This window comes from Kroppenstedtia sanguinis, assembly GCF_050433445.1.
Taxonomy (GTDB): domain Bacteria; phylum Bacillota; class Bacilli; order Thermoactinomycetales; family DSM-45169; genus Kroppenstedtia; species Kroppenstedtia sanguinis.
The window spans coordinates 1-56,682 of sequence record NZ_JBNPXF010000018.1 but is presented as its reverse complement, the minus strand read 5'-3'; the positions used below and the strand labels follow the sequence as shown (position 1 = coordinate 56,682).

General features: G+C 50.1%; 58 protein-coding genes, 2 pseudogenes and 1 other annotated feature (1 of these 61 only partly in view). Of the genes and pseudogenes, 35 read left to right on the top strand and 25 right to left on the bottom strand.

Annotated features, from left to right (window positions below):
* The 5 genes from JOD24_RS11545 to ccpA form a co-directional block, all read left to right on the top strand.
* Positions 1-165: the 3' portion of an EamA family transporter gene (locus JOD24_RS11545; RefSeq protein WP_429246946.1), read on the top strand. The gene continues 261 nt to the left of window position 1, outside the view; only the last 165 of its 426 coding nucleotides appear in the window; its start codon lies beyond the left edge, outside the window; it ends in the stop codon at positions 163-165.
* Between the two features lie 198 nt (positions 166-363).
* A complete protein-coding gene (locus JOD24_RS11540; RefSeq protein WP_380167285.1) occupies positions 364-900 on the top strand; it encodes an RNA polymerase sigma factor in 537 nt (178 codons plus the stop codon).
* 12 nt (positions 901-912) lie between these two features.
* Positions 913-1,665 (top strand): anti-sigma factor family protein, encoded by a 753-nt coding sequence (locus JOD24_RS11535; RefSeq protein WP_380167287.1) that lies wholly within the window; start codon positions 913-915, stop codon positions 1,663-1,665.
* 100 nt (positions 1,666-1,765) lie between these two features.
* Positions 1,766-2,857 (top strand): bifunctional 3-deoxy-7-phosphoheptulonate synthase/chorismate mutase, encoded by a 1,092-nt coding sequence (locus tag JOD24_RS11530; RefSeq protein WP_380167289.1) that lies wholly within the window; start codon positions 1,766-1,768, stop codon positions 2,855-2,857.
* 223 nt (positions 2,858-3,080) lie between these two features.
* Positions 3,081-4,121 carry a catabolite control protein A gene (gene ccpA / locus JOD24_RS11525; RefSeq protein WP_380167291.1) on the top strand — a complete coding sequence of 347 codons (1,041 nt, stop codon included), beginning with the start codon at positions 3,081-3,083 and terminating at the stop codon, positions 4,119-4,121.
* Positions 4,122-4,586: 465 nt separating this feature from the next.
* Here ccpA and JOD24_RS11520 read toward each other — a convergent pair whose 3' ends face one another.
* The 3 genes from JOD24_RS11520 to JOD24_RS11510 are packed head-to-tail and all read right to left on the bottom strand — an operon-like array spanning position 4,587 to position 7,055.
* Positions 4,587-5,744, bottom strand: a complete 1,158-nt coding sequence (locus tag JOD24_RS11520; protein WP_380167293.1) for an acetoin utilization protein AcuC — start codon at positions 5,742-5,744, stop codon at positions 4,587-4,589.
* Position 5,745: 1 nt separating this feature from the next.
* Positions 5,746-6,402, bottom strand: coding sequence for a CBS and ACT domain-containing protein (locus JOD24_RS11515; RefSeq protein WP_380167295.1), 657 nt, complete (start codon positions 6,400-6,402; stop codon positions 5,746-5,748).
* Between the two features lie 20 nt (positions 6,403-6,422).
* Positions 6,423-7,055, bottom strand: coding sequence for a GNAT family N-acetyltransferase (locus tag JOD24_RS11510; RefSeq protein ID WP_380167315.1), 633 nt, complete (start codon positions 7,053-7,055; stop codon positions 6,423-6,425).
* 250 nt (positions 7,056-7,305) lie between these two features.
* Here JOD24_RS11510 and acsA point away from each other — a divergent pair, with 250 nt between their 5' ends.
* Together acsA and JOD24_RS11500 are read left to right on the top strand one after the other, a co-directional pair.
* Positions 7,306-9,012, top strand: coding sequence for an acetate--CoA ligase (acsA, locus tag JOD24_RS11505; RefSeq protein WP_429246950.1), 1,707 nt, complete (start codon positions 7,306-7,308; stop codon positions 9,010-9,012).
* 64 nt (positions 9,013-9,076) lie between these two features.
* Positions 9,077-9,553, top strand: a complete 477-nt coding sequence (locus tag JOD24_RS11500; protein ID WP_380167297.1) for a GNAT family N-acetyltransferase — start codon at positions 9,077-9,079, stop codon at positions 9,551-9,553.
* On the opposite strand, the gene JOD24_RS11495 is transcribed toward JOD24_RS11500, so the two are convergent.
* Both JOD24_RS11495 and JOD24_RS11490 read right to left on the bottom strand, forming a co-directional pair.
* The gene (locus JOD24_RS11495; protein WP_380167299.1) at positions 9,544-10,104 is read right to left on the bottom strand and encodes a bifunctional transcriptional activator/DNA repair enzyme AdaA; all 561 of its coding nucleotides are present in this window, start codon (positions 10,102-10,104) and stop codon (positions 9,544-9,546) included. The genes JOD24_RS11500 and JOD24_RS11495 overlap by 10 nt on opposite strands.
* Positions 10,101-11,359 (bottom strand): annotated as a pseudogene (locus JOD24_RS11490) (APC family permease). Before JOD24_RS11490 ends, JOD24_RS11495 begins: the two are co-directional and overlap by 4 nt.
* Positions 11,360-12,073: 714 nt before the next feature.
* On the opposite strand from JOD24_RS11490, the gene JOD24_RS11485 reads away from it, so the two are divergent.
* The 8 genes from JOD24_RS11485 to JOD24_RS11450 all read left to right on the top strand — a co-directional run bounded on the left by JOD24_RS11485 (position 12,074) and on the right by JOD24_RS11450 (position 17,931).
* Positions 12,074-12,538: a hypothetical protein gene (locus JOD24_RS11485; RefSeq protein ID WP_380167301.1), complete on the top strand. Its 465-nt coding sequence runs from the start codon at positions 12,074-12,076 to the stop codon at positions 12,536-12,538.
* Positions 12,539-12,718: 180 nt separating this feature from the next.
* Positions 12,719-13,183 (top strand): hypothetical protein, encoded by a 465-nt coding sequence (locus JOD24_RS11480; protein WP_380167303.1) that lies wholly within the window; start codon positions 12,719-12,721, stop codon positions 13,181-13,183.
* Positions 13,184-13,251: 68 nt separating this feature from the next.
* A complete protein-coding gene (locus JOD24_RS11475; protein WP_429246945.1) occupies positions 13,252-13,731 on the top strand; it encodes a hypothetical protein in 480 nt (159 codons plus the stop codon).
* Between the two features lie 10 nt (positions 13,732-13,741).
* The gene (locus tag JOD24_RS11470) at positions 13,742-14,206 is read left to right on the top strand and encodes a hypothetical protein (RefSeq protein ID WP_429246944.1); all 465 of its coding nucleotides are present in this window, start codon (positions 13,742-13,744) and stop codon (positions 14,204-14,206) included.
* Between the two features lie 559 nt (positions 14,207-14,765).
* Entirely contained in the window at positions 14,766-15,371 is a 606-nt protein-coding gene (locus JOD24_RS11465) for a Yip1 family protein (RefSeq protein ID WP_429246943.1), read from the top strand.
* A gap of 16 nt (positions 15,372-15,387) precedes the next feature.
* Entirely contained in the window at positions 15,388-15,999 is a 612-nt protein-coding gene (locus tag JOD24_RS11460) for a YIP1 family protein (protein ID WP_429246942.1), read from the top strand.
* A gap of 29 nt (positions 16,000-16,028) precedes the next feature.
* Positions 16,029-17,453, top strand: a complete 1,425-nt coding sequence (locus JOD24_RS11455; protein ID WP_429246941.1) for a hypothetical protein — start codon at positions 16,029-16,031, stop codon at positions 17,451-17,453.
* A 13-nt stretch (positions 17,454-17,466) separates the two neighbouring features.
* A complete protein-coding gene (locus JOD24_RS11450) occupies positions 17,467-17,931 on the top strand; it encodes a hypothetical protein (protein WP_429246940.1) in 465 nt (154 codons plus the stop codon).
* Between the two features lie 324 nt (positions 17,932-18,255).
* On the opposite strand, the gene JOD24_RS11445 is transcribed toward JOD24_RS11450, so the two are convergent.
* Positions 18,256-20,874: a transglycosylase domain-containing protein gene (locus tag JOD24_RS11445; RefSeq protein ID WP_429246939.1), complete on the bottom strand. Its 2,619-nt coding sequence runs from the start codon at positions 20,872-20,874 to the stop codon at positions 18,256-18,258.
* A gap of 129 nt (positions 20,875-21,003) precedes the next feature.
* Positions 21,004-21,209, top strand: a binding site (T-box leader).
* Between the two features lie 71 nt (positions 21,210-21,280).
* On the opposite strand from JOD24_RS11445, the gene tyrS reads away from it, so the two are divergent.
* Positions 21,281-22,537, top strand: a complete 1,257-nt coding sequence (gene tyrS / locus JOD24_RS11440) for a tyrosine--tRNA ligase (protein WP_380167311.1) — start codon at positions 21,281-21,283, stop codon at positions 22,535-22,537.
* A 251-nt stretch (positions 22,538-22,788) separates the two neighbouring features.
* On the opposite strand, the gene JOD24_RS11435 is transcribed toward tyrS, so the two are convergent.
* Positions 22,789-22,920 (bottom strand): hypothetical protein, encoded by a 132-nt coding sequence (locus tag JOD24_RS11435; protein ID WP_380167313.1) that lies wholly within the window; start codon positions 22,918-22,920, stop codon positions 22,789-22,791.
* A gap of 81 nt (positions 22,921-23,001) precedes the next feature.
* Here JOD24_RS11435 and JOD24_RS11430 point away from each other — a divergent pair.
* Positions 23,002-23,235: pseudogene (locus JOD24_RS11430) on the top strand (P-loop NTPase family protein); the annotation flags it as partial.
* 122 nt (positions 23,236-23,357) lie between these two features.
* Here JOD24_RS11430 and JOD24_RS11425 read toward each other — a convergent pair.
* The 3 genes from JOD24_RS11425 to trmB all read right to left on the bottom strand — a co-directional run bounded on the left by JOD24_RS11425 (position 23,358) and on the right by trmB (position 26,068).
* Positions 23,358-23,777 (bottom strand): cupin domain-containing protein, encoded by a 420-nt coding sequence (locus JOD24_RS11425; protein WP_380167320.1) that lies wholly within the window; start codon positions 23,775-23,777, stop codon positions 23,358-23,360.
* 774 nt (positions 23,778-24,551) lie between these two features.
* Positions 24,552-25,151, bottom strand: coding sequence for a 30S ribosomal protein S4 (gene rpsD, locus JOD24_RS11420; RefSeq protein ID WP_380167324.1), 600 nt, complete (start codon positions 25,149-25,151; stop codon positions 24,552-24,554).
* A 257-nt stretch (positions 25,152-25,408) separates the two neighbouring features.
* Positions 25,409-26,068: a tRNA (guanosine(46)-N7)-methyltransferase TrmB gene (gene trmB, locus JOD24_RS11415; RefSeq protein ID WP_429246938.1), complete on the bottom strand. Its 660-nt coding sequence runs from the start codon at positions 26,066-26,068 to the stop codon at positions 25,409-25,411.
* 308 nt (positions 26,069-26,376) lie between these two features.
* Between trmB and JOD24_RS11410 the strand changes: the two genes are divergently transcribed.
* The 4 genes from JOD24_RS11410 (at position 26,377) to JOD24_RS11395 (ending at position 30,943) form a co-directional block, all read left to right on the top strand.
* Complete coding sequence (locus tag JOD24_RS11410; protein WP_429246937.1) at positions 26,377-27,654, top strand: ABC transporter substrate-binding protein; 1,278 nt, start codon at positions 26,377-26,379, stop codon at positions 27,652-27,654.
* Positions 27,655-27,754: 100 nt separating this feature from the next.
* On the top strand, positions 27,755-29,065 hold the full coding sequence (locus JOD24_RS11405) for a carbohydrate ABC transporter permease (protein WP_429246936.1): 1,311 nt from the start codon (positions 27,755-27,757) through the stop codon (positions 29,063-29,065).
* 14 nt (positions 29,066-29,079) lie between these two features.
* Positions 29,080-29,907, top strand: a complete 828-nt coding sequence (locus JOD24_RS11400) for a carbohydrate ABC transporter permease (RefSeq protein ID WP_380167332.1) — start codon at positions 29,080-29,082, stop codon at positions 29,905-29,907.
* Between the two features lie 25 nt (positions 29,908-29,932).
* Positions 29,933-30,943: a LacI family DNA-binding transcriptional regulator gene (locus JOD24_RS11395; protein WP_429246935.1), complete on the top strand. Its 1,011-nt coding sequence runs from the start codon at positions 29,933-29,935 to the stop codon at positions 30,941-30,943.
* 13 nt (positions 30,944-30,956) lie between these two features.
* Here the strand turns inward: JOD24_RS11395 and JOD24_RS11390 are convergent, their stop codons facing one another.
* Positions 30,957-31,181, bottom strand: coding sequence for a cysteine-rich CWC family protein (locus tag JOD24_RS11390; protein ID WP_429246934.1), 225 nt, complete (start codon positions 31,179-31,181; stop codon positions 30,957-30,959).
* Between the two features lie 192 nt (positions 31,182-31,373).
* Here JOD24_RS11390 and JOD24_RS11385 point away from each other — a divergent pair, with 192 nt between their 5' ends.
* Positions 31,374-31,838 (top strand): hypothetical protein, encoded by a 465-nt coding sequence (locus tag JOD24_RS11385; RefSeq protein ID WP_380167338.1) that lies wholly within the window; start codon positions 31,374-31,376, stop codon positions 31,836-31,838.
* Positions 31,839-32,118: 280 nt separating this feature from the next.
* Here JOD24_RS11385 and JOD24_RS11380 read toward each other — a convergent pair whose 3' ends face one another.
* A complete protein-coding gene (locus JOD24_RS11380) occupies positions 32,119-32,658 on the bottom strand; it encodes a GNAT family N-acetyltransferase (protein ID WP_380167340.1) in 540 nt (179 codons plus the stop codon).
* Between the two features lie 221 nt (positions 32,659-32,879).
* Between JOD24_RS11380 and JOD24_RS11375 the strand changes: the two genes are divergently transcribed.
* The 4 genes from JOD24_RS11375 (at position 32,880) to JOD24_RS11360 (ending at position 36,937) form a co-directional block, all read left to right on the top strand.
* On the top strand, positions 32,880-34,058 hold the full coding sequence (locus tag JOD24_RS11375; RefSeq protein WP_380167342.1) for a hypothetical protein: 1,179 nt from the start codon (positions 32,880-32,882) through the stop codon (positions 34,056-34,058).
* A 14-nt stretch (positions 34,059-34,072) separates the two neighbouring features.
* A complete protein-coding gene (locus JOD24_RS11370; RefSeq protein WP_380167344.1) occupies positions 34,073-34,690 on the top strand; it encodes a histidine phosphatase family protein in 618 nt (205 codons plus the stop codon).
* Positions 34,691-34,942: 252 nt separating this feature from the next.
* Positions 34,943-36,388 (top strand): cardiolipin synthase, encoded by a 1,446-nt coding sequence (gene cls / locus JOD24_RS11365; protein WP_380167346.1) that lies wholly within the window; start codon positions 34,943-34,945, stop codon positions 36,386-36,388.
* 18 nt (positions 36,389-36,406) lie between these two features.
* Positions 36,407-36,937 (top strand): histidine phosphatase family protein, encoded by a 531-nt coding sequence (locus tag JOD24_RS11360; RefSeq protein WP_429246933.1) that lies wholly within the window; start codon positions 36,407-36,409, stop codon positions 36,935-36,937.
* On the opposite strand, the gene JOD24_RS11355 is transcribed toward JOD24_RS11360, so the two are convergent.
* Positions 36,911-37,810 (bottom strand): metal-dependent hydrolase, encoded by a 900-nt coding sequence (locus JOD24_RS11355; RefSeq protein WP_380167350.1) that lies wholly within the window; start codon positions 37,808-37,810, stop codon positions 36,911-36,913. The genes JOD24_RS11360 and JOD24_RS11355 overlap by 27 nt on opposite strands.
* A gap of 56 nt (positions 37,811-37,866) precedes the next feature.
* Between JOD24_RS11355 and JOD24_RS11350 the strand changes: the two genes are divergently transcribed.
* Entirely contained in the window at positions 37,867-38,538 is a 672-nt protein-coding gene (locus tag JOD24_RS11350) for a phosphatase PAP2 family protein (RefSeq protein WP_429246932.1), read from the top strand.
* An 836-nt stretch (positions 38,539-39,374) separates the two neighbouring features.
* On the opposite strand, the gene JOD24_RS11345 is transcribed toward JOD24_RS11350, so the two are convergent.
* Positions 39,375-40,277: a diacylglycerol/lipid kinase family protein gene (locus tag JOD24_RS11345; RefSeq protein WP_429246931.1), complete on the bottom strand. Its 903-nt coding sequence runs from the start codon at positions 40,275-40,277 to the stop codon at positions 39,375-39,377.
* A 333-nt stretch (positions 40,278-40,610) separates the two neighbouring features.
* On the opposite strand from JOD24_RS11345, the gene JOD24_RS11340 reads away from it, so the two are divergent.
* On the top strand, positions 40,611-40,934 hold the full coding sequence (locus JOD24_RS11340) for a PadR family transcriptional regulator (protein ID WP_429246930.1): 324 nt from the start codon (positions 40,611-40,613) through the stop codon (positions 40,932-40,934).
* Positions 40,924-41,499 (top strand): hypothetical protein, encoded by a 576-nt coding sequence (locus JOD24_RS11335; protein WP_429246929.1) that lies wholly within the window; start codon positions 40,924-40,926, stop codon positions 41,497-41,499. The genes JOD24_RS11340 and JOD24_RS11335 overlap by 11 nt, the downstream gene beginning before the upstream one ends.
* Before the next feature lie 573 nt (positions 41,500-42,072).
* Here JOD24_RS11335 and JOD24_RS11330 read toward each other — a convergent pair.
* Together JOD24_RS11330 and JOD24_RS11325 are read right to left on the bottom strand one after the other, a co-directional pair.
* Positions 42,073-42,477 (bottom strand): phosphotransferase, encoded by a 405-nt coding sequence (locus JOD24_RS11330; protein ID WP_429246928.1) that lies wholly within the window; start codon positions 42,475-42,477, stop codon positions 42,073-42,075.
* A 50-nt stretch (positions 42,478-42,527) separates the two neighbouring features.
* Complete coding sequence (locus tag JOD24_RS11325; protein ID WP_429246927.1) at positions 42,528-44,045, bottom strand: MDR family MFS transporter; 1,518 nt, start codon at positions 44,043-44,045, stop codon at positions 42,528-42,530.
* 169 nt (positions 44,046-44,214) lie between these two features.
* Here JOD24_RS11325 and JOD24_RS11320 point away from each other — a divergent pair, with 169 nt between their 5' ends.
* Positions 44,215-44,694 (top strand): glutathione peroxidase, encoded by a 480-nt coding sequence (locus JOD24_RS11320; RefSeq protein ID WP_380167360.1) that lies wholly within the window; start codon positions 44,215-44,217, stop codon positions 44,692-44,694.
* A gap of 69 nt (positions 44,695-44,763) precedes the next feature.
* On the opposite strand, the gene JOD24_RS11315 is transcribed toward JOD24_RS11320, so the two are convergent.
* The 3 genes from JOD24_RS11315 to JOD24_RS11305 form a co-directional block, all read right to left on the bottom strand.
* Complete coding sequence (locus JOD24_RS11315) at positions 44,764-44,904, bottom strand: hypothetical protein (RefSeq protein ID WP_429246926.1); 141 nt, start codon at positions 44,902-44,904, stop codon at positions 44,764-44,766.
* A gap of 510 nt (positions 44,905-45,414) precedes the next feature.
* Positions 45,415-45,552 carry a hypothetical protein gene (locus JOD24_RS11310; protein WP_429246925.1) on the bottom strand — a complete coding sequence of 46 codons (138 nt, stop codon included), beginning with the start codon at positions 45,550-45,552 and terminating at the stop codon, positions 45,415-45,417.
* A gap of 4 nt (positions 45,553-45,556) precedes the next feature.
* A complete protein-coding gene (locus tag JOD24_RS11305) occupies positions 45,557-46,864 on the bottom strand; it encodes a helix-turn-helix domain-containing protein (protein WP_429246924.1) in 1,308 nt (435 codons plus the stop codon).
* Between the two features lie 268 nt (positions 46,865-47,132).
* On the opposite strand from JOD24_RS11305, the gene JOD24_RS11300 reads away from it, so the two are divergent.
* The 5 genes from JOD24_RS11300 to JOD24_RS11280 all read left to right on the top strand — a co-directional run bounded on the left by JOD24_RS11300 (position 47,133) and on the right by JOD24_RS11280 (position 51,961).
* Positions 47,133-47,681 (top strand): P-loop NTPase family protein, encoded by a 549-nt coding sequence (locus JOD24_RS11300; RefSeq protein WP_380167368.1) that lies wholly within the window; start codon positions 47,133-47,135, stop codon positions 47,679-47,681.
* 186 nt (positions 47,682-47,867) lie between these two features.
* Positions 47,868-48,569, top strand: coding sequence for a GntR family transcriptional regulator (locus tag JOD24_RS11295; protein WP_380167370.1), 702 nt, complete (start codon positions 47,868-47,870; stop codon positions 48,567-48,569).
* Positions 48,570-48,671: 102 nt separating this feature from the next.
* On the top strand, positions 48,672-49,679 hold the full coding sequence (locus tag JOD24_RS11290; protein ID WP_429246923.1) for an ADP-ribosylglycohydrolase family protein: 1,008 nt from the start codon (positions 48,672-48,674) through the stop codon (positions 49,677-49,679).
* Positions 49,679-51,055 (top strand): purine-cytosine permease family protein, encoded by a 1,377-nt coding sequence (locus JOD24_RS11285; protein WP_429246922.1) that lies wholly within the window; start codon positions 49,679-49,681, stop codon positions 51,053-51,055. Before JOD24_RS11290 ends, JOD24_RS11285 begins: the two co-directional genes overlap by 1 nt.
* 3 nt (positions 51,056-51,058) lie before the next feature.
* Complete coding sequence (locus JOD24_RS11280; protein ID WP_429246921.1) at positions 51,059-51,961, top strand: PfkB family carbohydrate kinase; 903 nt, start codon at positions 51,059-51,061, stop codon at positions 51,959-51,961.
* A gap of 680 nt (positions 51,962-52,641) precedes the next feature.
* Here the strand turns inward: JOD24_RS11280 and JOD24_RS11275 are convergent.
* From JOD24_RS11275 to JOD24_RS11250, 6 genes are all read right to left on the bottom strand, one after another.
* Entirely contained in the window at positions 52,642-53,145 is a 504-nt protein-coding gene (locus JOD24_RS11275) for a hypothetical protein (protein ID WP_429246920.1), read from the bottom strand.
* Positions 53,142-53,891 (bottom strand): hypothetical protein, encoded by a 750-nt coding sequence (locus JOD24_RS11270; protein ID WP_429246919.1) that lies wholly within the window; start codon positions 53,889-53,891, stop codon positions 53,142-53,144. The genes JOD24_RS11275 and JOD24_RS11270 overlap by 4 nt, the downstream gene beginning before the upstream one ends.
* Positions 53,892-53,951: 60 nt before the next feature.
* A complete protein-coding gene (locus tag JOD24_RS11265) occupies positions 53,952-54,458 on the bottom strand; it encodes a hypothetical protein (RefSeq protein ID WP_429246918.1) in 507 nt (168 codons plus the stop codon).
* Positions 54,455-55,204, bottom strand: a complete 750-nt coding sequence (locus JOD24_RS11260) for a hypothetical protein (RefSeq protein WP_429246917.1) — start codon at positions 55,202-55,204, stop codon at positions 54,455-54,457. Before JOD24_RS11260 ends, JOD24_RS11265 begins: the two co-directional genes overlap by 4 nt.
* Before the next feature lie 60 nt (positions 55,205-55,264).
* On the bottom strand, positions 55,265-55,768 hold the full coding sequence (locus tag JOD24_RS11255; protein WP_380167386.1) for a hypothetical protein: 504 nt from the start codon (positions 55,766-55,768) through the stop codon (positions 55,265-55,267).
* Positions 55,765-56,682, bottom strand: a 918-nt coding sequence (locus JOD24_RS11250; protein WP_429246916.1) for a hypothetical protein, incomplete at its 5' end; no start/stop codon positions are given. The genes JOD24_RS11250 and JOD24_RS11255, both read right to left, overlap by 4 nt.

Genomic DNA, 56,682 nt, shown 5'->3' with positions numbered 1-56,682 from the left:
AAGGCTCTCCAGTTCGGAGAAGTGGGACGTGTCATGTCCGTAGTGGGAAGCTTTCCGGTCCTAGCTTTCCTGCTGTCCGTGGTGATCTTTGGAGAGGTGATTACGGTCTCCAAAGTGGCCGGTGTGGTTCTGGTGGTTTGTGGCGTGTTTCTTCTGAGCGATTAAATGCATTTCGGTTGCTATATGAGAGCAAATGAAAGTATACAGCTTCATAGCCCACCCCATTTACGCTGGGGTGGGTTGTACTTTTCGCTGAAACATGTTTTGGTATCATATAATGGGAATTGGTATTGAATCTATGGATAAAGGAATCTAGATTAATAAATAGAGAGACCTAAGAGAATGGGAAACAGGAGGATTTCCATGAGCAGTCTTGATGAAACGCAAAGAAAAACTGTCACGGACGAGTTTCTGGAACGCCTCCAGGAACATCGGCGCTATCTGTACCATATCGCTTACCGCTTGACAGGCAATGCAGAGGATGCCAAGGACTTGATGCAGGAGACCTTATGGCAAGCTCATCGCAAATCCAACAAATATGTATACGAGAAATCGCTGAAAGCATGGCTACGTACCATGATGACCAATCGCTTCAGAGACCAAAAAAGGAAAAAAAGCTTGAAACTGGTCGCCCTGGAAGACGCGTTTATACAGTCAGAGCCACCTCACTCAGTCCATGTCTCCGTGGAGGAGCAAGTGGAGCAACGGATGATGTTGGAAGAAGTGAAGGCGGAGATCCGGGAGCTTCCCGAGATTTACCGTCGGGTGGTCGAGCTCCGACACTTTCGCGGATACTCCTATGCGGAGGTCAGTGAAGCTCTGGATCTCCCAGAAGGGACAGTGAAAACCCAGTTGTTTCGCGCGCGGAAGATGTTGAAAGAGCGACTTTCACGAAAGTAAGGAGTTCAATGGATGTCTTCTTGTAAGGATATGGATCGTCTGATCCAACTCTATGTGGACCAGGAAATTGAAGAGGCGGACCGGATCAGACTGAGGGAACACGTGGCGGAGTGTGAAACCTGTCGCAACGACCTGCAGGAGATGATCGACCTGGTCCAATCCCTGGAAGAAATCCGAAATCATCGGGCTCCGTCCGAATCCGTCGTCTGGGTCAATCAACTGATTAAATGGGCGGCTGTCTGCACCTCGATCGCATTTCTGATGGTTTTTTTCCCTGGAATGTCTCAGCATCGGAGCACTTCCATCAGTAAAATGGCCGCTGGTACCGGGGGCGGGGAAGGGGAGGTTATTGAGAAGCCCCATCATCTAACGGTGTTTGCCACGCAAGGGGAGAAGCTCCACATTCCAGAGAACGATTATGTCCAGGTGATTCCTCCGAAAAACGTCTTGAAGGAGGCGCCATTGGAAACTGCTTTGGTCTACCCGAGCGCCCTTCCTTTCATCCTGGACGGTAAACCGGATTGGTTCAAAGAGGTGAAGCGATTTGTCTTTGTACGGGTTCCTGATGATAAAACCATGGGAATGATTCTGGCTGCATCAGGGCTCTCGCCGGAAAAGAATCGTTGGGAAAAGACTCATTTCCCCCTGTCGGTGATTCTTGTCACTGGGAAAAACCCCCGTATGAAAACATTCACCTTCCCTGATAACGAACAGAAAATTTCTCGCTGGTTTGACCGAATGGCGGCTACACCTGTAGTTCGTTGATGTAGAGCCGAAAATAATATCAATCCCCAAAAGCTCCCTGACAAGTGGCTATGTTTTCGATATAATTAACCTTAAAAATTTCTAGAGGGGAGCTTTGAAGATGGGCCACGAACTGGATCGACTCCGGCAGCAGATGGATGAGATCAATATGCAGCTTTTAGAATTGTTGAGTCAACGAGCCGAATTGGCACAGCGGATCGGAGAAGTCAAAAAAACGCAGGGGATCCATCGTTTTGACCCTGTCCGGGAAAGGAACATGCTGGAGAAGCTTACTGAGGTCAATCCCGGTCCCTTCGATGATGACACCATTCGTCACCTGTTTAAACAAATATTCAAGGCTGCCCTTGACCTGCAACAGGAAGACCATAAGAAGGCACTTCTGGTCAGCCGGAAACGGCAACCGGAAGATACGGTGGTACAGGTGGGAGAGGTTTCCGTCGGCGGAAATTCAAAGACCGTGGTGGCAGGTCCCTGTTCTGTGGAGTCCGAGGAGCAGGTCCGTCAAGTGGCCCAGGCTATACGTGATCAAGGGTTGACCCTCTTGCGCGGGGGTGCCTTCAAACCGAGGAGTTCCCCTTACGATTTTCAGGGATTGGGAGAAGAAGGACTTCGCATCCTGCGGAAAGTGGCGGATGAATTTCAGTTGAAAGTGGTCAGCGAAATCGTCAACCCTGCGGATATTGAACGGGCTGAACGCTACATCGATGTAATTCAGATCGGGGCCCGCAACATGCAAAACTTTGAATTGTTAAAGGCGGCGGGCGCCTCCCGGCTCCCTATCTTCCTCAAACGGGGCATGTCTGCAACAGTGGAAGAGTTCTTGTTTGCGGCGGAATACATCGTATCCAGAGGGAACAGTCAGGTCATGCTCTGTGAGCGAGGGATTCGCACCTATGAAAAATGGACCCGAAACACCTTGGATATCTCGGCGGTTCCGTTGTTGAAACAGGAAAGTCATCTGCCTGTTTTCGTCGATATCACCCATTCCACAGGTCGGCGCGATATTCAGCTCCCCATCGCCCGAGCGGCTCTCGCGGCAGGAGCTGACGGAATCATGTTAGAGGTACATCCCGATCCGGCAGTCGCCCTATCGGATGCCAATCAGCAGATCGATATCCCGCAGTTTGGAACCTTTATGGATGAGATGAGGAAGAGCGGTGTTCTTCCGGCGGCAGATCCTGTCATCGGCTGATTTCGAATGATTCACTTAGAGGCTAAGATAGTTCACATCAGTGAGGAGCGACCGGCCTGAAGGGGCCGGTTTTTTTGTGTATAGCGGGACAGAATATAAGGGATGACGTGGGGAACGGAGAGCATCTGTTATCAAATTGTCAAAGGCGACCTCCTTTTTTCTTTGCAGGTCCATGGCTTTTGTCGTATCCTTGGAACTAACAAAACAACATTGGGTGTGAACTATGGACAGAAAAAAAGAAACCGTCACCATCTATGATGTAGCCAGGGAGGCAGGGGTTTCCATGGCTACCGTCTCCCGGGTTGTCAATGGGAATCCCAACGTCAAGCCCTTGACCCGAAAAAAAGTGCTGGAAACGATCCGACGTATGGGGTACCGACCCAACGCCGTGGCCCGAGGACTGGCCAGTAAAAAAACCACCACGGTCGGTGTAGTGATTCCCGATATTTCCTATGCGTTTTTTGCAGAACTGACTCGAGGCATCGAAGATATCGCCAATATGTACCATTACAACATCATCCTGTGCAATTCCGACCTGAAAAAGAACAAAGAGCTGCAATTAATTGAGGCCCTTTTCGAAAAGCAGGTAGACGGGTTGCTCTTTCTCGGCGGGGAGGTGACAGAAGAACACCGGGAGATTTTTTCCGGATCGGATATCCCCGTCGTTTTGGCCGCCACCCAGGATGAGAAAGTAAAAAATCGTCCCTTTGTCACCATTGACCATGTACAGGCGGCCAAGGAGGCGACAGGGATTCTGATCCGAGAAGGTCACCAACGGATCGGATTTGTGGGGGGACCTTTGACGGACCCGATCATTGGGTATCCCCGCTACCTGGGGTACAAGGAAGCCCTATCGGAAAGTGGGCTCCCCTTTGAGGAAAAGTGGATTCAGCTGGGAAACTACCGTTATGATACCGGATTGAAAGCGACCAAGGAATTGTTGATGATGGAGGAGGGACCGACGGCTATCTTCGCTGTCAATGACGAGATAGCGGTAGGGGCGATTCACGCGGCCCAAGATCTCGGCAAGCGAGTGCCGGAAGAGATCTCGGTGATCGGTTTTGATAATATTCCCTTGGCTACCCAGGTTCGTCCTCTGCTGTCCACCGTGGCGGTACCGATGTATGATATTGGGGCGGTGGCGATGCGTCTGTTGACCAAATACATGAATGGTGAGCCTATCGAGAATAACCAAGTGGTGCTGGAATACCGCCTGGAATTGCGCGACTCCACCCAACTTAAAGAGACACCTGATAGCGTGTAGCCTAGGAGAAAAGACAGAGGAGAATTCCCTTTAACAAAAAAAGCCGGACTTCCGGCTTTTTTTGTTGGGGAGAAGTGTGTTGATTAGCCGTGTTGCGGTGTCCTGCAAGAAAGTGGAGACAGTCTGCTCCGAAACTTCCCAGCAGGCAGGGAAAAGCCGGGAGGTCAGCAACACAAGGGGGTATGTTGCCCCTAGAAACGTTGTGAACCCTTGCGTTCTCCGACGGTCGGGATGGGGTTTCATATTTTCGGTATCAAAGTTCTGACGATCCAAAATCGCTCCGTATGAAACCCCATCCTCCCTGTATAGCGCAGGGAGCATAGTCATGATTGGGTCTGGATCTTTTCACCATACTTCTACTAGGCATACTCTCGAAAGATTTCTCCACTCAGCTCATTGAGATGGTAGTGGCTGTGGAGCATCAGGTCGCTTGGGTAGCGCATGATTCCATTTTGCTACTCTTTTTTATTCAGAGAGACCGACCATCCGCAGTACTTGGTAGACGGTCCGTTTATTTTTTTGCGTGATCTCCTCCCGGCGGGGAATCGGTTCAAACAACCCCTCCGGGTCGTGCAGGGTATCAGGGAGGGGCTGTGGACTGTGGGGTTGCCACTTTTCCAGCCAGGAACGGGGGATCTCCATTTCACCCAGAGGCTGTCCTGACATCTCCCCCCACAGATAGGTCCAGGCTCGGGGAACCACCCGCCAAATATCGTAGCCGCCACCCCCCACAGCGATCCAGCGGCCGTCACACAGCTCATGAGCCAGTTGGTGGATCACCTGGGGGATCACGCGGTAGATTTTCATGGTGGCGGACAGGTGGGTCTGGGGATCGTAGTGATGTGCATCACAACCGTGTTGGGACAGGATGACATCAGGTTTAAAAGACCAGGCGATCCGGGGAACCACCTGTTGAAAGGTATCCAACCAGGATGCATCTTCGGTGAAGGCATCCAGCGGCACATTGATGCAAGCTCCTAATCCGGCGTCGTGGCCTCGTTCATATACATTTCCGGTTCCGGGGAACAAATAGCGCCCTGTCTCATGAATGGACAGAGTCAGCACCTCCGGATCGTGGTAAAAGGCCCACTGGACCCCGTCTCCATGGTGTGCATCCGTGTCTATATAGAGAACGCGTGCCTGGTATTTTTGCCGGATCTGGGCGATGGCGACAGCGGCATCATTATAGATGCAAAAGCCAGAGGCTTTCCCACGCAGGGCGTGATGCAATCCTCCGGAGAGGTTGAGTGCGTGCTGGGCTTGTCCACTCATCACGATTTCTGCTGCTTCCAGGGTGCCACCTGTGACCAGGGCTGACGTTTGATGGATTCTGGGGAAAACAGGGTTATCCTCGGTTCCCAGACCATACTCCTCCAGTCGTTCCTGGAGGATGTTCTCCTGATCCGCTTCCTGGACCACCGTAATATAATCCCGATCGTGAACCTGGGAGAGTTCCTCATCTGTGGCCAGTCGGGGCGGGTGCAAGTGGTGATCCTGCAAGCGACCGAGAGTTCGGATCAGATCCAAAGTGGGCTCCAACCGGCGATTGTCAAAGGGGTGGCTGTCACCGAAACGATATCGGAGCAAGCCTTCGCTGTAAATAAGCCGGGCTTTCTCCTTCACGTCACACTCCTCCCTCGGGATGGGGAGTGGTTCGCGGCCAGAGCACGCGGTGTCCTGCTTGTTTGATGTTGTCGATGATCTTGCCGAGGTCCTTCGCTTGGACGCGGAAGACGAGTTTAAGATGATGTTTTTTTGGGCTTTTTTCCAATAGGACGCTATTGATATTGATCCGATGATCACCAAAAATGGCCGCCACCTCTGCCAGTATCCCGAATCGATCCTCCACCTCCACTTCCACGTGTTGGCCGGGATGGTCCACTCCGAATATTTCGATTAACCGGTGAAGGATATCGGTTGCAGTCAGGATTCCCACCAGTTTCTCTCCCTGTAGGATCGGTAAGCATCCCACCCGATGCTCATACAGGAGTCGAGCCGCATCCTCCACGAAATCCAGAGGATGAGCAGTGATCAGCTGACGAATCATAACTTTGGAGACCGGTCGGTGCAGGAGATCCTGCCATCTCACCCCCTCAGGATCGAGGCTGGATGGAGAAGCGCCGCGCAGATCCCGGTCGGTAACCAGGCCCACCAGATCCTCTCCGTCCAAGACGGGCAGATGGCGAATTCGATGTTTCTTCAATAGGTGGATGGCATCACCGATAGAAGTAGCGGGAGTGATCGAGTGAATCTGTCGGTGCATGATCTCTTCAACCAGCATGTCGATTCCTCCTTTAGCAGTCAGTACAGATATCGATACTGAAAACGAAGTCTATCAAATTTTTCCATCGAATCCAGCGGTACATTTTTACCGATCCGCGCCATCAAACAGTTGGCAGGATGAGCAGTGATTTCTGGATCATCTGTGGCAAATCGTTCCAGACCTGCACTGGACATCACCTTTTCCATCACATTTCGGTATTCCCAAACGGACAGGCCGGTTCCGTTCAGATCCCAGTGCCAGTAGTACTCCGTAGAGATGACGATGTAGTTCTCCATGTGGGGATCGGAGAAGGCGACCTGGAGCAGGTTGCGGGCCACATGATATCGACGGTAGGGAGCGGCCACTTCAATCGCCCCCAGTTCCAGAAGATCGGCCATGCGGCTTTTGGACCAGTGCTCTAAGGGATCGGGATAAAGAAAAGTGACATAACCGATCACTTCCGCCTCAGTTCGGGCGATAATGATTCTTCCTTCCGGCAGGCGGGAGATTCCGATGATGGCTTCCCGTTGTTCTTCAGGTGGGCGAAATGCGACCAGGCCGGGGTGAAAGGGGAAGCGTTCCAGTGTCTCAGGGGAGACGGACCCTTCCGCCGTAAGTGTTCCCCTCTCTGTTTTCCACTGGATTTGGTGATACTCTTTGATATGCTCCATCACAGTATGAGAGACACCTCCATCAGGTGTGATCGCCCCAAAAAGGTCGTTAGAACCCTTGCCTGGGATGGGGAAGCCTTCTAGGGCAGATAACATTGCGAATCTTCCCATCTATGATATAATTATAAACGATAAACCCATGCTCTAAACCAGTCATTTTTGGCGTTTCTCCAACAAAGGTTGTGGTCCGTCCAGTGACTCCGTCCTGATAAAAAGAGGAGGGAATGAGTTGACACAAAAACAAGGGGAAATGATTCCGGCTATGACGGAAGGAAACAATCTCACATCCTACGAAAAAGCTTATGAAAACTTCGACTGGAAGGATGTGGAGAAGGAATTTTCTTGGTTTGAAACCGGTAAAGTGAATGCAGCCTATGAGGCGATTGACCGACATGTCGACTCCAAGAATGGAGACAAGGTGGCCCTACTCTACAGCGATGCGCAACGGGATGAAAAATATACCTTCCGGGAGATGAAAGAGCAGTCCAACCGTTTTGGAAATGTCCTGCGCAAGCTGGGAGTCCAGAAGGGAGACCGGGTATTCATCTTCATGCCCCGCAGTCCGGAATTGTATTTCAGTTTTCTGGGGACTGTGAAAGTGGGAGCCATCGTGGGACCCCTCTTCGAGGCTTTCATGGAAGCGGCGGTCAAGGACCGTCTCGAAAACAGCGAAGCCACCGCACTTGTGACGACCCCGGAACAGTTGAAGCGGGTCCCGGTGCAAGAACTTCCCCATCTGAAGCATATCATCCTGGTTGGAGCAGATGAAGGCGATCTGAAAGAAGGGGTTTATAGCTTTGAAAAAGAGATGAAGGAAGCTTCCCCTGAACTGGAGATCGAATGGATGGACCGGGAAGACGGGATGCTCCTTCACTACACCTCAGGTTCCACCGGCAAACCCAAAGGGGTTCTCCATGTGCATAACGCCATGATTCAGCATTATCAGACGGGGAAATGGATCCTGGATCTCAAGGAAGACGATGTTTATTGGTGTACTGCAGATCCAGGCTGGGTGACAGGCACTTCTTATGGGATTTTTGGCCCTTGGCTCAATGGCGTGACCAATGTGATCCGCGGTGGACGGTTTAAACCGGAGGATTGGTATAAAACCCTGGAAACCAACGGCGTGACGGTCTGGTACAGCGCCCCCACATCCTTCCGGATGCTGATGGGAGCCGGCGCCGATTTGGTGCGAAAATTTGATCTGTCCAAGGTTCGCCATATTCTGAGCGTAGGGGAACCTTTGAACCCGGAAGTGGTCCGTTGGGGGTTGAAAGCCTATGATCGCCGCATCCATGACAACTGGTGGATGACAGAGACCGGTGGCATCCTCATTTCCAATTATCCCGCCATGGGGATCAAACCAGGTTCCATGGGTAAACCCTTCCCCGGGATTGAGGCGGGGATCATCGATGATGAGGGCAATGAACTGCCTCCGAATCAGATGGGCAATCTGGCCATCAAAACCCCATGGCCAGCGATGATGCGAAAGATTTGGAAAAATGAACCTAAATATCAGGAATACTTCCGGGTTCCGGGTTGGTACATTTCCGGGGATTCAGCCTACCGAGATGAAGACGGTTACTTTTGGTTCCAGGGCCGGATTGACGATGTGATCAATACCTCTGGTGAACGGGTCGGCCCCTTTGAAGTGGAAAGTAAGCTGGTGGAACACCCGGCGGTAGCAGAGGCGGGGGTCATCGGCAAACCGGATCCGGTCCGGGGAGAGATTATCAAAGCTTTCATCGCTGTTCGTGCAGGTTATGAGCCTTCAGAGGATTTGAAAGAAGAGATTCGTGCCTTTGTCAAAAAAGGTTTGGCAGCTCATGCCGCCCCGCGGGAAATCGAATTCAAAGACAAACTGCCCAAGACCCGCTCCGGTAAGATCATGCGTCGGGTGTTGAAAGCATGGGAATTGGATCTACCCACCGGAGATTTGTCCACGATGGAAGAATAAAAGAGCGGAGATCACAGCGCGACCCGGTGTCGCGCTTGTTTTTTGCGGAAAAGGAGAGAGGAACATGAGGATCGGACTGGCTGTCCCTTCAGAAGTGGAGAGCATTAAGCAACACGCCTGTCAGGCGATGGAGGAGGGGACTTTATATCGCACCCGACGACTCTCGGAAGAGCGGGTGCAGGATCTGACGGAAAAGGTCTTGGAACGTGGCGGTGAGCATTGGGTGGCGACAGAGGGAGAGGAATTGCTGGGTTGGATATTGATCGGACCCCACCGGGATTTTTTTTCCGATGAAGCGATTGGATTTATATATGAATTGTATGTGTTTCCCGACCACCGGGGGAAAGGCTTGGGAGAAAAATTGATGAAAACGGCTTTACAACAACTCCAGGCCAAGGGATACCAGGAGATCCGCCTCAACGTCTTTGCAGGAAATCCCGCAACCCACCTTTACCGTAAATTGGGGTTTACAGAGCGACAGGTAATGATGGGCCGACAGTTGGTTTCCAATCCATACGCAGATAACAGAAATCAAACCTGACCACGGAGCCTTCTGAAGGTAGATGGAGAGACTCCCATCCTTCTTCGGAAGGCGAGATAAAATCGGTCAGGGGTGTTAAAGCCCACTTCCAGAGAGATCTGCAGGTTATTTTGTTCCCCGGTCAACAACAACTGCTGGGCTTTTTGAATGCGAATGTCCGTGAGATATTGCTTGGGACTGATTCCCTCATGTTCCTTGAACAATCTTTGCAGATGGCTAGGGCTGACACTGAAGCGGGCAGATAGTTGACGAAGTGTCCATTGGTTTTGGTATTCACGTTCCAGCAACAACTTGACGTCCCGGATCAGATCCGGTACAGGTTCATACGGGGTGAAGAGGTCAGGCCGGCAGCGCTTACAGGGGCGATATCCCTCTTGCCGGGCCTCCTCCCGGGTTCGGAAATAGGTGATGTTCCTCCTGTGAGGCGGCTTGGATTTGCAGGAGGGACGGCAATAGATGCCAGTGGTTTTCACTGCGTAATAAAAGGAACCGTCATAACGGGAGTCACACCTGATCACAGCCTGCCACATCTCCTCTGCAGATCCATTCATACTCCACCCACTTCCCCTATATATTTTCTCCATTGTACATAAAAGAAGTAGGTCACGCACACCCCGGCAGGGATCAAGAGTTGCAGTCCCAGGAAGGGAAGGGAGAGGCAAAGCAGAAGCAGGGATGCACCCCCGCCCACCCAAGGGCCGGACTTGACAGGAAACAGTTTGCAGGCGGCTGCCATGGACAGGAAATAAACCATCATCCCTAGGGCGTTTGGAATGAACAGCAGTTGAGTGAAATGAACTCGAAGGAGGGTGGTGCCGAGTACACCGGACCCTGCAAAAAGGATCACCAGCCAAATTACACGAGCTGCCGTTCCCCTCTTGGGATGGGTTTTTTGCAGGGAGCGGGGAAACGCACCATCCCGGCTCAAAGCATAGCCTAACTGTCCCAGACTAGCCACAAAGGCGTTGGTGGTGCCAGTGCAGATGATGAAGGCCAGCAGTGCGGTGATCCGTCGGGCTTCGAACCCGAGGGAACGGTGGATCATCTCTCCCAGGGGAGAGGCATCTGTTGTCAAACTGCCATAAGTTCCGCTGCCGATGGTGACTAGGCTGAGCAAAAGGAAGAGAATACCGATGATGAACGCGCTGATCATTGAACTGCGAACCAAATCACGGTCCGGTTGCCGGAAACGGTCAGCCAGGTTACAGATGGCTTCCCAACCGAAAAAAGACCAGAATACCAGAGTCAGGGCGGTTCCCACTGAGGGCCAGCCGTGAGGAAGAAAGGGGCGGAAATTTGCCCATTCCATCAACGGCAGGGTGGAGACGACAACGATCAGAAGCAGGATGAGTAAGATGGAACTGAGGGACAGGGAGACCCTTCCGCTGATCCGGATTCCAAAGTGATTGGAGATTCCCGCGATTAGCAGGATGAAGCAGGCCAAACCGGCGGTTTCCCACTGGGAGATGTGAAAGGCGTTTCCGATATATGTAGCCCCCGTCAAAGAGACGATCATCTGGCCCACGGCAGCAGCCAGAAAATAAAACCAGCCCACCAGGTTGCCCGGATTTTTCCGAAGGCCATCCGGACAAAGGTGGCGGCCCCTCCTGCATCGGGGTAAACGCGAGACATGACGGCAAAGGTGTAGGCCAACGGAAAGCTGAACAGGATCACGATCAGCCAGGACAGGATCGAGGCTGGGCCTGCCACGGTCGCTGTCCGGGCGGATAGAAACAGTATACCGGAGCCGAGAATGGCAGAGATGTACAGAGCGACTGCCTGCGGTAAGGTAATGGTTCGGTTCATTTTTCTCCCCCCTGTAACCTGTTTATCACAAGGGGATAGTCACAGTCGTCCGCTTTTTTTGCGGAGTAATTCGGGATGACAAAAAGATAGAAAAAACCAGGGCTGTTGATTAACTAGAAAATGGGCGGTGGAAGGGAGTCGTGTGCTACCATAGCCAGACCCAGGAGCGGAAGCGATCCTGCCGCGACTTGTGCCCTATGAGTGTAACGGTCGCAGAACACGATCTACCCACCTAAAATATGGTTAATCAATGCCGACTTGATCTCCAAAGCGAATAATTTGTGTGATCGCTTGTTCTATAGTGAAATTGTTTTTACGATAAGGGATCCATCTGAATGATTTAATGCTTCCTGAAAGTTAAAGGCGGAAAGCAGGTACGGGCCGACTCCTATGTTCCCGGCCGTGAAATCATCTCGCGGAAATACACCCAGTTTAATGAGATCAAGCCAGCGACGGCCAAAGAGTACATCAATGAATTGCCACGTAAGTATCCTCCGGGTGCAAAGATTGCAGATGTGCCCACTCAGAGAAAGGGGTCTGGCCACCAGAATGCCAGGTTGGGTGATTTTCGTCAATTACAAGGTGTTATGATCCTGGAGGTCCCCGTGCAAAAAGGCAAGGTTCCTAAGGAGATTTTGGATCATGCAACCAAGAAAGACGTGGTCATTAGAGATGAGAATGGGAAGATACTGAATCCGTAAGGAGAGTTATGTGATGATGTTAAAGTATTATGAGTGGTGGGACCTGATGTTTCATAAACCGGAGTTTCCCATAAGCGAAGCCGAAGCAAAGAAGTGGCATGAGGAAGAAAAGCCCTATGTAGTAGTGGTTTTGGAAGAAGGAGAAAAGAAATATGTGGTGAATGTGAATTTTGAGATCATCTATTGCTCTGTCTACTACTTAAATGCAAATGGTGAAAGGGTTAAATCAGAAGCCTATACAGAAAACGGGGATGGACTGTTCCTCCTCGAGAGGAAAGTATGGAAAAATCGTCCTCACAATGATATGGATGTGTACGCTTTTGAACTGGATGGTTCATACGTGAAGAGTCATGTAGACGCACAGGGCTATATAACAAAAGATAGGACGACAGGCACTTGTGATGTCTCCACTCACTTCCGGAAAATGATTCGTTTCGGTGATTACGATCCGATTCTTCCTTCAGGAAGAATCGGATAACCCAGACCTTTTATAAACAGACCCAACATTCCAAAAGGGCGTTGGGTCTGTTTCGTTTAACCGAGATCTTGGTGCAAAAAGGCAAGGTTCCTAAGGAGATTTTGGATCATGCGAAGCGTAAACGAATTCGAATACGAGATGAGAATGGAAAGATACTGAATCCGTAAGGAGAGTTATGTGATGATGTTAAAGTATTATGAGTGGTGGGACCTGATGTTTCATAAACCGGAGTTTCCCATGAGCGAAACCGAAGCAAAGAAGTGGCATGAGGAAGAAAAGCCCTATGTAGTAGTGGTTTTGGAAGAAGGGAAAATGAAATATGTGGTGAATGTGAATTTTAATTTGAATTATTGCCATGTGGATCACCTAAACAGTCAACAAAAGCGCATCCAGATGGATGCATACACAGAATATGGAGAAGGGTTGTTTCTATCTGATATAAAGGTTTGGAAAGACCCCGCCAGTATAGAGCATACTACCACTTTATATAAACCGGATGGTACCTATTTGAAGAGTCATGTAGATGCACAGGGCCATGTAACAGAAGATGAAACGACAGGCACCTGTGATGTCTCCACTCACTTCCGGAAAATGATTCGTTTCGGTGATTATGATCCGGTTCTTCCTAAAAGAACATCAGAATAACCAGGCGTGTTGATTGGCCCTATTTTAGGTAGGAAATCAGGTCGGGATGGTGGGACGGTGAAGAGCCTTTGCGTTCTTTGCAAGAGATCGTAGCCGTCCCACCATCCTCGTCCCCTCAAGCGATATTTTACGATGGGGGCAAATGGGAAGAGCGAAAGGTCAATTTTGTTTCTTTTTCTATCTCCTGGTGGAAGGCGGTTTTAATTTGTCTATCACTTGTAGAGGCCGACTCCTATGTTCCCGGCCGTGAAATCATCTCGCGGAAATACACCCAGTTTAATGAGATCAAGCCAGCGACGGCCAAAGAGTACATCAATGAATTGGCACGTAAGTATCCTCCGGGTGCAAAGATTGCAGATGTGCCCACCCAGAGAAAGGGGTCTGGCCACCAGAATGCCAGGTTGGGTGATTTTCGTCAATTACAAGGTGTTATGATCCTGGAGGTCCCCGTGCAAAAAGGCAAGGTTCCTAAGGAGATTTTGGATCATGCAACCAAGAAAGACGTGGTCATTAGAGATGAGAATGGCAAGATACTGAATCTGCCGTAGGAGTGGTAATATGGAGTTGCAGTTTTATCAATTCTGGAATCTGATGTTCAACATTCCTAAATTCCCTTTGAGACCAGACGAAGCAAAGAAGTGGCATGAGGAAGAAAAGCCCTATGTAGTAGTGGTTTTGGAAGAAGGAGAAATGAAATATGTGGTGAATGTGAATTTTAATTTGAATTATTGCCATGTGGATCACCTAAACAGTCAACAAAAGCGCATCCAGATGGATGCATACACAGAATATGGAGAAGGGTTGTTTCTATCTGATATAAAGGTTTGGAAAGACCCCGCCAGTATAAAGCATACTACCACTTTATATAAACCGGATGGTACCTATTTGAAGAGTCATGTAGATGCACAGGGCCATGTAACAGAAGATGAAACGACAGGCACCTGTGATGTCTCCATCCATTTCCGAGAGATGATTCACTTCGGTGATTACGATCCGATTCTTCCTAAAAGAACATCGGAATAAGCCCCATTCCCTCCATAAAAAGACCCAACGTTCCCAAAGGGGCGTTGGGTTTTGGCCGTTCATTCTTCTATCGGAGGGGTGGGAAAGGGGTTTTCTGATCGAGAGGCTTATTTTGTCTCTCACTTATAATTTTTGCGTGTCATCCAGCCACTTCATAAACTTTAGAATTAAAGATAGATCATGCCGACTTGATCTCCAAAGCGGATAATTTGTGTGATCGCTTGTTCCATAGTGAAATTTTATTGCGATAACATGTAGATGTGCTCTCATCTCTCGGCTAAATTGGAGACAAACCTGGTGTCGCAATTGTTTTTTGCGGGAAGGGGAGGGGAGGTAAAAGGGGAATTCCATAACTCTATTAAAGGTAGCCCCTCTTTCCGAGGGTGTGGATTTATATACATTATGTCGGACTGTTCAGACGAGGGCGGTTATGATACCTTAGTTATTGACCTCTTAAACGTCTATTTTGATGTAGAAATGAGTGTTGAATTGCGGGGCTTCATTTTTATTTCGGTTTTTTCCAAGAAAAGATCATAAGGAAAAGGAAGAAGGTGATTCCATGGAATCCTACTATAGCGAAAAAGGTCCCCATCCGGTATGGAAGATCTGGCTGAAAACACAGGAAGTGATTGCAGAACGAATTAGCAACACCTCAAAAAAGCAGATGTTTATGCTATTGGTTATTTACGGTTTGGCGTTCAGCTTGGATAACGCATCCATCCGTAATATGGGTGAACGGCATGAGTTCCCCATTCTGCTGATTGTATGCGCGATTGTAGCACCCTTGGCCGGATTGTTTACTTGGTTTATTGGAAGTGCCGTGTTACACGGGATGAGCCGCCTATTGGGAGGGACGGGTTCCTTTAAGGAAACACGGACTGCCCTTGCGTGGGCAACCGTCGTATACAGCGCCAAGCTTGTGATTTGGGTTCCTCAATTGTTATTGTACGGGCGCATGATGTTTACAGAACAAATTCCCGCCGGCTTCTTACTGATCCCGTTTCTACTTCTCTCTCTGTTAGATACAGTCTTAAGTATTTGGTATATCGTAGTCGTCGCCAAATCGATGGCCGAAGCCCACCGATTGCCTCTCTTAAGAGGATTCGGCACTGTCATTATACCGGTAGCCCTCATCATTTTGTTTCGATTGATAGTGACTGCTTAAACCAGGGAGGGTGGACATGGTTATCCAAACATTGCTTACATTTGCGATCAAGCCGGGACAAAGTGTTAAATGGATTTTATCCCATTCCCCCTACTGGAGTATTTTGTGGGCATCCTTTTTCGGGATGGCTTTTTTAGGGACTCAGGTATTTATCATGGATGCGGGAGATCAGTATGCCTATCCCGGATTTTTGTTCGCGATCTTTTATAAAGGGGCGATTGTAGGGCTGGTTTTTTGTGTACTATACGGGTCGGTATTCTTTCTCTTTGCCAAGGTGTTCAGAGGGACAGCCTCTTGGTTGGAAACTCTGACGATTTACGGATGGTCCGCGTGGGTATACAGCCTCCGGCTACTGTTCCTTCCTTTACAATTGCTTCTGTTCGGGGAAGAGATGTTCACCAGCATAACGCCACGAATTGATGGTAGCCTGTTTTTAACACTTTTTTATATCGGTTTCCTGTTGCTTGACCTCGTGGTTTGGGGCTGGTTTATTGTTGTGCAAGTAGTCAGCTTAGCCGATGTCCACCGTCTGGCTTGGTGGCAATCCGTACTCATCCACCTGGTGACCGTAGTTGTGGTCTGGTTCGTTTCCTTGCAGGCGTTCGGGATGTTGATTTTTCCCCTCTAAACTTATATGGAGAGGAGTTATCGACTGTTTTGTTAAAAAAAACATGGTATAAGAGAGGCTCCTCAACTGTTGAATATGTGATCATATTGGCGGCGGTGGTAGTCCTTGCGGGATTTCTGACCTTGGCATTGCAAGGGGAAAAAGGGACATTGCAAAAAGCGATCATCGCCGCCATTAATGGAACCAACCCTAGCCAAGAGGGAGGATCAGCGACGTCATCTGGGTCAGATCGAAGCCCCCCCAAGGCCAATCCCAGCCCTGCCGTAGAACCTGTCCAGCAGACCCCACCCAAAAACCATGGGGACAAAAGCTGGGCGGACAAGGCGGAAGAGATTCCGCTGGTGGGATGGTTGGTGGAAAAGGGTCGCAAACCGTTTAATGATACTGTCGGAGCGCTCTACGATGAATATCTCAAGGACAACAGCGGTGGCAAGATTGTTAAGGGTGTTCTGGAGTTTTTTGATCCCACCCCTTCCCTATACAAGATGACAGTGGGGAAAGAGTGGGATACCGGTGAGGAGCAAGGTTGGTACGATCGATCTGTGGAAGCTGTACTGGAATACTTCGTTATGAAGAAGTCTGGTAAAATCGGTCGTGGCTTGGAAAAACTAGATAAAAAAGCCTTGGATGGCCGGGTAACGGGTATACTGGGGGATAAAATCGGAAAGCCGGCGAAGAAAAAACGGGACGAATTTGTCCGATGGGCGTGCAATGAGGGGAGATCTAAGACTTCTAGCTGGGACCCGATCACCGTCGGGCATGCCTACGCGGCGGCGAGTGATGATCCCAGTTTCGGTTGCGACCTGGCCCAGCAAGTATTGGGGAAACCGAACAAACACAACCAAAAATCAGACAAAAAAACCAATCGAGCTAACAAGCTGACCAAGACTGATGCAGAAGACCGGATTGTCCAGGAAGAGCTGAACCGGCTCAAAGATGAAGGACTGGAACTCAACCAAGAAAATTTGAACAAATTTACCGAGAGCCTAATCCAAAAACGAAACATGCACCCTGACCAAGCCCGCAATATCGCTACCAAAATCATGAAGGGGAATGCCTTCAACAAAAAGATGAACAAAAACTACCCCCATAACGAAGTGATTTTGGAGTACAAAGGCGGAAAGCAGGTACGGGTCGACTCCTATGTTCCTGGCCGTGAAATCATCTCGCGGAAATACACCCAGTTTAATGAGATCAAGCCAGCGACGGCCAAAGGGTACATCAATGAATTGGCACGTAAGTATCCTCCGGGTGCAAAGATTGCAGATGTACCTACTCAGAGGAAGGGGTCTGGTCATCAAAATGATGGTCTAAGGAATCAAGAGGATATTACAGGTGATATGATTCTGGAGGTCCCCGTGCAAAAAGGCAAGGTTCCTAAGGAGATTTTGGATCATGCAACTAAGAAAGATATAGAAATTCGAGATGAAACAGGGAAGGTACTTAATCCTTGAGAGGAGTTTTATAATGGAAATGAAGTATTATCAATTCTGGAAAATAAGAAAAAACACCCCTAAATATCCTCTTACTGAAGATGAAGCGAAGAAATATCATGAGGAACAACAAGCCTATAAAGTGGTAGTTTTTGAAGAAGGGAAAATGAAATATGTGGTGAATGTGAATTTTAATTTGAATTATTGCCATGTGGATCACCTAAACAGTCAACAAAAGCGCATCCAGATGGATGCATACACAGAATATGGTGAAGGGTTGTTTCTATCTGATATAAAGGTTTGGAAAGACCCCGCCAGTATAGAGCATACTACCACTTTATATAAACCGGATGGTACCTATTTGAAGAGTCATGTAGATGCACAGGGCCATGTAACAGAAGATGAAACGACAGGCACCTGTGATGTCTCCACTCACTTCCGGAAAATGATTCGTTTCGGTGATTATGATCCGGTTCTTCCTAAAAAAACATCAGAATAACCAGGCGTGTTGATTGGCCCTATTTTAGGTAGGAAATCAGGTCGGGATGGTGGGACGGTGAAGAGCCTTTGCGTTCTTTGCAAGAGATCGTAGCCGTCCCACCATCCTCGTCCCCTCAAGCGATATTTTACGATGGAGGCAATGGGAAGAGCGAAAGGTCAATTTTGTTTCTTCCTCTTGGTTACTATGATCCGATTCTTCCTAAAAGAACATCAGAATAACCCCATTCCCTCCATAAAAAGACCCAACGTTCCCATCGGAATAAGCCCCATTCTCCCCATAAAAAGACCCAACGCCCTTTTGGGTGCGTTGGGTTTGAGTCGTTTATTCTCCTTCGATCGGAGGGGTGGGAAGGCCGTCTTCCGATTCGATGCCGGCGATGTCCACGGCTCGAACCGTGTAGTGTCCCGGAGGACCGGTGAAGACAGGGGGCTCTTCCAGGCGGATGCTGGCGACTCGTTGACCCTCCCGATAGATCCGGTATCCGGCGAGGGCGGTATCATCAGAAGGTCGCCATGTTAACTGGACTCCTGTAGAAGAGGAGAGACCCGTCACTTGGGGTGGAGTGGGAGCGCCCAAGCTGATCCGGGGATCCCGTTCCAGTGGAAGTCGACTCCCTCGGTAGTGCTTGTAACGATCCGCCTCCTGTTCTGGAACGCGAAAGCCGATTTGGCTTCGGGTCAGATCCGGCGGGGTACGGGGATCCGCCACATATTTTTTTCCCTCCACCACTACGACTCGTTCTTCTCCATGCTGGAGGCAGATCTCCTCGGGAATCTGGTCGGCGGGCAGTCTCTCTTTCACTACGGCCTGAGCAGCCCGGCAATCTTCCGTGGCCAATTGACCAGTTACTTTGCAAATCTCCGCTTCTTCCAGTCCGCCAGGGCGTGGAAAGGCGACTCCCTTCGGGGAGAGATGGGGCCGAGTGTGGACGGTGGTCTGAAAGATGCGGGACCAGACTCGTTTCGCCCGACGGTCATCAGGGAGGGGATGGTTGTAATCGTAGCCGATCCAAACTCCTAGGGCGATCCGGGGAGTATAGCCGATAAACCAGACATCGTGACCGTTTTGGGTGGTGCCGGTCTTTCCCGCCAGCTGATGTCCCTGGGCCCGGGCGCCCACCCAACGGCCAGTCCCCTTGCGGATGACATCTTGCAATAGATCCGTGGTCAGCCAAGCGGCTTGAGGGGAGAGTATCGGTTGGGGTTGGGGACGATGCTGATAGATCACCTGACCGTCCGCATCCACGATGCGACGGATCAGCCAGGGTTTTTGATATTCTCCGTGGTTGCCCAGCATGGCATAGCCTGCGGTCATCTCTGCCACAGTGAAGCCCCGGGTGAATCCGCCGATGGCAGAAGCTTCCCCATCTCGGGGATGAATGGGAAAATCCATGGCCTGCAAATAGTGGAAGCCTTCGCGAATGCCGATCTCTCGCAGCAATTTGATCGCTGGGATATTGAGAGACCAGGTGAGAGCTTCCCGGACGGTGACGGGACCCCGGTAGCGATTGTTGTAGTTTTTGTAGGTTTTCCCCTTGCCGTCATCAGTGGACAAGGGTTCATCCACTACAACGGTGGCGGGGCTGACTCTCCTTTGATCCAGAGCCGGGCCGTAATCGAGCAAGGGTTTGATGGTGGAGCCCGGTTGCCGGCGGGCTCCCAAGGCATGGTTGATCTCTCCCTGCTCAAAATCGCGGCCTCCGACAAAGGCGAGGAGAGCCCCAGTCCGCACGTCGAGCAGGACGGCCCCCACCTCTTCTTGGGCATTCTTGAGAGTACGTTTCTTTCCATCGATGCGGAGGGTGTAGGTGATGGGTTTTGCGTACAATTTTGGATTGCGGGCGGTCTGATTTACCCGCTGATAAAGATGAGGATCCACCGTGGTTTCGATGCGGTAGCCCCCAGTCAGAATGCGTTTTCGATATTGTTCCAGGATAGCATGGTATAATCCTTGCCGACTTAGTTCTGCTGACTGCAGTCCGTCAGCTTTCATCAGGAGTTTGGCCGCTTCCTCTTCTACTGTGGCCATCAGGAAAGGGTGACGATGGTAGGCATTTTTTCCTTCCCCCTGGGCCAATGAGGATTTCAGGTCGAAGGTCAGGGCTTGGGCTTCTGCTTCCGGAGTGATTTTTCCCGTCTGCCTCATGCGGGAGAGGACGGCACGCATCCGGCGGGAGCCTGCTTGAAATCCCTCGTCGCTGAAAGGGTTGAAGCGAGTGGGACGTTGGATCATCCCGGCCAGATAGGCGGCCTGGGCCAGATTGAGATGGTGGGCATCGACATCGAAGATCCCCTTCGCTGCTGCCTGTACTCCTAACAGATTCCGGTGATGGACTCCCTTACCGAAGTAGAGGCTGTTCAAATAAAAAGTGAGAATCTCCTCTTTGGGGAGAATCCGCTCCAGGCGGAGAGCGATGGCGATCTCCTTCGCTTTTCGCTCTAAGGCTTTCTCTCGGTTTTCCAAGATCACGTTTTTTACCAGCTGTTGCGTAATCGTGCTGCCACCACTGGCGATGGATCCGGTCTTCAAGTCATTCCAGGCAGCTCGTAAGATTCCGTGGAGGGAGATGCCGGCATGCTCATAAAAACGATGATCCTCTGTAGCGATCAAGGCATCGATCAGGGCAGGACTGACCTCCTCTGGGTCCACCCACTTCCGGTCAGCATCGGTTCGCATCGCTCCGATGGGAGAGCCATCTCCGAAATAAGCGTGGCTGGTTTGGGTCCAACCCGTCAACTGTTGACGCAATTGCGCTTCATTGCGCAGGGGCTCGTCTTTGAGGAGGGAGGCGATGTAGCCTGCGGCTGCGCCGGTTCCGACGGCGGTGAAAAGGATGAGAATGGAGACTAAAAGGATTCCGACAGTCACGATCCGTCGAAGTAGGGATCGAATCCCTCCGCCTTTCTCTCCTTCGGAGGTGGGTCGCTGTTTGTTCTTCAACTTGATTACCCCCGTCTTTTTGGATATGATAAATACATTGACTCAGGGCTTGTTGATGAATCCATAAATGGGTGGCGGGAGGGAATCCCTACCCTCAATACAACATGCCTGACATGGACTTTTATTATTGGAATGGCACAGATCAAGTCGCAGTAGCCGGAGACAGGTTCTCGCAGAGAGCTGGTGGCAGGTGCAAACCAGCGGCCTCCTCCGACGAAGTACAACTTGGGAGCCATCGCACTTGCGTGCGGCGGGTGAAAACCCGTTATCTTCAGAGTGGAAAGCATCGCTTTCAACAAGGGTGGTACCGCGGGCCATGCAACCCCGTCCCTTTTTATAGGGACGGGGTTATTTTATGGAATTGAATCCTTATTTATCAAAATCATGTGGGCAGGTGAGTGGAAAGATGGACCAAGAACAAGGATGGACCTCAGAGCAGGAGCAGGAAGTCGCTCGGCAAATGGCTGTGATCCGGCGAGGGACGGCACAGATCATCCCGGAAGACGAGCTGGAGAAAAAGGTAAAACGATCAATCCAGACGGGAAAGCCCTTGAAAGTGAAGCTGGGGTTGGATCCCTCCGCCCCGGATATTCACATCGGGCATACGGTGATCCTCAATAAATTACGCCAATTCCAGGATTTAGGACATATCATCCAGTTGGTGATCGGGGATTTCACGGGACGGATCGGAGATCCGACAGGCAAATCAGAGACACGGAAACCGTTATCGGAAGCGGAAGTGAAGGCCAACGCCCAAACCTACGCCGAGCAACTGTTCAAGGTGCTCGACCGGAGCAAGACGGAGGTCCGCTTCAACAGCGAGTGGCTCGCTCCCCTGGACTTTGCAGAGGTAGTGGAGCTAGCAGCCAAGACCACTGTGGCCCGCATGCTGGAGCGGGATGATTTCGCCAAACGCTATCACAGCGGTCAAGCGATCAGTGTTCATGAGTTTTTCTATCCCTTGATGCAGGGATATGACTCGGTTGCCTTGCAAAGCGACCTGGAGACCGGCGGGACCGACCAGACCTTCAACCTGCTGATGGGTCGCCAACTCCAGTCCCAATATGGTCAGGAAGAGCAGGTGATCCTCACGATGCCCTTGCTGGAGGGGTTGGACGGTGTCAAAAAGATGTCCAAAAGCCTCGGCAACTATATCGGCATCGATGAACCAGCTCAGGAAATGTACGGAAAAGCGATGTCTGTCCCCGACGAGCTGATGTTGAAATACTTTGAGCTGGTGACAGATCTCAGCCTGGAGGAGTTGGAGCAGTTGCAAAGGGGATTGGAGGAAGGAAGCATCCATCCCCGGGATGCTAAGATGATGCTGGCCAGTCGGCTGGTTCAGATGTATCATGGCCAAGAGGCGGCCCAGGAAGCGGAAGCTAACTTCCGCCGGGTGTTTCAACAACGGGAACTGCCAGAAGAGATTCCGGTGGTGGAAATTCCCGATAGTCAATTGAAGGAGGGAAAGCTCTGGATCGTCCAGCTACTCAGCACCCTGGGATTGGTCGCCTCCAACGGGGAAGCCCGCCGCATGGTGAAACAAGGCGCGGTCAAAATCGACGGTGACAAAGTCTCGGATCAGGATGCCCAAATCTCCGTCACGGAGGGAATGGTTGTCCAAGTAGGCAAGCGTAAATTCGCCCAGGTAAAACGGATTTAATCAGATGGATGGTTTGGATTTTCCCTCGTGGTGTTCCAACATTTATTTTGACAACGTAAAACTCACCTTCCCTCGTGAGGGGAAGGTGAGTTTTGCGCAGTAGGATGGCATCCTTAAACTGTCTGTTAACCAGAAAATAGACGTTGGAAACAAAAGCAGATGTTCCTTTCTTCCCTGTGCCCTGTAAAGTAGTCAAGTGAGGACAAGGATGGCAGGGTGGCGCTATGATCGACTTCTACATCCAGACCAATTCACTTTTTTCTGGTTTTTCGTTCCTTGAAGAAATGGGTCCAGTTGCGAACAGCACCGTATACAAATGCTCCAATACCGACAACTAACACCCCTCCCAGAATCAATCCCGGTATACCTATTCCAGAAGCCATAAGCTCCCTCCCCAGATACAGTTTTTTTATTTTACCTTTTTTACTTTGGGAACAACAGACAGCTTCGACTTTTTTGTTGTTTCAATAATGGGCATGTTGGAAAGGACCGAGGAAGGGACTGTCAGACTTTTTGGCGAAAAAAGTCCTCGCATCCATTCCCGCAAGGCCAACCGGATCTTGCGGACCCGATTTTCCTACCTGTTTCAGAACTATGCACTGATAGATAATGCCACTGTGAATGAAAATTTGGAAGTTCCCTTGGTCTACTCTAAAAAAACAAAGCAGGAAAAACAGGAATTGAAAAGGAAAACCCTTTGATGGATGCGCTGGAAGGGTTAAAGCACGGCTTAGTAGCAGGAACCTTATTAAAAACACCGACTCCTTTAACGTACAGGGTGTCGGTGTTTTTTTATGTCCGAGATGGTACTGTGACCCCTTTACTCGGGTCGAGTTAGTTTTTGAACTTTACCGACAGGGATTTCCCGGTAGTCGGGGAGTTGCTGTAGAGCTTTTTCAGCACCTCCGGGATTGTAAATCGCCAGCAGTCGGAGCGGCTCCCAACCTGTATTGAAGGTGCTATGGAAAACTCCTTTCGGTATGTAAAGGGTGTCTTCAGCTCTAATCGGAAAGGATGGTTCATCATTAATCATCTGCTCCCCATGTCCAGAGAGAACAAATAGGATTTCTTCTGCATCCTCATGGTTGTGTCGTTCATGTCCTTCTCCCGGCATTAAATCTACTTGGCCAAATGTGATTTGTGCCCCCTGGGTCTGCTCGTTTTCTGAAGACACCAGCCATTTGGTTATGCCCCACTCGTGTGATCGGATCGGAATCTGTTTTGGATCAATTTTTCCCATTACTCCACCTCACGTAATCTTTAGTCATTTTCATTTTAGCGTAAATCATTCGACAAAAAAAGAGTTTTCTAGTGGCTACCGGTTTTCTTTTCCGTGGAGCTGGCCACCTCCGGGAGTGGATCCGGTGATCAGCTACCATCGGTGTTGCCCCAGGAAGGCTGGGTCCTTCTCCAGCTCTCAGAGACTCCTCTGACGATATTAATTATATCGGAGGTCAGGGCTGTTGATTAGCCATATTTTGGGTGGGGAGATCGTGTTCATCCACGCGACCGTTGCCATCCGGCAAGGAAGTGAAAACTGGCCGCTCCAAATCTTCCGATCGGGCAGGGGCAAAGCCTTACGGAAGCAACACAGGGAAGAGGTTACCCCTAAACGCCCTCCCTCCAGATTCTCCGCTGGGTAGGATGGCTACCTTCATCTAGAGCTTCAGCTCCTTTGGATTGTAGTGCCCATGGTACAAAGGTCGCTTTGGCAGCACACGACTCCCTTCCGCTGCCCATTTTCTGGTTAATCAACAGCCCTGATCGGAGGTATAATTCTACTAGATCATTTAAAAGCCGTCTAAAGGGCTTCCCTTTAACAGAGACGAAAATGGGGGGCTGATGGGGGACAGTCAGACGGTTCGGTGAGAAAAGTCTCCGCATCCATTCCCATAAGGCCAATCAGATCCTGCAGACCTGACTTTCCTCTCTGTTTCAGAACTATGCTTTGAACTGGGATAACAAAACCCACCCTCCCCGGTGAAAGGGAAGGTGGGTTTCATGGATCTCCCGATTACCGGGAGTAGTATTCAACGATCAGACGTTCATTGATTTCCGAGGGCAGTTCATCCCGTTCGGGTATGCGGGAGTAGGTGCCTTCCAGTTTGTTGTCATCGAAGCTCAGGTATTCTGGCAGGAAGTTGCGCTCTGCCAAAGCTTCCTTGACAATGCCCAGGTTGCGGCTCTTTTCCCGGAGACCGATCACATCGCCGGGTTTCACCCGGTAGGCGGGACGGTCCACTTTTTTGCCGTTGACGGTGATATGACCATGAACCACCATCTGGCGGGACTGGGCGCGGGTGCGAGCAAAGCCGAGACGATAAACGAGGTTGTCCAGGCGGGACTCCAGCAATTTCATGAAGTTCTCACCGTGAACGCCTTTCATCTTACCGGCTTGTACAAACAGGGAACGAAACTGTTTTTCGTTCATCCCGTACATGAACCGCAGTTTTTGTTTCTCCTGCAACTGAGTACCGTATTCAGAGACCTTGCGCCGCTGGTTGGGACCATGTTCCCCCGGCGGGTAGGGTCGTTTCATCTCTTTGCCGGTGCCGGTGAGGGAGATCCCCAGGCGACGGCTCAATTTCCAACGAGGTCCGGTGTAACGTGCCATAAATCATTTGCTCCTTTCTTTTTTCACGCAGTCAGTTAAGCAAAGACAGGGGATGCCGGTCCGCTGGCTGTTGCCCTCACTTTCCGGATAGCGGCGAAAAGCGGGGCACCTCGGGGGAATACAGCCGCCTCCCTGAGGGCGGATCGGTGAGGGTGACGTTCCATCACCTGATTTGCTGAGCTATCCTCAAGTTCCCTTTTGCGAAAGGAACAATTTGAGCCGTACAAACCAATATTATATCGAATTCTGAAGAGATGTCAACGAGTGGAAGAGAAATCCTTAGAGTGCTTAGCCAGCAGGTAATGGATGGGGGCTCCCCGAGCGGTGAACTTCTGTTCATACTCTGTAGGGATGTTCCCGCTCTCATAGGGACTGTGATAAAGATCCCGAGTCGATTCCACGATGGTGAAGCCTGCAGCTTCCAATTCCTCCAGAGAGAACTCAAAGAGAGCGGCGTTGTCTGTTTTCAGCAGGATCTCTCCCTGTGGCTTCAGTACTTTCTTGTAACGATGGAGGAAGGTGTGATGGGTCAGCCTCCGCCGGGCATGCCGTTTCTTGGGCCAAGGGTCGCTGAAGTGGAGGTAGATCCGATCCACTTCCCCCTCTGCAAAAACTTCATCGAGAGAGCTGACATCCATCCATAGAAACCGAAGGTTGGAGCACGGAGTCTCCTCGGCTTTATTTAAGGCGTGGAGGAGTACTTCTTCGATTCGCTCCACCCCGACCCAATTGATCTGGGGACATTCTTGACAGACACGGGACAGGAATTGCCCTTTCCCGGTGCCCAGTTCCAGGTAGAGAGGTTGGTCATTGTCGAACAGGGTGACCCACTTTCCCCGAAGTTGCTCCGATTCCTGCACCACCCGGGGATGCTCCCGCACCGTCTGTTTGGCGTGGGGTTTTCGTCTGATACGCATGGGGATCTCCTTCTTGTTGCGAAAGTTTGTCCCACCTATTATAGCGAAAAGTAAATGCTCCGGCGCCCCTATTCTGTTTGGAGAATGAGAAGGGGATGAATACAAATTATTCTTGCATCTTCCTACGTTTTTTCATATCCTCATAATAGGAAAATGTTTTCCCTCCAATATTTATTCCGAATATTAAATGATGGATTATAACAAAATTTCCGACGTAGGATCGGAGGGATTTCCCTGCTGTTGACTAGAGGTGTTGGGATACTCTGGGTTTGCAGACGAGTTTCAAATGTGAAAGGGGAGAAACAAAGGTGAAGTTTTGGCAAAAATGGCTCACTGTCGCATTGTCCGTTTTTCTGGTCTGTGGCCTGGCGGCCTGCGGTTCGGGCTCGGACGGGGTGAAAGGGGATTCAGATGGGAAGAAAATCACTCTGACATACGCCCGGGGCAAGGATCAGACCGATACCACAACCAAGCTGGTCCAAGCCTTCGAAAAGAAACATCCGCATATCCAGGTCAAGTTTAAAGAGATGCCTTCAGATACAGGCGTCAGCCATGATCAGTATGTGACCATGTTCAGCGGAGGTTCTGGAGAGATCGACGTTTTTGACTTGGATGTGATCTGGCCTGCCGAATTTGCTCAGGCGGGGTACCTGGAACCCTTGGATCGTTACATCCAGCGGGATCAGATCCAACTGGACAAATATGTGGAAGGGGCGGTGGATGCCAGTAATTACAATGGACAGCAGTGGGCGATGCCTAAATTCATGGATGCGGGACTGTTGTATTACCGGACAGATCTAGTGAAAAAAGCGCCAACCACTTGGGATGAGTTGATCGAGCAGGCGAAGGAACATAAAGGGAAAAACGGCACCAAGTACGGTTATGTTTTTCAGGGAAAACAATATGAAGGTCTGGTCTGCAACTTTGTGGAATTTATCGCTTCTTATGGCGGACAGGTGCTGGATGAGAAGGGACAGTTAGTAGTCAACAGTCCAGAGACCGTAAAGGGCTTGAAAAAGATGACGGAGATCGCCAAATCGGGTATCGTACCAGGAAATGTGACGGCCATCACGGAAATCGAGACCGATGCGATCTACAGTGAAGGTCAGGCTGTGTTCGACCGTCAATGGCCCTATCACTACGCCAAAGTAAATGAAGCAAGCTCCCAGGTGAAAGGAAAAGTGGCTGTCGCTCCGCTGCCGGCAGGAGAACAGGGAAGTGCTTCTGCTCTGGGAGGATGGGTTGCTGGAATCAACAAAAATTCCAAACATAAAAAAGAAGCCTGGGAGTTCATCAAATTTATGACTGGTCCCGAGGGACAAAAGATCTCCGCGATCGATGGCGGGCTGGCCCCGACTTATATCCCTGCCTTTGAGGATGAAGAGGTGAAAAAAGCGAGCCCACTGTTCAAGGACGAAAACTATGTGGAAGGCTTGAAATCGGCTGTCTCCCGTCCAGTTTCTCCGGAATATCCGAAAATTTCCGATATCATTCAGATGGAAGTCTCCAAAACCCTGGCTGGGAAACAGACACCAGAAGCAGCGGTGAAGAGCATGGAGAAAAAATTGCGGGAAGTCGTAAAATAATCGGATTATTTCCATTGATGGATGAGAAGGGTGGGGCCGGGAGTGCACTGGTTCCCGACCTCCCCTCTTTCCACCTCTGAAGAAAAAAGCGGGTGAAAGCATGAAAAAAGGAACTCGGAAGGGACTTTCCGAAGGACGTTTGGCTTGGTTACTGGTGATTCCCGCTCTGCTTTTGATCCTGGTGATCGCCATTTTTCCGGTGTTCCGTTCCTTTTGGCTCAGTCTACACGATGTACGGCTGAATGATGCCACCAAGCGGACCACGCATAGCAGTTATGGAATCGATCTCGAAGGATATGCCAATTCGATGCCCTTTTTATTGACGGCATTGGATCAGGAGATCGGCCAGGCAAAGGGGGAGGGGAAGGAGCGCCTCACCTCGATCCAAGAACGAGTGAAGAGCGTGCAATCCAGTTTGGAGGGGAATCCCCAGATCCATGAAAATTTCAAAAAAGTGGACGATCTCCTGTTTGAGGGTCAGTCAGTTCCTGAAAACCTGAGTCGGGTGGAGCTCGACAAGAAGCAAGCCCAGACCACCGAGAAGCAGGTGACTCAGATCCGGTCGGATCTGAAAGCGATGGAGCGGGAGGGCCTGTTGCATCAGCCCAAACGGGTGACCGGACTTGCCAACGGATTACAAAAGTGCTTGATTGAGCCCAACTTTGTTGGTCTGAAATATTACCGCATCTATCTGACAGATGAGCGGATGTGGGCCTCTTTGGCCAATACCTTCATTTTTACCGGAATTTCCGTGGCTGTAGAGTTGGTGCTGGGGATTGCCGTCGCTCTGCTGATCAACCGGCAGTTTGTCGGTCGGGGGCTGGTGCGGGCCTCGGTATTGATTCCCTGGGCGTTGCCGACAGCGGTGGCCGCGCTGATGTGGAAATTTCTCTTTGACGGTCAAAACGGGGTTATGGCCAAAATATTTGCCGAAATCGGTCTGATTCCTGATATGGGGACTCTGTTAACGACGAAGTTTTGGTCTATGTTTGCTGTGATTTTCGCCGATGTCTGGAAGGCGACTCCCTTTATGGCGTTACTGATTTTGGCTGGACTTCAGGCCATCCCCAAGAGTTTGTACGAAGCGGCGCAGGTGGACGGAGCCAGCAGAATCCAGCAGTTTTTCAAAATTACGCTTCCCATGCTGTGTACGACGATTCTGGTGGCTTTGCTGTTCCGGGTTCTCGATGCCTTCCGCGTCTTTGATCTGATCTATGTTCTCACTGGTGGGGGGCCAGCCAATGCCACGGAAACGATCTCGGTTTACGCCTACAAGACGATGTTTGCCCAGATGAACTTTGGGGCGGGATCGGCGTTGGCAGTGATCGTCTTTATTTGTATCGCTATCATCAGCGTGCTGTTTGTGAAGCTGCTCGGTCGGGATCTGATCAGTGACGGAAGCGGCAAGTAAGGAAGGTGAGAGAGATGCGCAAAAAGTCGGGATTCTGGTTTTACCTGGCACTGGCGGGGTTTCTTCTGGTTGTGCTTTTCCCCTTCATCTGGCAGGCGTTGACTTCGCTCAAGTCACCAGGGGAGCTCTTCGGAGAGCATGCCTTTCGGCCGGTTCCGGAGCATCCGACACTGGACAATTATGTCAAGGTATTCACCCAGCGTCCCTTTGCCACCTATCTGTGGAACAGTACCTGGGTGGCAGTCGTGACGACAGTCTATTGTGTCTTTGTGGCGGCGATTGCTGCCTATGCCGTCGCCCGCCTTCGGTTTAGAGGCAAGAGTCTCGTGCTCGGGATTACGCTGGCAGTCAGCATGTTTCCCCAGATCGCCACGATCTCGCCGATCTTCATATTTATGGAGAAGATGGGCTTGACCAATAGTTATACAGGTTTGATCATTCCGTACACCACTTTTGCACTGCCCTTGGCACTCTGGAACCTGACCAACTTCTTCCGCAAAATCCCCTTTGAGCTGGAGGAGGCGGCCAAAATGGACGGAGCCACTACTTGGCAGGCGCTGTGGAGGGTGATCTTTCCTTTGGCGATGCCCGGCACATTTACCACGGCTATTCTGGTTTTTATCGCTGCCTGGAATGAATTCTTCTTTGCCCTTACCATCAATACAGAGGAGAGTATGAAAACGGTCCCTGTAGGGATTGCGCTCTTCCAAGGTCGTTTTTCCATCCCTTGGGCGGAGATCTCCGCCGCTTCGGTGATCGTCACCATCCCCCTCGTACTCATGGTTCTTCTATTCCAACGTCGGATCGTGGACGGATTGACGAGCGGTGCCGTCAAAGAATAGTTCTGGGGGAGACAGGCGAAGCCCTGTGACGATCCGGGAGGTGGCGAGGCGGGCGGAAGTTTCCATCGCGACGGTTTCTCGGGTGTTGAACCATTCCAAACCGGTGAGCGAGGAATTGAAAAGGCGAATTGAACAAGCGGTAAGAGAGATGGGCTATCTGCCTAATGCAGTTGCCCAAAGTATGATCCAAAAACGTACCGGGTTGATCGGAGTGATCGTCCCTGAAATTTCCAATCCATACTTTTCAGGTCTTGTGGAAGGGATTGAGAGTGTGGCCCATCAGCACCAATCCCACATCATGCTGGCGATTTCACAGAAGGATCCTCGTCGGGAGATGGACTTGTTGCGGATTTTTCAGGCACGGCAGATGGACGGAATCATCCTGGCGGCAGCTCGCATAGATGGGGAGCTGAGGAGAGCGGTGGCGTCTCTCACCATTCCCTATGTGTTGATCGGACAGCGTCCTACCGGGTTACGGGCACTCTGTATCCAGGTGGATAACCGGCGTGCCGCTGGTGAAGTAATCGAGCATCTGATGGAGAAGGGACATCGCCGGATCGGAATGATCAGCGGTCCGATGTGGGATCTCGCCTCAGGGAGGGAGCGTTATGAAGGGTATCGGGATGCCCTGTGGAAAGCGGGGAAGACTCCACGTCCGGAGTGGATCGCAGAAGAAGCGTCTTTTCGTCTTAAGGATGGAGTGAAGGGGATGGAAAAAATCCTGCGTGCCGATGAGCCACCGACAGCGGTTTTCTGCGCTTGTGATCGGATGGCTGTCGGGGCGTTTCAAGCTCTGGAAAGTCGTGGGGTTCGCGTTCCAGAGCAGATAGCGGTGGCGGGTTTTGATGATGAAGAGGTAGCTACCCTTATCAAGCCTCGTCTCACCACCGTTCGCCATTCTCCTTTCGAGATGGGACGAAAGGCGACAGAAGGGTTGATGTCCATTTTACAGGAAGAGGAATCCTCCCCCGATGAGGTCATCCAGATCGGTCATGAACTCGTAGTGCGGGAGAGCACCACTTCTGTCGGAGAGTGATCACCGAGGGTTACTAGAGGGACGTGTCGATATCTATCGGATCCTCCTTCACAAACTTTTCCAGACACTCTTTGCAGATGCACGATTTCCCCAATTGAGCTGGCGGCACCATGGCAAAGATCTCCTTTGGGAAATATGCGTAGGTACACCAGCAGGCTTTCTGGGGTTCACCGATCCCGCAACGATTTTCCTGCCCACAGAGGGGGCAATACTTGGGACGGCTCTTTGCTTCAGACATACCGCTCCCCCATTTCATTTCTCATTTTCTCCACTGTACAATAACGGAAGTAGCGAAGTGAAGGAGAAAGAGAAATTAGAACTCCGAGAATCCATTCCATCTGTTTCCGGTTTGCCACAGTTGGGAGGACGGGGGAGATCCGCCTGTTGTATAATGAAGGTTACGACAGGAGAAGTAGAGGAGGGACCAAGATTGAAAATATTGCGATCCATTGGTGTGGCTACCCTTTTTCTGCTACTGGTGGCCTGCGGAAACCAGCTCACCCAACCTAGCCTAGAAAAAGATTTGGATAAAGCGGTGGAGAAGCTGGAATCCAGTGAAGACGGGGGATTGGGTAACGGAATCCTGCGCATGAATTATGTTACCCGGTTTTCCTGGGATCGTTTTTATATTTTCGGACCGGGAACCAAGGGGGCAGATATCGAGAAGGCCTTGGGCTTCCCATGGTCAGACGGGGAAGAACTGGCAACAGACCTGAAGGAGGGGGAGAACCTCCTGGTGTTTGTCAAAAACGATCGGGTGAAACGTTATGTTCAATATCAAGGGAGAGGGGATTTCGTGGAGCGGAATAAGCCTCTCACTCCTCATAATGCTGTTTTTCAAGCGGTAATCTCCAATGGAAAAACCAAGGTGACTCCAGTGACCGATTTTAAATAAGCCCGTGCAGACGGGCTTTTTTTTATAGAAATCCTTGTGGAAAAGTCTTATTCCGACAGAATGTATTAAATTACCAGAGCTGTTGATGAACCCTAAAGTGGATGATGGGAACGAAATGATCCTTTTGCTCTTCCCATTGCCTCTCGTAAAATATCGCTTGAGGGGAGGGGGAGGGTGGGACGGCTACGATCTCTTGCAAAGAGCACAAAGGCTCTTCACGTCCCACCCTCCCGACCGTGATTTCCTGCCTAAAATATGGCTAATCAACAAGCCTGTTGAATCACAATTCCGACCGAAGCAATCCGTAGATCACCAGGTCACTTCTGCCAGTATCCGTCCTGAGGGCTTCACGGAGAATGCCCTCCTCCTGGAAGCCTAATCGCAGGGCTACTTGGCGGCTGGCGCGATTGACGGCTTCTACCCGGATTTCGATCCGGTGGATCTGTCGCTCTTGAAAAAGATAGGTGCAGACGCTACGGACGGATCGGGTCATCAGGCCGCCCCCCGTCTGCTCTCGGCTCAGCCAATATCCGATCTCTGCCACGCGATGGTGGGAATCGATTCTCTCCACTGTCACCGATCCCCCCAACACTCCCCGGTGCCAGATCCCGAAATGAGCTTCCTGCCCGGAGGCAAAGGCGGCCTGGGTTCGGAATATATATCCTTCGATCTCCTGAACTCCCTTCACTGTGCGAATCCAGGGAAGCCACGATTCCAGATGGGATCGATTTGCTTCCACCAACCGGTACAAAGCGGGTGCATGACGGGAGTGAAAGAGCTGGAGACGCAAGTCTTCCGCTGTCTGTAGTATCAGTTCCATGGTTCATTCCTCGATGGATGGGTACCTTTATTTTGGGTTCGGCAGTATTTCCTATTCGCGGTTTCCTTTTTAAAAAAACGGCCCTTCATTTGCGGATTGACCCTGCGCAGTCTGCGCGATACGATGGGAACGATGATCCCAACATCTATACTTACAGGCATTATATACAAACAACGGCGGATCTCTGTAAAAAGGATAACTCGGGGATTGGGGTGTGGAGTATGCCGCGTTGGATAAAAAGTTGCATGTTACTTCTTCTGGTAGGAGCTGTGGCTGCATGTCAGGGGGGGAATCCGGCACTGTTTCCGCAAAAAAGCAGTTTCAGTCCGGAAAAATCTAAAAAGAGGGAACGGTTTGTTCCTTACAGAGATCAGGTTGTTCCCCCTTTGAAAGAGTTGATCCAGCGGAAAGGTTTTCGCCAATACACCCAGGTCCGTCCCTATCTGCTCGGATATAGTTACGACGGCAATTTTGCAGCTGTGGTAGTCTATGACTCCCGGGCCCAAGCCTATCGCGTGGACTTGTTTCACACAGGCACTCACCAGGTGCAGGAGACCGTTTATGCTCCCAGCCAAGTTAAAAAAAAGGGGAGTGAGGAGGAGGAACTGTTGGCTCTGACCCAGGAAACTCTGGATTTGGGCTATCGGATCCAAGTGCCGACCACTCCTGAAGACCGTGTGACCCATCGGGGGATCTGGACATCCGGAAAACAGGTGCTGAAGTTCACTTTGAAACAGGTGGATCGCACCGCCGTCTTGAAAGTGGAGAAAGGCAGAGAGCGTTGGGAATTGGCCCGGTTTCCACTGAAAAAAGGAGAGCGCTTAACCTCCCGCTGGTTGGTCAGTTCCTCCCCGTCTGCTGGAGAAAAGTGGACCGTGGTCGCCTCCTCTCATACAGAAGGTCACCAACTGAGACCATTGATGTACACTCTGGATGCCTCCATGCTCACCCCGGATTGGACGGAAGACCGGCTAGAAAAACGACTGAAGGCGGTGCTCGGAACAGAAGCCCAGGTAGCCTTCCGGGGAAAAGCGGATTCTCAGAAGCGACCGGAATTTTTCCTAGCGGTGCGCGGAGGAAGTTTCTCCACCAATAGACCTGGGGAGGCTCCCCGACTCAGCGGTACAGTGGATCGTTTTGTGATTTTAGATGCAAGAGGTCGGGTCCGCTTCCGGGGCAACATCGCCGGTCTGGTTCAAGATGAGCAAGTGTTGCTCGATCCGTCCATCCCCAGGGATCCACGTGCTCGTTACCGGCTGCTCTTGTTTGAAGAAGAATCCAAGGAGAACCAACCGATCCTGGTGTTGACAGTCGATCAGTTAAATGGTAAGGGACGGACGGTTAAAACCTATGAATTGAGTTGGGATGCAAAAGCGAAAAGTTTCCGGTATGAGGGATGAAGGAAGGGGAATATATGGAGACAACCATCTATCTAATCCGGCATGGTGAGACTCAATGGAACAGGGAGCGACGTATCCAGGGACATCGGGATATCCCTCTGTCAGAGGTAGGACTGGAACAAGCCCGCCGTCTAGGAAAACATCTGAGAGGAATCCACTTTCATGGAGTGTATGCTAGCGATCTGCAACGAGCGGTACAGACGGCGGAACAGGTGGCTGCTGGGAGGAACATGTCGGTTCACACCCTTCCTTCCCTGCGGGAACGCCATTTGGGAGAGTGGGAGGGGTTATCTTTTGAAAGCTTGAAGGAACGTTATCCCGTGGATTGGCAACGAGTCTGGAATCAGGGAGGGGAATACGGAGTGGAATCGACAGAGAGCATTCGGGTCCGGGTGAGGAAGGCTCTAGATGAAATCTGTCGTGAACACCCCGGTGAAAGGGTGGCTGTAGTCAGTCATGGGGGAAGCATCAATACCATGTTGGAATCGATCAGTGACGGGCGTTATGGACCCGGTCGAACCCAAATCAGGAATACCGCCGTTTCCATTCTCATCTATCATCCAGAGAGTGGATGGCGGGTGGAACGGGTGAATTGCGGGGGACATCTGGAATCTGAGGAAACCAGGATCTGATCGGAGGAGAAGGGGAAAGGAGGAGTGCAGGGAAAGCGTTGGGTTAGGGAGTGTCTGCTCACACGGCTGGATGTAAAGAGAATGGGAATTCCTTGGCCGGTCGGGAATCCTCTTGGGGGTGGCTTCCGCTTCAGGTCTTGCTACAAAAGATTGGAGACGGTTACACTGGCCTGACCTCGGATATCAGACACACCCTCATGTTGGCGTGCATTCCACCCTGTAAAGGCGAGGAAACCTGCACGAAAAATAGAGATGAATATTCTTACCATATTGTTGAGCATCTTGTTTGTCTTAAACTTTATCTTTGCTGCGGTTGTGATTTTTATGGAGCGCCGGGATGCGGGCTCCACTTGGGCTTGGCTGTTGGTATTGTTATATATCCCTTTTCTCGGATTTATACTGTATCTGGTCTTTGGTCAGAATCTGAGTCGGAAGCGATTGTTTGATTGGGAGGGTCTCAATAAGATCGGAATTGAACATTTGATCTCCGGTCAGATCCAGTCCTTGCGGGATCACGATTTTCGTTTCTCCGACCCGATCCTTGAGGCACATCGGGATCAGATTTATATGCATTTGATCAATAATGAGGCGGTGTTGACCCGGGATAATGGCGTGGAGATCCTCACGGACGGGAAGGAAAAGTTTAACACCTTGTTCCGGGATATCGAGAGAGCCGAGGACCATATTCACCTACAGTATTATATTTTTCGCAATGATCATCTTGGAAAACGGTTGATCCACACCCTGACCCAAAAAGCGAAGGAAGGGGTCAAGGTTCGCGTCTTGTACGACGACCTGGGATCCAGAAAATTATCCAAACGGGCCTTTCGCCACTTGTTGCAAGCCGGCGGGGAAGTGGAAGCTTTTTTTCCTTCCGCCATCCCGTTTATCAACCTTCGCCTCAATTACCGCAACCATCGGAAACTGGCTATTATCGACGGGAAAATTGGTTATGTCGGAGGTTTCAATGTAGGGGATGAATATCTCGGATTGGAGTCGAAGTTCGGTTATTGGCGGGATACACACCTGCGGGTGGAAGGGACAGCGGTTCACGCGATGCAGACACGGTTCATACTGGATTGGAATCAAGCGACCAAGGAGGCGATGCATTATTCGGATCGGTATTTTCCGGTGAGGTCTTTTGCAGGGGATGTACCGATCCAAATCGTGAATAGCGGTCCCGACTCCGAAGAAGAGCAGATCAAGAACGGATATATCAAGATGATCTCTTCGGCTAAACGATCTATCCGCATTCAGACGCCCTACTTCATTCCAGATGCCAGTCTGTTGGATGCCTTGCGGATTGCGGCACTGTCCGGCGTGGATGTACAGCTGATGATTCCTGACAAGCCGGATCATATGTTTGTCTATTGGGCGACCTATTCCTACATCGGCGAATTGTTGGAAGCCGGAGCCAAGATTTATATCTATCAAAATGGATTTATCCATGCCAAAACGATTATCGTCGATGAGGAGGTGGGCTCCGTGGGTACTGCCAATATCGATATGCGGAGTTTTCGTCTCAACTTTGAAGTGAACGCCTTTTTTTATCACCGACCGACTGCTTTGCAACAGTCTGCCACTTTTCAAAAGGATCTGGAACAATCCCATGAGCTGACATGGGAAGAGTATCGGCAACGCTCCCTCAAAATCCGCTTCAAGGAATCGATCTCCAGGCTACTGTCGCCGATTCTGTAATCCGAAAGGGGAATGGACATGAAAATTTATCTGATCCGACATGGTCAGGCGACGGGACAAGCCCGCGAAGCGGATTTGACCGAAGCGGGGGAACGTCAGGCTGAATCCCTGGCGGAGTTTTTGGCACCCCTGGCCCCTGAGGCCGTTTGGAGCAGTCCCTTCCGGCGGGCGGTGAGGACGGCGGCCCCCTTGGCACGCCGAAGAGCTCTTCCTCTGCAGACGGATGAGCGGTTGTCGGAATGGGGGCTGGCCGGTCAGTTGCGGGAGGATTGGTTGGAGCGGTTGCAGGAAGCTTTCGCTGACCCGGATCGTTGCCTGCCTGGGGGTGAATCGGGTCACATGGCGATGACCCGGGGGCTGTCCGTCCTGGAGGATATCGCCCAAATCAAAGCCGCCCGGGTGGCGGTGATCACCCATGGCGGCTTGTTGACCCTTTTGCTCCATCATTTTGATTCGGGATACGGATTTGCGGAGTGGCAGAGACTGACCACTCCGGACCTGTTTGAGGTGGACTGGCAGTGTTCAGGGGTGCGACGCATCTGGCAATGATCCCTTTGGCACGACCACTTCGGTACTTAACACAGATGGACTCTGCATCCGAAAGCGGGGGTCATAAAAGCGGACTCGATATCCGGTGGAGGATTTCTCCACTTCCGTGCCGTAGGAAGAGAGAAAACGAACCAGTGCCTGGGCTTCCCCATCAGCGGTCAGGGCTTTCTCCACGGCAGGGTGGGAGTCGTTTCTGCTTTTTCCGATCTTGTGAAGTCCTGTGAACAGAGACCCGGCATAATAGTGAAAGTGATCCCCCTCTTGACTCACCAGCTGATATTGGGCCGGCACCAGCTGGGCGACAGGGGTGACTTGTTCCCCTGCGGTCAGGCGGGATTCCAGCCAAGCGGCATGTCCCGCTTGCAAGGATACATAGAGAAGCAAGGCGACCCATACACCACGGAAGACACGTACTCTACCAAACTTTTTTTTCAGATAGAAACCACAGGCGAAAATCAACAGGATGATGAGATCCACGATGGGCAAGATACCTAGGGAGTACCTCCCACCGACAAAAGGTTCCAGCAGTCCGGTTCCCCAGGTGTTGGCCCAGTCGGAGAGCAGATGGGTTAGCGTGGCAACCCAGGCGAGAATCCAGGCTTTCCCCCAATGGATCGATCGATTGAACAAAGCGACGATTCCCACAGCTAAGAGGGCCATCAGTGGAGAAAAGAACAGGGAATGGGTGACCCCCCGGTGCCAAGTGAGATAGATTTCTTGTCCCATCAAGCTGGTGAACGATTCGATGTCGGGGATTTCCGCACCGACGACGGCAGCGGCTGCATAGCCGAGCCGTTCCTTTTTAGTTGCTCCTTTGATACCCGACGCAGCATAAACGGCATAACCGAGCAACCCATGTGTCAAGTTGTCCAAAAGGGCTCCCACTCCTTTACAAAAGGGGTAAATCATCAGCAACTGGAGGAATGATAGTGGCCCATCCGATTCGGCGTCATGCACCGCTGGTGATTGGCCTCTTCCTTGTCATATCCGTTTCTTTTCTCTTAGTCAACCTGTTTGTCTATCTGGCGGAGGAAATGATGACGGGAGCGACCCTTCGGTTCGATCAGGAGATCCTCTTACAAGTGGCGTCTCTCCGTTCTCCAGGAGTCACCTTCTGGATACGCGGGGTGACGGAGCTGGGGTCAATAGGATGGCTGATCCTGGGGACTGGGGTGGGCACGCTTCTGTTGATTCAGCGAAAACAGCTGGGAGATGGGATCCTGTTTACCCTAGGGATGTTGGGAACCTCCGGCATGAATACAGCGTTGAAGAACGCCTACGAGCGAATCCGCCCTGAGGAGAATCCCTTGCTTCATGTTACCGGTTATAGCTTTCCCAGTGGACATGCCATGGGCGCGATCGTTTTTTACGGTTTTCTTCTGTATTTTTCATTGAAAAGCCGGTTTCCTCCCTGGGCCAAAGTGGTATATGGCCTGGTGTGGAGTGCTCTAATCCTTCTGATCGGTTTCAGTCGAATCTATCTGGGGGTGCACTACCCATCAGATGTTCTCGCCGGCTGGACTGCGGGGTTGGCGATTTTGATCCCGCTTCTTACAGTGCGGGAGGGAATTATGTATTGGAAACAGAGGCAAGACAGATAGAGAAAACCGCTGCCGAAGAGAATCGTGCAGCGGTTTTTCAGTATCTCAGGCATGTTGATGATCTATACTATCGGGCAGGGGCAAAGCCGGGAGGTCACAACACCCCAAGAATGTTTCCCCTAAAAGCCTTGTGAAACCCGTCGATTGCGGTCGGGATGAGGTTTCACATTTTGGCATTAAAGTTCTATCGATCCACAGAGCTGTTGATAAACTATAATGTGGATGACGGGAACGAAACGACCCTTTCGTTCTTCCCCTTGCCCCTATCGTAAAATATCGCTTGAGGGGACGGGGAGGGGGGGACGGTGAAGAGCCTTTGCGTTCTTTGCAAGAGATCGGAGCCGTCCTACCCTCCCGACCTTATCGCTACCTAAATATGGATAATCGACATGCCTGATTGATCCAAAATCGCTCCATGTGAAACCCCACCCTCCCAATGACGAGTTTTTCACCCTATTTCGAGTCGCCCTCCTTCCAGATTCTCCGCAGGGTAGGATGGCAACCTTGCCATCGAGATTGTAGTGCCTGTGGTGCTACCTTAATCTAGAGCTTCAGCTCCTTTAGATTGTAGTGCCTGTGGTGCTACCTTAATCTAGAGCTTCAGCTCCTTTAGATTGTAGTGCCTGTGGTGCTACCTTAATCTGGAGCTTCAGCTCCTTTGGATTGTAGTGCCTGTGGTGCTATCTCTATTCCAGGGCTTTAGCCTATTGAGATGGTAGTCTGTGTTGTAAAGGTCTCTTTGCACCCATAGGGCACAAGTCTCGCCAGGGTCGCTTCCGCTCCCAGGTCTCGCTATGGCAGCACACGACTCCCTTCCAACGCCTGTTTGTCAGTATCTATTTTGTTTCCTTTCCCTTCTCTCCGGTGAGGATCGCCAAGTGACCAGAGAGGCTCTGGATCTTTGAGGGGGTGAAGCCCCCCTGTTCCCCGTCACAGTCTATACGCTGGCGAGGTTCCGTATGGATAGTCAAGTGTCGGGTATGAAAATAAAGAAGGTCGTCACTTTCCGGCCACTTTTGGGTTATATGAGAGGACAGCATAGACCAGACACTATCCAGGGAGGCTTCCTTGACCAGGAGCACATCCAAGCGGTCGTCATCCAGACGACTGTGGGGAAAGAAGCCCGGTACGCCGCCGATATAGGAGCCGTTGCCCACCAACAGCAGGGAGGCTTCCCCTTCATAGCTTCCGTCCTCCCAGGTGGCGGCCAGCCGAAAAGGGCGGGGGTGGAGCCAATTTTGGGCAGCACTCAGATAATAAGCGAGCCGCCCGTAGCGTTGTTTGTTTTTGCTGGCAATCTGGGCCGACACCTGGGTAATCAGGCCGATTCCCCAGAAGTTGAGAAAAAACCGTTCCCCGTCGACTTTTCCTACATCCACCTCGCGTTCCCGCCCCTGCAGAATCTGGTCTAGAGCGGTGGGGATGTCCTGTGCCATTCCGATGGCTCGGGAAAAATCATTGCATGTGCCACCGGGAAGGATGGCGAAGCGGGGTCGCTGAGGAAGGCGGGCGAGAGCATTGGCCAGTTCGTGAACGGTGCCGTCCCCGCCTGCGGCGATCACCAAATCCGCCTCGCCGCTTTCATTTTCCACCCATCGCGCTCCATCCCCCGACTTCTCTGTCTGACGGATGTGGACAGAGGGGAAACGTTTCTGCAGACGGCGGCGGATCTGAGGGAGATGTTCCAACAACCGCCCCTGCCCCGCGGCGGGATTGACGATCAGGTCCACCCTTTCCATGGCGTGACCCCTCCTGGGAGTAAGAAGTTGGGCTTAGTTTACACCATCGGCAGCGGGAGGATGCTCAAGATAGACATCGGTTTTCAGTGGGGTGATCTTGACAGACCAAGTGAAAAGTTTGGATTGGCGGGCCGGGTGATTTAAAATCAAGGGACGGGCCCCTGATGGAGTGATTGAAGACTGTTTGGACCTCATACTGTCATGAGATCTTCTGTTTTTGAAAAACTAATTGACAATACATCTACTCCATGTTACTGTGTAGCAGTACTCAATATAATTGATTACAAATAACGTTGAGTACTTTGGGGTGATATTCTGGATAATTTAACCGAAATGCTCAAAGGCGTATTAGAGGGCATTGTGCTGGAGATCATCAGCCACGGCGAAATATATGGATATCAGATTACAAAAAAGCTGCATGCAATGGGTTTTGAGGGGATTGCGGAAGCGACTGTGTATGCATTACTGTTACGGCTGGAAAAAAACAAGCTGGTTTACATCACAAAAAAGCCTTCAGAAATGGGCCCCCCCAGAAAGTTTTTCACGCTCAACGAGAGGGGATTTGAAGAACTCGCATCCTTTTGGGAGAGATGGGATTTTCTGAGTGGACGTATTCGAATTTTGAGAAATCAAGGAGGTAAAGACCATGAGTTTTAGTCGGGAAATAAAGGATCAAATGATTCGATTTGCAAAGGAGCAATCACAACACTATTTGGAAGATGCAGAGATAACCTACATGGAGAAGTTGCGACGGAAAACCGGTCTTACAAAAAGCAAGGTTATGGCGAAACTTAAAAAGTTAAAGAGTCGCTCGGATCCCTCCCTTGAAGCACAAAACGATATGATCCTCTACATGAGCGATTACATGAGTGATTTGATGGAGCGAGGGCATTCCGAGCAAGAAGCGTTCGAACGTGCGAAAGAGGAACTTACGTTTCGCAGTGAAACCGCAAAGTCTGCCGATTTGCAGGAACGGTTTGCAAAGTACTATGAAAACCGCGATCCAGCCGATTACGAAGCCATCGGTCTGTTTTACGCAGGATTTATGTTCTTTGGGATTTCGATCGGCTCGCTTGCCGGATTTCTCGGTAGCGGCGGGCGGGAGATGTTCCTCGCCGGCGGTTGGATTGATACGGTAATCGGTGCTATTGTCGGCGTAAGCATCGGAATCGGTTTGGGACTGATTAGCAACGCTATTATTGTTTTAAAGAAAAACAGCTAATTCGAGGGGCTATTACTGGGTCGGTGTGAAAAGTAAACAACCATTTTTGGGGGGAGGCCGCATTTTCCCGTTTGAAAATGCGGTTTTGCGTTTGTCGAAAATAAACAACTTTATTTTCAGCCAAAACATATTAGTTTAACAGAACGAAACAATCAATAAATTTACATCATCATATAGAGAAGCATCTGTACATTCCGTAAGATGGTTGTGCAACCAATCCAACTTAGGGGAATGACAGATGCCAAACCAGATACCGATATTTTATTGAATATACCAGGGGTCAGGCGTGTTGATTAGCCCTACGGATCCTATCCTTGGATCGCTTCATGATTGTCAGTTCTTCTCCAAAAGAGAATGAAGGAAGTCCGCCCGATCGGCGATCCCTCGGGAGATGGTTATACACTTAACAACGTGCCTGTCCGGGATGAAAATCCACTTCAACCCCAGGAGCAAGGTCTAGCCCAAGCAAACCACTTTACGCGTCACAACCGAAATCAAAACAGGAAAAAGAAGCCGACCCATTGTGTAAAAGACTGGCCGAAAATTATCTCTTGCAAAGAGCGCAAAGGCGAATCAAAGCTCCACCATCCCGACCCTATTCCTACCTAAAATATGGCTAGTCAACACGCGGTTCATCTGGTGGAGGGTACTGAGAAACTGTCCCAGTTCCCGCAGGAGGGTGGAAGAGCAGGAGCTGGTGGTAAGCGCAGTTCCTGTAAGCTTTCGGTACCCCCTCGAAAGGGGGGGCTCTCTCAGATGGAGCACCTCATATCGGGGAGCGTCAACAGGCAGATCCGAGGCTACCTGTTCCAAAAAAGACGCCTCTCTTTTCAGTCGTTCGATTTCTTGAGGACGGCGGGGAAAAAGAAAGATCCATTCTTCGTTTACTTCCAGTACGTAGAAATCCCATCCTTCCTCATAAGACCGGATGCTTTGAATCTGCAGCTCGGGAAGGGCAGACTGAATCCTCTCGATCAATGATGATAGCCTCCTGTCAGGAGAGATTTTCCGGTTCTGCTTGAGTTGCCTCACTCCTTGACCGAAAGAGAAGCGGCGCTTCCTTTGGGGACTAGAAGCCATGCGGCTACCAGAGCGGCGATGCTGAACAGTGCCGCGCTCAAAAATGCCGTGTCCAGGGATTGGGCCAGGAAGTGGCTTACCTGTTGGGCTACTTCCTCAGGCAAGGTAGCCAGTCCTTCGGGCTGAGTCACCCCTTGGGCTTGTTCCAGTTGGTGGATGGTTTTTGCACTCAGTTCGTCCTTATGAGCGGTGATATAAGTGGTGATCTCATCTTTTAAACGGAAGCTTAGGATCGCTCCCATCAGAGTGACCCCACAAGCGCCTCCCATAGAGCGGGAAAACATCTGGGAAGAGGTGGCGGAACCCCGCTCGCTGCCACTGACGGCATTTTGCACGGCTACGATGTAAGTCGTCATAGACAGACCCAGTCCACATCCCAGTACAAACATACTTACCAGCACCCAGATATAAGGGGTGTGGGCATCCATCAAAAGAAAACTGAGCGCCGCCAGGGAGATCAACCCTGTCCCGGTAACAATCGGCGGCCGGTACCCTTTTTCTAACAGCCAACGGCCTGCCACTACGGAGCAAGCACTCCACCCCAGTACTTGAGGAGTGATCGCCAGTCCGGCCAAGGTGGGGGATTCCCCCAAGATTCCCTGAACGAACAGAGGGACAAAGTTGATCGCTCCAAACATACCCATCCCCGTCAAAAAGGCGGATAGATTGCTGGAGGCGATGATCCGATTACGAAATAGAGCGAGTGGGATAAAGGGGTCTTTGGCTCGTCGCTCCCACTTAAAGAAGATGAACAGCAGCACCGCTCCTCCGATCAGAAGGATCCATGGTAACGGATGCCCCGCTCCTTCGGCGATGAGCTGGGTAAAGGTCAGGATCCCCAATACGGCTAGACTGAACAAGACGGCACCACCGTAGTCGATGTTTTTTTCCCCTTCCTGGGTCTGTTCTTTAAGAAAAATGGCAATGGTGAGGACGATCAGAATTCCTAGGGGGAGGTTGAACCAAAAGATCCAGTGCCAGGAGAGATATTCTACGGTCCATCCTCCGATGAAGGGCCCCACAATCGCAGCCAATCCCCACATCGAGGAGAACCAACCTTGGGCGCGGGCCCGTAATTCAAAGGGAAAGATATCTCCCACGATTGTGAGGGTGACGGGCAACACCCCGCCAGCTCCCATGCCTTGGATCGCGCGGAAGAAGACAAGCTGTTCCATGGATTGGGAAAATCCGCAGAGGGCGGAGCCGGTAACAAACAGCAGGACTGCGGTGATAAACACTTTTTTGCGGCCATAAAGATCCGCCAGTTTTCCATAAAGAGGAACGGTAAGTGTATTAGCCAACATAAAAGCGGAAAATACCCAGCTATACAGGGAAATGCCCCCGAGGGCTCCCACCACCGTCGGCATCGCAGCATTGACGATCGTCACTTCCACAGCGGCGATAAATGTGGCTATCATTAGTGCTCCAGTGATGATATTACGGCGGGTAGGATGGAGTGGGTTCATCTTTGACTCTCCTTCGTTAGAAAATTCCATGTTCCATATCCTATCGCAACTCCTCCGCTTTGCGAAAGGGTTTTGTAGAATCAGCTGGCTGAGAGGGGACCCGACGTGAAGAAACAGAGTTTTTTTCCGGAATCCCTATGGTAGAATTGAATTTACAGGAGGGATCGCCATGACTGTCCATGATTTTACCGCCCGCACGATCACAGGTGAAGAGAAGCCTCTGTCCGACTATGCCGGTTCTGTGTTGTTGATCGTCAACACCGCCAGCAAGTGTGGTTTTACTCCCCAATATGGGGAGTTGCAACAACTCTATGACAAATACCATGAGCAAGGATTGGAGATTCTCGGTTTCCCCAGCAACCAATTCGGCGGTCAGGAGCCCGGCTCCGAGGATGAGATCCAAGAGTTTTGCCAGGTCAATTACGGAGTTACCTTTCCCATGTTTAGCAAAACAGAGGTGAAAGGTCCTGATGCCCATCCCTTATTCCAATATCTGACCCGGGAAGCACCGGGGTTTCTCGGTCAGGCGATCAAATGGAATTTCACCAAGTTTCTGGTCAACCGCCAGGGCCAAGTGGTTCAACGCTTTGCTCCCACAACCAAACCGGATCAATTGGAAGGGGAGATTGAAAAGGTGCTAAAGGAATAAAAGAGATCCCGAGGAGATTTAACATAAACAGCCGGGCGAGAAGGATTCCCCACGCCCGGCTGTTTATGTTTATCCGGCCCCCGGATTACTACTGTCAGTGGCTACCATCTGCTCAGGAAGGGGGTCCGCTTGCGAAAAGGCCCATAGGGCTGTCACGATGAGTATGGTTGGGATGATGGTGATCAGAATCGTTTTACTCCACTTCTTCAACCATTGCACTCTCCTCAGATGTCTATTCTAGTTGCGCTATCAGGGCTGTTGATGAACCATCAAGTGGATGATGGGAACGAAACGACCCTTTGGCTCTTCCCCTTGTCCCCATCGTAAAATAGTGTTTAGGGGACGGGGATGGTGGGACGGCTATGATGATCTCTTGCCAAGAGCGCATAGCGAGACCCGGGAGCGGAAAGCGACCCTGGCGAGACTTGTGCCCTATGGGTGCAAAGGCTCTTCACCATCCCACCCTCCCGACCTTATTTTCCCACCTAAATTATGGCTAATCAACACGCCTGTTGCACTATATATTTACTTCTCTTCGGGGATCCAAACTCCTGCTTATCCACATTTTTAAAACAATGTGTCAAATGGAGGTGGGGGGGCGGCTCCTTTATTTTTGGAGCAGAATTCTCTCCAGTCTATACAATCCTTTTAAGAAGGGTGGTCATACAAAAACCGGGCCAGGGTGGGAACCCTGTCCGGTTTTTGAAAATGGAGATGTGATTATGTGCCGCCGGGCATACCTGCTTCGGGAGAAAGAGATACAATTTGAAAAGACTCAGGTGGTAATGTCAAAGCGATGCTGGATACCAACAATACGGGAATCAGTACAATCAGAAGTCTTTTCCCTTTCTTGGTCACAAAATTACCTCCTGTCATCCTCTAATTCCAGTTGTACTCTGTACATATTTCGCGTCAATTTTCCGAATTGCTTTTCATCCACATGCTCCATACATTGTGCCAAGTGAAAAAGTGTTTCATACTCTCTCTCTTTTAGTTGATGTTTTCGCGCAATCTTCAGGCACTCTTGGTAATAGGTAATCGCTTCTTGCACATTGTTTTCTATTTTTTTTAACTTACCCATAGCTTGCAATGCATAAGACAAGTGCGGAGCATCATTATGTTTTTTACCGAGCCGGATGGCCTCCTTTAAGGCGTTATAAGCCAGCTCCATTTTGTTTTCTGTCATGTAGAGAAGTCCCAAATTGGCATATGTGTCAACAAACTTATTCTTATCTTCTTCGGAAAGCTTTTCCTCTAGACCCAATGCCATTTCAAAGCAACTTTCTGCCTGTACCCATTCCTTTAATTCCATATAGACCCTGGCTAGGACAACCCAGAGATCAAACATCGATAGATGATGGTAATTAAACCGGGCAATTTCCATTCCTTCTTCCGCATATTGGATCGCTTCGTCGTAATTGCCGGTTCGTCGGGCCAGCTCAGCGCGCAACCAGTAAAAGGTCAGTTTGGTCTCCACCTGTTCCATCTGGGGAAGGGAGTCCCACATTTCGTGGACCACTCCGATCGCCTCTCCCAGCCGACCCTGACGTTCCAGATAGATGGCCTGATTCCGTTTCAGAGTGTAGATGGTGTGTGGACGGTTTCCATTGTCAAGAAAGGCATCGATCCCGCTGTTGGTGTATTTTAGAGCCGTCTCCAGATCGTTCTGGTAATAGCATACCAGGCTTAATTCTGCAAAAGCGCAGGCTTCGATATTGGTCTCTGTCTGGCTTCCCAGGCGGACCGCATGGAACAGCGCTCGTTCGGCCTTGGTCCAGTTTTGGAGACGGCAGTGACTTTTGCCCTTGATGTAGAAATAATAGGCGGCATAGGGGTGTGAATTTTCAAGCTCCAGCTTGTCCAGCTTTTTGACAGCCTGATCCGGGTCTCCTCCATCACACAGACACTCCATCTGGAACAGGATCTTTTGCAGTTGCTTCAACTCCAACTGTTGTCCATGCAATATTTCGGGAACCTGACTCAGCTCAATCCCCAGCTTGCGGATCAGATACAGCGCTTTCTCGTGGCCGACATGGGGGACACCTCGTTCCACGTTGCTGATGGTGGCGGGGGAGATATTCTCATCCGCCAGATCCTCCAACCGCAACCCCCTTTCTTTTCGCACCTTTCGGATAATTTCGCCGATGTCGTAGATTTCCAGGGTATTCAAATCCCTCTCACCTCTTTCAAAACGGGATGAACACTACCAATATTCTAACCTATTTTACGATTGTTGGAAACCGTTTATCGAAAAACTCCCTCATCCAGTTAAAATAAGATGAATTGTGCCAGATGTGTTGATTAGCCATATTTTACGATGGCGCAAGGGGAAGAACGAAAGGTCAGTTTTGTTTCCACCACCCATTTCCTGGTTAATCAACAGTCCTGGAATTGTGCCCCTTCCATGTCCAAACTTGTGGGAATGGAGCTGATCGATATTGAAAAGGATCATGGTGACTGGCGTTTCACCTGGTGTCGGGAAGTCCACCTTTGCGCGAAGATTAGGGGAGATATTGCATATTTCTGTGTATCATTTAGACACCTTATATTGGAAACCTGGCTGGGTGGAGACCTCGATAGGGGAATTTTCAAAATCTCAGCAGGAGATTGTACATCGAGAGCGATGGATTATGGAGGGGAATTACAGCAGCACCATGGAGATTCGTGCAGAACAGGCAGACACAATAATTTACTTGGAACTTCCACTCTGGATCTGTCTTTTCCGCGTATTTAAGCGGTGGTTAACGTATCGGGGGCGAACTCGGCCGGATCTGGGGGAAGGGTGTAAGGAAAAAATAGATTGGCACTTTATTCAGTTCATCTATACCACTTACGATTCACGCAGGAAAAAAATGGCGGAAAGATTTCGGAAGTTTCAAGCGGCGGATGCTAAAAAAGAGATCATCCTGCTGAAAAGTAAACAAGAGATCCATTCCTTTCTTGAAAACCTGGAGCTTCGAGAAGAAGGAAATCCTACGTCTAGATGATTCCATTGGGCCTGTCTTGGGAAGACTTCCGTGTGTGGTAGGTTTTCTTGAGTAGCTCCTCGTAGGAACCTGAACCATGGGATCCTGTCATCCACTTGTCATCCCATCTTTCTCGGGGGGATTCCCCCTTCGCTTCATCGCTTTGGTAAAATGATGAGTGCAGAGAGAAAATTTGAGGTGACGAGGATGTTAAACAAAAACGACTACGTGCCTTTATACGAGCAGTTGCGAAAGTTGCTCCGCAGGCAAATTCTAAAAGGCGAATACAAAAACGGGGACCTGCTGCCCTCGGAAAATGAGCTCATGAAAATGTATGGAATCACAAGAACCACGATCAGAAAGGCCATGGAAGCCCTGGTTCGTGAAGGCTTGGTTCAACAGATCCATGGGCGAGGCACCTTTGTCCGATTTCAAGAAATAACGAAAACCGTTTGGAATTTTCAGGGTTTTTCCTCCCTGGTTAAAGAACGCAATGAAATACCGATTTCTAAGGTTTTCCAGCATGAGGTGATCAGAAAAAATGGCGAAGCTTATCTGAAACTGAGGCGGCTTCGAGGCATGAGTCGAGATGATCAAATTACATGGATGACCTTGGATGACTCGGAGTTGCCCCTTCGTCGGTTTCCAGGTCTGGATCAATACCGATTTGAGCAGCGATCTCTGTACGCCACACTTGAAAAAGATTACCAATGTCCACCGCGTTTTGTGAATCTCGATATTATCCCTGTATTGAGCGATGAGGAGCTGATGGATTATTTTGGACTCCCCTCCATCAAACCCCTGCTGAAAGCCAAAGGTCAAGTATATGACGAAGACGGCCATCAAATAGAAACCGTGAGCGTGGTATATAGTCCCGTTTTTGCATTTAAGCTAGCTCGATCCTTGTAACAAGAGGGCACTCGGTAGGCCCTCTTGACTGTATTTATGAAAGCGTTTATATTTGTACTTGTACGTACGAGTGTACAAGTTGTATGAGAAGGGATGACCATAATGACGAAACCAGATCAGATCGCCGGGGCGCTCTATGGGATGGCAGTTGGAGACGCGCTGGGGATGCCTTCAGAGCTATGGAGTAGAGAAAAAGTGAAACAGTATTTCGGCCGGATAGAAACGTTCTTGGATGGTCCGTCAACCAATGAGGTAGCGAAATACTTTACCAAAGGTCAATATACAGATGATACGTCTCAAGCACTTTTGTTACTGGATAGTCTATTTGAAAACGATTTCGTCGCGGATGAAGGGATTGTCGCCAAACATCTGATGGCGTGGGCTCATCAGATGAATGCCTTTGAAGAGAACATCTTGGGGCCCAGCTCTAAGGCGGCTCTTCTCGCCCTGAAACAAGGGGAAGATCCAGTTCCTTTTACGTCCAAGGCAGTGACAAATGGGGCAGCTATGCGTATTGCGCCCATCGGTTGTCTTTATACGCCTGATGAAAAGGAAAAAATGATATCCACCATTGTCACATTGAGCAGAGCGACTCATTCAACGGATGTGGCAATCGGAGGGGCGGCGATGGTTGCCATGGGTGTAAGCGCCGCCATCGCTGGATATTCATGGGATGAGATCGTAGAAGAGATGATCCGCATTTACGAATTGGCGTCCCGTCAAGGTGAGCAGACATACAGTGCTTCGATCCCAGAACGACTGCGTTTAGGGATTCAATTGGGGAAAGAGTATGCCGCTGATGAAGAAGCGTTCTCACAAAAAATCTATGATCTGATTGGAGCGGGAACGATGACCCACGAATCGGTGCCTGCGGCCTTGGCGATTGCCTATTATGCGCGAGAACCGAAACGATGCGCGTTGTTATGTGCCAATCTGGGTGGAGACACCGATACGATCGGCGCGATGGCCACAGCGATCTGTGGAGCTAAAAGCGGTATTCAGGGGATACCTACCGAATGGGTGACGATGGTGGAAGAGCATAATCCCCTGTCCATCCAATCGTATACGGATCAGATCCTCAGTCACCTAGCGAAGGGAGGGAGATCGTAATGACAGAAAAACCTTCTTCTGTATTTTTGCCAGAAGCAGAAAAAACAGCCGGACCCAAAGATCTATTCTTCATTTGGTTCGCTGCGAATATGGGGATCCTTGGGATCGTCTATGGGGCGATTATTGTGGGGTTCGGCCTAAGCTTTTTTCAATCCGTTCTTGTGGCTTTATTAGGTCCTCTTTCTTTTATACTCGTCGGGATTGTCAGCCTTGCCGGCAGGGATACGGGGGCGACGACCTTTGTGCTGTCACGGGCGGCCTACGGTTTTAAAGGGAATTACATCCCGGCGATGATCGGTTGGATCACACAGATCGGTTGGTTGTGTGTAAACGTTTCAACGGGTACTTTGACGATTTTGGCGTTGCTTCATTTATTTGGTATCGAAACCAATACCTTGACCACGCTGATCGGCTTAGCTATTTTCGCTGGTATGGTGATTGTATCCGTCTTTTTTTCCCAACAGTTTCTTGTTAAAATGCAAACATTCTTCACCTATGTATTTGGTGGTTTAACGATCCTGGTCATCGCTCTCATTGTTCCGTCCACCCATTGGGACGAGTTATTGGCCATGGAATCTGGATCCTGGTTGACCGGCTTTTTGCCCGCCCTCGTCTTTACCATTATTGGTACAGGCATGACATGGACCAAAGTCGCTGCGGATTATAGTCGCTTCCAAAAGAGGTCGAATTCCACCTTCTCCGTAGTATCCAGCGTGACGTTAGGAGCCCTAATTCCCTTATTTATCATTATTGGGGCGGGTATCCTCTTGGGATCCTTTGTTCCTGACTTGGCAAGTGCTTCTAACCCGATTTCCGCCATTATGGATAGCGGAGAACTGCCTCACTGGCTGGTGATTTTGTATACATTGGCCGCTCTCGGGGGCTTGACTCCCATGTGCTTTATCGGATTGAAATCCTCTGGCTTGATCATGAAAAGCTTTAATATCGACATAAAGGAATCTACTGTCGTCTCGATCCATTCGCTGATTATTATTCTCGTGCCCATCTATGTTCTTATCATTTCGAACAGCTTTTTAGATTCCTTTCAAGCGTTTCTAAGTGTGTTGGGTGTGGGTCTGGCCGCGTGGGTTGCGGTATTTGTTGTCGATTACCTGTGTTTACGAAAACAGGGATATGACCCGGTGTTGTTGGAGAAGGAGCACGCGAATAAGGTCAACATGAAGGGAGTCATCAGCTGGGTTGTCGGTGTCTTGGTCGGTGTGCTTTTCACCAAATCAGCACTGTTTACAGGCCCATTTGCTGTAGGTGTGATTGCAGATTCTAATCTGGGGGTCTTCTTTACTCTGTTGACAAGTGCGATCCTGTACTTCATCCTCATTCAGAACGAAAAACGACATGTCGTGAAGAAGGTGTAGCTGATGAATGCGCAGGCAATGGACAATCTACAAAAAAAAGTCTTAGTCATGGGCAGTGCGATTCTGGATGTGGTATTAATGCTGTCTGCCTTGCCGAAGAGCGGGGGAGACGAATCGGCTAGACCGGGAGAGCGGATGGTCGGTGGGTGTGCCTACAATGTGGCCAACATATTGAAGCGGCTCCAAACCCCTTACGATCTCATGGTCCCTGTCGGTTCCGGGGTTTACGCGGAGCAAATTCAGGCGCAACTGCAGAAGGACGGACATGGGGTTCTCGTCCACGATCCCTCAGGAGATAACGGCTGGTGCCTCTCTTTGGTGGAACAAGATGGAGAGCGCACGTTTATCACCGTTTCCGGAATCGAAAGCACCTGGAAAGAACAGTGGTTTGATCATGTGAATGTCGCGGATTATGACTATATTTATCTCTCCGGTTATTCTTTTGAAGGGGAGTCCGCCAATGTGATCTTAAGGGCCTTACAGAAGAAAAAGCCTGAGGCTCGAGTCATTTTCGATCCTTCTCCCCGCGCGTCTGATTTAAACACAGAACGCTTGGAAGAACTTTATGCCTTGAACCCCCTCATTCACTGCAACCGATCGGAATTGCAAGCGCTTACGGGTGAAAAGGATGTAGAGAAAGGAGCCCGCCGCCTGCAACAAAAAACAGGAGAAGCTGTGGTGGTCACTCTGGGAGGGGAGGGGGCATTCTATCTAGAGAACGAAGAGGCGGGCCAAGTATCCGGGTCACCGGTTACACCAGTGGATACCATTGGTGCAGGGGATGCCCATACAGGCGGTTTTATAGCCGCTCTCGTTCAAGGACGCTCTCTAAAAGACGCTTGTATACTGGGCAACCAAATGGCCCATCGGATCATTCAAGTTCAAGGCGGCACATTGCCCTCCTAACCCAGCGCTTTAGATTTGTGGAACCAGACCCCGCACAGTCCGATTTACTGGTGGGGTCTGAATTTGTGTGGCGTGATTAGGGGAGAAGACAGGATATACATTTCCTTACAGGCGTGTTGATTAGCCATATTTTAGGTGAGGAGATCGTGTTCACCCACGCGACCGTTGCCATCCGGCAAGGAAGTGAAAACTGGCCGCTCCAAATCTGACCATCGGGCAGGGGCAAAGCCTTACGGAGGCAACACAGGGAAGATGTTGCCCCTAAACGCCCTCCCTCCAGATTCTCCGCTGGGTAGGATGGCTACCTTTATTCCAGGGCTTCAGCCCATCGAGATTGTAGTGCCTGTGGCGCACCCTTAATTTCAAATTGTAGTGCCCATGGCGCAAAGGTCGTTTTGGCAGCACACGACTCCCTTCCGCTGCCCATTTTCTGGTACATCAACAGCCCTGATTTCCTCAGGGTTGTTGATGTACCAGAAAATGGATGGTGGAACGAAACGATCCTTTCGCTCTTCCCATTGCCCTGTGGCACTTCTCCAATCGAATTTGCGGTCTCTCAACCCGTCAAAGGTGGACTGATCCGCCACTCCACCACTGCCACCACCGATGATCTTAGGCAACCATTTTTGCAGGAAAGGAAAACGACAAAACCCTCCGCTATGGGAGGGTAAATTATAAAACTATGACCAACTCTCTTCCGGCAACAGAGCCCAATAATTGCCGAATTCGGGTTTGTCTTTGATTAACTTGTCCACGCGTTCGATGCCCTCTTCTCTTTCCAACACTCCTCCCGACCAACTGTGGTAAGACCTTCTATACTTCCCGCTGATTTCATAAAGCCATCCATTCCAACCTTCTTTGTCAAAATACTTTTCCTGACGATTCCTGAGAAAGATCTGGTTGTCAATCCCTTTTGGAATACCAACCCCTGTTTTGTCGTACATGTCGTACATTTCCGAGTAGGCTTCAATGATTTTTTCCCTTCTGTTCTCATTGAGATGGAAAACAGTACAATACCATGTTCTAAACTGCATCTTCACAACAAACTTCGGTGTATCCCCCTCTTTAAACACAACCACGTACATTTCCCGTTCGTCGTGTAGTTTTTTGGCTTCTTCCTCTGTTAAGGGATCATCAGGGATTCCTCTACTCAGGCTCCAGTAACCGTAGTATTCACATTTCACGGAACATACCCTCCCAATACTTTACCATTCTCATCTCGGATCATTATCTTGTTCTTCTTGGCATACTCCAAAACCTTGTCAGGAACAGATTTCTTCTGTACCGGTACCTCTAAAATCATATCACCCTCAAGGGTACCCCCAGCCAAATCTGCATTCTGATGCCCAGATCCTGGTCGTTGAGTGGGAACATCTCTTATTCTAGTCCCAGGAGCATACTTCATCAAAAACTCATTCATGTAGTCTCTGGCTGTTTGATACTGAATCTCGGCCAATTGGGTGTGTTTCCTCGATATGATTTCCCCTTTATCTGGATCATAGGAATCTACTTTTCCGTTCTGCCATCGCCCTTTCTTATCTTTATACTTCACGTACACCTCATTGTGGGGATACTTCGGACTCATTTTGGTGTTGAAGGCATTTCCTTCATTCACTTTCGCTTTTTGCTCAGGGGTCATCTTCTCCCAATCTTCGGGACTGATGTATTGATATTGATCCGCCGCTTCCTGCCCGTTTTTCTTCACCCAGGGCATGGCTAGTGTGCCGTCGCCGGAGACACCGGGGATCATTTGTTGCAATGATTTGCTCAAGGCTGGGGACCCGTCGATGATCGCTCCGGCATAGGGGATGAGCAGAGCGATCATGCCCGCAAGGATGGCACTTCTCCAATCGAATTTCCGGTCTCTCAACCCGTCAAAGGTGGATTGATCCGCCACCCCACCACTGCCACCACCGATGATCTTAGGCAACCATTTTTATAGGAAAGGGAAACGACAAAACTCTCCGCTATGGGAGGGTAAATTATAAAACTATGACCAACTCTCTTCCGGCAACAGAGCCCAATAATCGCCGAATGCGGGTTTGTTTTTGATTAACTTATCCACGCGTTCGATGCCTTGATCGGCTTTTTGATATTCTCCACCCGACCAACTGTGATACACCTTATCGTACTTTCCGCTCGTTTCGAAAAGGAAAGATATCCAACCTTCTTTGTCAAAATACTTTTCCTGACGATTTCGGAGAAAGATCTGGTTCTCAATCCCTTTTGGAATACCAACCCCTGTTTTGTCGTACATATCGTACATTTCCGAGTAGGCTTCAATGATTTTTTCCCTTCTGTTCTCATTGAGATGAAGAACGGTACAATACCATGTTCTAAACTGCATCTTCACAACAAACTTCGGTGTATCCCCCTCTTTAAACACAACCACGTACATTTCCCGTTCGTCATGCAACTTTTTGGCTTCTTCTTCTGTTAAGGGATCATCAGGGGTACCACTTGGAAGATCCCAATACTCATAGTACTCTTGTTTCACGGAATGTACCCTCCCAATACCTTTCCTTTTTCATCTCGAATCGTTATTCTATTCTTTTTCGCGTACTCCAAAACTTCCTTCGGTACAGGTTTTTTCTGTACTGGAACCTCCAAAAACATTCTACCCTCAAGGGTATCCCCAGCCAAACCAGCATTCTGGTGTCCTGATCCTTTACGCTGTGTCGGAACATCTCTTATTCTAGTCCCAGGAGCATACTTCATCAAAAACTCATTCATGTAGTCTCTGGCTGATTGATACTGAATCTCGGCCAATTGGGTGTGTTTCCTCGATATGATTTCCCCTTTATCTGGATCATAGGAATCTACTTTTCCGTTCTGCCATCGCCCTTTCTTGTCTTTATATTTCACGTACACTTCATTGTGGGGATACTTCGGACTCATTTTGTCATTAAAAGCATTTCCTTCATTCACTTTCGCTTTTTGCTCAGGGGTCATCTTCTCCCAATCTTCGGGACTGATGTGTTGATATTGATCCGCCGCTTCCTGCCCGTTTTTCTTCACCCAGGGCATGGCTAGTGTGCCGTCGCCGGAGATACCGGGGATCATTTGTTGAAATGATTTGCTCAAGGCTGGGGCCCCATCGATGATCGCCCCGGCATAGGGGATGAGCAGGCCGATCATGCCCGCAAGGGTGGCACTTCTCCAATCCAATTTGCGGTCTCTCAACCAATCGAAGGTGGATTGATCCGCCACTCCACCACTGCCACCACCGATGATCTTAGGCAACCATTTTTGCAGGAAAGGAAAACGACAAAACCCTCCGCTATGGGAGGGTAAATTATAAAACTATGACCAACTCTCTTCCGGCAACAGAGCCCAATAGTTGCCGAATTCGGGTTTGTCTTTGATTAACTTGTCCACGCGTTCGATGCCCTCTTCTCTTTCCAACACTCCTCCCGACCAACTGTGGTAAGACCTTCTATACTTCCCGCTGATTTCATAAAGCCATCCATTCCAACCTTCTTTGTCAAAATATTTTTCTTGCCGATTTCGGAGAAAAATCTGGTTTTCAATCCCTTTTGGAATACCAACCCCTGTTTTATCGTACATGTCATACATTTCCTTGTAGGCCTCAATGATTTTTTCACTTCTGTTCTCATCGAGATGGAAAACAGTACAATACCATGTTCTAAACTGCATCTTCACAACAAACTTCGGTGTTTCCCCCTCTTTAAACACAACAGCATACATTTCCTGTTTGTTGTGTAGTTTTTTAGCTTCTTCCCGAGTTAATTCATGTTTAGGTTTTCCAAATCCAAATCTCCATTTTTTATAGTATTCAGCCCTCATTCCAAAACCTCCGGATTATAGACTTTACCCTTCTCATCTCTAATGATGATGTCGTTGTCAGTAGCGTACTCTCTAACATTATTAGGAACAGGCTTTTTTTGTACTGGAACCTCCAAGATCATTCTACCCTCAAGGGTACCCCCAGCCAAATCTGCATTCTGATGCCCTGATCCTGGTCGTTGGGTCGGAACATCCCTAATCTCCGTCCCAGGAGCATACTTCATTAAAAATTCATTCATGTAGTCTCTGGCTGATTGATACTGAATCTCGGCCAATTGGGTGTGTTTCCTCGATATGATTTCTTTCATTTTCGGATCGTAGGAATCCACTATTCCGTCCTGCCATCGCCCTTTCTTGTCTTTATATTTCACGTACACTTCATTGTGGGGATACTTCGGACTCATTTTGTCATTAAAAGCATTTCCTTCATTCACTTTCGCTTTTTGCTCAGGGGTCATCTTCTCCCAATCTTCGGGACTGATGTGTTGATATTGATCCGCCGCTTCCTGCCCGTTTTTCTTCACCCAGGGCATGGCTAGTGTGCCGTCGCCGGAGATACCGGGGATCATTTGTTGAAATGATTTGCTCAAGGCTGGGGCCCCATCGATGATCGCTCCAGCATAGGGGATGAGCAGGCCGATCATGCCCGCAAGGGTGGCACTTCTCCAATCCAATTTCCGATCTCTCAACCAATCGAAGGTGGATTGATCCGCCACTCCACCACTGCCACCACCGATGATCTTAGGCAACCATTTTTGCAGGAAAGGATTTAGTGTGGATTGGGCTAATTTAGCTCCTGCATATCGGGATACCCCGGCAAACACCCCATAACCGAAGACTCCTGCGAATCCACCAATCCCCATATCCCGCAGAATGGTGTCTGAGTCGTTTCCCTGAAGCCACGACACTCCGCC

What these genes read in the sequence shown, in the direction of transcription:
- JOD24_RS11540 (WP_380167285.1), top strand. Translation starts at nt 364, where the DNA reads ATGAGCAGTCTTGATGAAACGCAAAGAAAAACTGTCACGGACGAGTTT.
- JOD24_RS11535 (WP_380167287.1), top strand. Translation starts at nt 913, where the DNA reads ATGTCTTCTTGTAAGGATATGGATCGTCTGATCCAACTCTATGTGGAC.
- JOD24_RS11530 (WP_380167289.1), top strand. Translation starts at nt 1,766, where the DNA reads ATGGGCCACGAACTGGATCGACTCCGGCAGCAGATGGATGAGATCAAT.
- ccpA (WP_380167291.1), top strand. Translation starts at nt 3,081, where the DNA reads ATGGACAGAAAAAAAGAAACCGTCACCATCTATGATGTAGCCAGGGAG.
- JOD24_RS11515 (WP_380167295.1), bottom strand. Translation starts at nt 6,402, where the DNA reads ATGCTGGTTGAAGAGATCATGCACCGACAGATTCACTCGATCACTCCC.
- JOD24_RS11510 (WP_380167315.1), bottom strand. Translation starts at nt 7,055, where the DNA reads ATGGAGCATATCAAAGAGTATCACCAAATCCAGTGGAAAACAGAGAGG.
- acsA (WP_429246950.1), top strand. Translation starts at nt 7,306, where the DNA reads ATGATTCCGGCTATGACGGAAGGAAACAATCTCACATCCTACGAAAAA.
- JOD24_RS11500 (WP_380167297.1), top strand. Translation starts at nt 9,077, where the DNA reads ATGAGGATCGGACTGGCTGTCCCTTCAGAAGTGGAGAGCATTAAGCAA.
- JOD24_RS11495 (WP_380167299.1), bottom strand. Translation starts at nt 10,104, where the DNA reads ATGAATGGATCTGCAGAGGAGATGTGGCAGGCTGTGATCAGGTGTGAC.
- JOD24_RS11485 (WP_380167301.1), top strand. Translation starts at nt 12,074, where the DNA reads ATGATGTTAAAGTATTATGAGTGGTGGGACCTGATGTTTCATAAACCG.
- JOD24_RS11480 (WP_380167303.1), top strand. Translation starts at nt 12,719, where the DNA reads ATGATGTTAAAGTATTATGAGTGGTGGGACCTGATGTTTCATAAACCG.
- JOD24_RS11470 (WP_429246944.1), top strand. Translation starts at nt 13,742, where the DNA reads ATGGAGTTGCAGTTTTATCAATTCTGGAATCTGATGTTCAACATTCCT.
- JOD24_RS11465 (WP_429246943.1), top strand. Translation starts at nt 14,766, where the DNA reads ATGGAATCCTACTATAGCGAAAAAGGTCCCCATCCGGTATGGAAGATC.
- JOD24_RS11460 (WP_429246942.1), top strand. Translation starts at nt 15,388, where the DNA reads ATGGTTATCCAAACATTGCTTACATTTGCGATCAAGCCGGGACAAAGT.
- JOD24_RS11450 (WP_429246940.1), top strand. Translation starts at nt 17,467, where the DNA reads ATGGAAATGAAGTATTATCAATTCTGGAAAATAAGAAAAAACACCCCT.
- tyrS (WP_380167311.1), top strand. Translation starts at nt 21,281, where the DNA reads ATGGACCAAGAACAAGGATGGACCTCAGAGCAGGAGCAGGAAGTCGCT.
- JOD24_RS11435 (WP_380167313.1), bottom strand. Translation starts at nt 22,920, where the DNA reads ATGGCTTCTGGAATAGGTATACCGGGATTGATTCTGGGAGGGGTGTTA.
- JOD24_RS11425 (WP_380167320.1), bottom strand. Translation starts at nt 23,777, where the DNA reads ATGGGAAAAATTGATCCAAAACAGATTCCGATCCGATCACACGAGTGG.
- rpsD (WP_380167324.1), bottom strand. Translation starts at nt 25,151, where the DNA reads ATGGCACGTTACACCGGACCTCGTTGGAAATTGAGCCGTCGCCTGGGG.
- trmB (WP_429246938.1), bottom strand. Translation starts at nt 26,068, where the DNA reads ATGCGTATCAGACGAAAACCCCACGCCAAACAGACGGTGCGGGAGCAT.
- JOD24_RS11405 (WP_429246936.1), top strand. Translation starts at nt 27,755, where the DNA reads ATGAAAAAAGGAACTCGGAAGGGACTTTCCGAAGGACGTTTGGCTTGG.
- JOD24_RS11400 (WP_380167332.1), top strand. Translation starts at nt 29,080, where the DNA reads ATGCGCAAAAAGTCGGGATTCTGGTTTTACCTGGCACTGGCGGGGTTT.
- JOD24_RS11390 (WP_429246934.1), bottom strand. Translation starts at nt 31,181, where the DNA reads ATGTCTGAAGCAAAGAGCCGTCCCAAGTATTGCCCCCTCTGTGGGCAG.
- JOD24_RS11380 (WP_380167340.1), bottom strand. Translation starts at nt 32,658, where the DNA reads ATGGAACTGATACTACAGACAGCGGAAGACTTGCGTCTCCAGCTCTTT.
- JOD24_RS11375 (WP_380167342.1), top strand. Translation starts at nt 32,880, where the DNA reads ATGCCGCGTTGGATAAAAAGTTGCATGTTACTTCTTCTGGTAGGAGCT.
- JOD24_RS11370 (WP_380167344.1), top strand. Translation starts at nt 34,073, where the DNA reads ATGGAGACAACCATCTATCTAATCCGGCATGGTGAGACTCAATGGAAC.
- cls (WP_380167346.1), top strand. Translation starts at nt 34,943, where the DNA reads ATGAATATTCTTACCATATTGTTGAGCATCTTGTTTGTCTTAAACTTT.
- JOD24_RS11360 (WP_429246933.1), top strand. Translation starts at nt 36,407, where the DNA reads ATGAAAATTTATCTGATCCGACATGGTCAGGCGACGGGACAAGCCCGC.
- JOD24_RS11345 (WP_429246931.1), bottom strand. Translation starts at nt 40,277, where the DNA reads ATGGAAAGGGTGGACCTGATCGTCAATCCCGCCGCGGGGCAGGGGCGG.
- JOD24_RS11340 (WP_429246930.1), top strand. Translation starts at nt 40,611, where the DNA reads ATGCTCAAAGGCGTATTAGAGGGCATTGTGCTGGAGATCATCAGCCAC.
- JOD24_RS11335 (WP_429246929.1), top strand. Translation starts at nt 40,924, where the DNA reads ATGAGTTTTAGTCGGGAAATAAAGGATCAAATGATTCGATTTGCAAAG.
- JOD24_RS11325 (WP_429246927.1), bottom strand. Translation starts at nt 44,045, where the DNA reads ATGAACCCACTCCATCCTACCCGCCGTAATATCATCACTGGAGCACTA.
- JOD24_RS11320 (WP_380167360.1), top strand. Translation starts at nt 44,215, where the DNA reads ATGACTGTCCATGATTTTACCGCCCGCACGATCACAGGTGAAGAGAAG.
- JOD24_RS11295 (WP_380167370.1), top strand. Translation starts at nt 47,868, where the DNA reads ATGTTAAACAAAAACGACTACGTGCCTTTATACGAGCAGTTGCGAAAG.
- JOD24_RS11290 (WP_429246923.1), top strand. Translation starts at nt 48,672, where the DNA reads ATGACGAAACCAGATCAGATCGCCGGGGCGCTCTATGGGATGGCAGTT.
- JOD24_RS11285 (WP_429246922.1), top strand. Translation starts at nt 49,679, where the DNA reads ATGACAGAAAAACCTTCTTCTGTATTTTTGCCAGAAGCAGAAAAAACA.
- JOD24_RS11280 (WP_429246921.1), top strand. Translation starts at nt 51,059, where the DNA reads ATGAATGCGCAGGCAATGGACAATCTACAAAAAAAAGTCTTAGTCATG.
- JOD24_RS11255 (WP_380167386.1), bottom strand. Translation starts at nt 55,768, where the DNA reads ATGAGGGCTGAATACTATAAAAAATGGAGATTTGGATTTGGAAAACCT.